This is a genomic window from Pseudomonas viridiflava (assembly GCF_001642795.1).
GTDB lineage: Bacteria > Pseudomonadota > Gammaproteobacteria > Pseudomonadales > Pseudomonadaceae > Aquipseudomonas > Aquipseudomonas viridiflava.
Genome location: NZ_LKEH01000019.1, coordinates 31,152 through 84,058 on the forward strand (window position 1 = coordinate 31,152; position 52,907 = coordinate 84,058).

Below are 52,907 nucleotides of genomic sequence, written 5' to 3' on the forward strand. Positions count from 1 at the left end.
TTCAGTCAGTCACTTTCGNGTTTTGGGCGTCTTGCGGACTTGTGTATAACGATGAGCGCGGAGCGTAAGGAACGATCGGCATGGGTTGATCATGCACTCCGTGATTCAAACCCGCGCCTGCACGTTCACCCAATACCGGGTAAAGCGCTGAATGCGCACGGGCAGGGCGATTTCCAGCATGTCGAGGATGCGTTCGCTGTCAGTCAGCGGGTAGCTGCCGGAGATCAGCAGGTTGGCCACTTTCGCGTCGCAGTTCAGACGGCCGCGGCGGTAACGTCCCAGTTCGCCGAGGAAATCGCTCAGTTTCATGCGCGACGCGACCAGCATGCCGTCGGCCCAGGCGCCGCTGCTCGCATCCACGGGGCGGACGCTGTCCCAGGCGTTGCGGCTGAACGTCACCTGTTGCTGCGCCGGCACGATCAGCCCCGTACCTGCGCGTTCACCGGGAGCCAGTTCGACCACTCCGGCGAACACCGCCAGTTGCGTGCGTCCATTGAGCTGGCGCAGGTTGAAGCGACTGCTGCCGGTCGTGACCTTCACGGAGCCCTCGGCGGTCAGCAGGTTCAGCGGTCGGGTATCGGCCGAGGCGGTTATCAGGATTTCGCCCGACAACAGCCGAATGAGTCGCTGCTGCGCATCGTATTTCACATCCACGGCGCTGGCGGTGTTCAGCTGGATCTGGCTGCCGTCGCTCAAGGCCACCTTGCGCTGCTCGCCCACGCCGCTGTTGTAGTCAGCCAGCAAGGGTTGCAGCGCGATCTGGTCACGCAGGCTCCAGCCCGCGATTGAACCTGCGCCCAGTAACAACAGCAATTTCAGCGCGTGACGTCGGCTGCCGGATTGCGGTGCGCCCAGCGTCGCGTGGGCGAGCGGTGATGACAGGCCGCCCAGGCGTTGATTGACTCGCTGGATATGCGCCCAGGCCCGTTGGTGCTCGGCGTTGCCGTTGAGCCAGAGCTGCCAGGCCTTCTGACGACCGGCAGTCAACGAACCTTCCTGCATTTCCAGCAGCCAACTGACGGCCTGTTGCGCAACCGCAGGCGAGATGTCGGACTTGTTCAGGGATTCGCTGTTCAGGTTCATAGGGCGAAGTAGCAGCGCAGGGCGGCCTTGTTCAGGTGGCGTTTGACCGTTGCGATGGAAATACCCAACGCGCTGGCGATTTCGCCATGGCTCAGGCCATCAACCTGCGACATCAGGAACGCGCTTTTCACCGGGCCTGGAAGGCCATCCAGCAATTGATCCAGTTCCACCAGCGTTTCAAGAATGATTGCCCGTTCTTCTTCGGATGGCGCCACGCTCTCGGGCAGTTCGGACAGCGCCTGATAATAGGCGCGTTCCAGATCCTGACGTCGGTAGTGATTGCACAGCACGCGTCGGGCGATGGTGGTCAGGAACGCGCGCGGCTCGACGATCTGTTGCGTGTCGCGCGCGCCCAGCACCTTGATGAACGTGTCCTGCGCCAGATCCGCCGCACTGTGCGGACAGCCGAGCCTGCGCCGCAACCAGCCCGTCAGCCAGGCGTTATGCGCCCGGAACAGGCCGTCGACGGTGTGGGTGAGAGCAGGGTGGGCGCTGTGCATCACGAAAGCAATCCAGAGGATTCATGGGTGGCGTGGATTCTGTCAGACTCTTTTGCGTATGAGAATATTTATCATTAATATTGCGCTTCATTCGTCGGTTTGAAGGCGAATCAGGATTTGGCTGGAGCCATCACCCGCTTCCCGCTGCTCAATCTCCCGAACGAAGACGCTCCAATGGATGGCTCACCTGCCGCAACCACCCCGGTGGTCAAGAAGCGAATACCCCAAACCCGAGGCGTGACAGTTGCCTATCGACTGGCCGTGGCCTCGCGGGCGCTCGCAGCCATCTTTGCCGGTTACCTGCTGGCTTCGGTTACCAGCATCTGCATCGCGGAATGGTTGCCGCTTCCCCGTGCCGAAGCGGTGGTGACGGCAATGATGCTGTCCTTCCTTGTCTATCTGGTCGCCGTGCTCTGGTGCTTCGCCTGTCGTACGGCGCTGCAGGCCTGGGTCGGCGTGCTGGCGCCGTGCGCTGTGCTCGGCGCTGCGTACGCCTGCGGCAGGTGGTTGTCATGAAAGAGGGCTTCCGTCAGGCGATGGCCTGGCTGCACACCTGGATCGGTCTTCTCTTCGGCTGGTTGCTGTTCGCGATTTTCCTGACCGGGACGCTCTCGTATTTCAAGGACGAGATTACCCAGTGGATGCAGCCGGAGATTGCGGCACGCACCCTCGATGCCAGCGCCAGCGTGCAACTGGCCCAGACCTACCTGCAGACCCATGCTGCCGGTGCGTCGCGCTGGTTCATCAGTCTGCCTGACGAGCGAACGCCGGGGCTGTCGGTGGGTTGGCTGCCGGAAGGCAAGGCAGGCCAGCGCAACAATTTCGTGCGCAAGCTGCTCGACCCGCAGACCGGTGCCGAGGTGCAGGCGCGCGAAACGCGAGGTGGAGATTTCTTCTACCGCTTCCACTATCAGCTACAGATGCCGTACCCGTGGGGTCGCTGGCTGGCAACCATCGCTGCGATGGTGATGTTCGTCGCGCTGGTCACCGGCATCATCATTCACAAGAAAGTCTTCAAGGAGTTCTTCACCTTCCGCCCTCGCAAGGGCCAGCGCTCCTGGCTCGATGGGCATAACGCACTGGGCATACTGGTGCTGCCGTTTCATCTGATGATCACCTACAGCAGTCTGGTGATCTTCATGTCGATGGTCATGCCCGCCAGCATCCTGACCGCCTACGGCAACGTTCAGGCGTTCTATAGCGAAGCGTTTCCGGCTTCTCGTTCCGTCAAAGCCGAAGGCAATCCCGCGCCGTTGATTGCGCTGGCGCCTCTGGTCAGGACGGCGACCGAGCGCTGGGAAACCGGCCATGTCGGGCGGGTGATCGTGAATAACCCTGGCGATGCGGCGGCGTCGGTTCTGCTGACCCGCGATGACAAGGGCAGCATCGTGCTGGAGCGTGGCGGTGCGTTGACCTTCAACGGCGTCAGCGGCGAGTTGCAGGACGAAGTGCCGGAACGGCCAATGGCGTTGCAGGTGTCCGGGGCGATGTACGGCCTGCATGTCGGCCATTTTGCCGAGCCACTGTTGCGCTGGCTGTACTTCATTTTCGGCATCGCAGGCACTGCCATGATTGGCACGGGACTGGTGATGTGGCTGAGCAAGCGTCAACTCAAGCACGCCAAAAGCGGTGTGTTGCCGCTGGAGCTGAGGTTGGTGGAGGTGCTGAACATCGCCAGCATGTCCGGCCTGATGATCGCCGTGGCTGCATTTTTCTGGGCCAACCGCGTGATACCCGCAGGATTGGCCGGGCGTGCGGAGTGGGAAGTCAGCGTGTTTTTCAGCGTCTGGGGTATGTCGGTGTTGCACGCGCTGGTGCGCCGTGGTCGGAGTGCCTGGCGTGAGCAGTTGTGGTCGGGTGCGTTTCTGTTTACCGCATTGCCGCTGCTGGATCTGCTGACCAGCGGGCGCTATCTGATGGATTCGCTCGGCGCAGGCCATTGGGTGCTCGCAGCCTTTGACCTGACGGCCCTTGCGACGGGGCTGTTTCTGGGCTGGACGACGACGAAGTTCACGTCGTCACCTGCCAGCAAGGCACTTCGCCCGGACAGCCTGCCGCTGCAGGCCGGCCCGCAGGAGGCGAACTGATGCTGCTTGCGGCGTTGTTGTGCTATCTGGGTTTTGCGGCGCTGTGCCTTTCCATGCCGCGTCATTACGTTGAGCTGTGCAAGGGACCGCTTACCGAGCGTCGTCGGCTGAACTTCAAAATGATCGGCTGGGGTGCGCTGCTGGTTTCGCCCTGGCCTGCAGTGGACGCCGACGGTTGGGCCATCGGGCTGGTGCAGTGGTGTGCGGTATTGATGGTCAGCGCCGTGGTGCTGGTTTCGCTGATGCCCTTCCGGCCACGCTGGGTGCTGACGCTGGCCGGTTGCGCCGTACTGCTCAGCCCGCTGGCCGCGCTCGATCAGATGTTTTAGAGCGCCGTCAGTGCCATGCGGTACTCACCGGGTGTCGCGCCCATGGCTTGGCGGAACCTGTTGCTGAAATGACTGGCGCTGGCAAACCCACAGGCCAGCGCAATCTCGCCGAGCGGTTTGCCGGTGGTGCGCAGCAACCGACGCGCCTGTTCCAGGCGTCGTGCCAGCAGGTATTGGTGAGGCGGCAGCCCGAAGCTTTCCCGAAACATGCGGGCGAAGTGGTATTCCGACAGGGCGCACAGACCTGCCAGCTGGCCAAGACTCAGCGGATCTGCCAGGTGCGCCTCGATGTACTCCATCAGTTGCCTTCGCAAGTGTGGCGCCAGTCCGCCTTTCAAACGCAGACCTTCGCGCTGCCCGGTCTGGCTCAGCAGTGCATGACCGATCATCTCGTGCGCCAGACTGCTGGTCAGTAAACGCTCACCCGGCTCGGCCCAGTTCAGGCGGATCAACTGCTGGAAACGCTGTGTCTGTGCGGGATCGTCGAGAAAGGTGTTCTCCTGCAGCTGCATCTCGCGCGGCTCGCGATCCAGCAGCGTGACGCAACTGAGTGCGAATTGCTCGGCGCTGAAATACAGGTGCGCCAGACGGATTTCGCCGTTCACGATCCATGCAGACTCATGTCCGGCAGGCAGGATGCAGAGTTTGCCCGGCGAGCCTTTCTGATCGGGCCTGTCACGCCGGAAGGTGCCGGTGCCGTCTTCGATGTAGCAGGAGAGCGTGTGGTGGGTAGGCGCGTGATATTCCTGAGAGTCATGCCGGTTGTTCCACAGCGCTGCCATCAACCCATCGCCCAGCGTCGCGCTCTGTTCGAGACAGGAGTGGGGCGAGCTGTTCAGGGCCTGAAAGACCTGGATGGATTCGATGGATGGCATGGGGATTCCTCTATGACGCTCATCCTACCTGCGACAGGCTCCGCTGCCAGCACCCCGTCGATCAAATGCGCAAGATTGTGCAAGCGCGCATGGCGAGGCGCGCAGCAGACTGATGGCTCATCAAGGAGCCTGCGTCATGAACATTTCGCTTTATCTGCTGACCGTGCTGATCTGGGGCACGACCTGGATTGCGCTCAAGCTCCAGCTCGGCGAGGTCGCCATTCCTGTCTCCATCGTCTATCGCTTCGCGCTGGCCGCGCTGGTGCTGTTCGCGATTCTGCTGATGACCCGACGTTTGCAGCCGGTCAATCGGCGTGGTCAGTTGATCTGTCTGGCGCAGGGTGTCTGTCTGTTCTGCGTCAACTTCATGTGTTTTCTGACCGCGAGTCAGTGGATCCCCAGTGGCCTGATCGCCGTCGTGTTCTCGACCGCAACCTTGTGGAATGCGCTGAATGCGCGGGTGTTTTTCTGCCAGAAGATCGCCAGTAATGTACTGACCGGCGGCGCATTGGGATTGCTGGGATTGGGTTGCCTGTTCTGGCCTGAACTGTCCGGGCACGGTGCCAGCCATCAGACCCTGATCGGGCTGGGCCTGGCTCTTCTCGGCACGCTGTGCTTTTCGGCGGGCAACATGCTGTCGAGCATGCAGCAGAAAGCCGGTCTGCGTCCGCTGACCACCAACGCCTGGGGCATGTTTTATGGCGCAACCATTCTCAGCGTGTACTGCCTGCTCAGCGGCACGCCGTTCACGTTTGAATGGAACACTCGTTACGTGGGATCTCTGTTGTATCTGGTCATTCCGGGTTCGGTGATCGGCTTCACCGCGTACCTGACCCTGGTCGGACGCATGGGTCCGGAGCGTGCGGCGTATTGCACCGTGCTGTTCCCGGTCGTGGCGCTGAACATCTCGGCGTGGGTCGAAGGATATCAGTGGACCTCGGCTGCGCTGGTCGGGCTGGTGCTGGTGATGGCGGGGAATGTGCTGGTGTTCAGGAAGGTAAAGCTGGTGGCGTTGCCGACCTCAGGCATCAGTCAGCCCTCACGCTGACGTTCTCCTGCGCTGACCCAAAGGGACGCTGAGCGTCCCGGGCGGCATGCCGACGCGGAGCATCGGCACGATCAGGCAGCAAACCGTTGTGCAATCAACCCTTCCACACCTGTGGATTGACCAGATCTTGTGGACGTTCACCCAGCAGTGCGTTGCGCAAATTGTGGTAGGCACGGTCGGCCATGGCCTGGCGGGTTTCGGTGGTGGCCGAGCCGATGTGGGGCAGGGTGACGGCGTTCTTGAGCTGGAACAGCGGCGACTCGCTCAGCGGTTCCTTTTCGTACACATCAAGACCCGCGCCGCGGATGGTGCCGTTCTGCAGGGCTTCGATCAGCGCCGGTTCGTCGACGATCGGACCGCGTGCGATGTTGACCAGAATCGCGCTCGGCTTCATCAGGCTCAGCTCGCGGCGCGAGATCAGATGGCGGGTCTTGTCGCTCAACGGCACCACGAGGCACACGAAATCGGATTCGGCCAGCAACTGATCCAGGCTGCGGAATTGAGCGCCCAACTCCTGCTCAAGTTCGGTCTTGCGGCTGTTGCCGCTGTACAGGATCGGCATGTTGAAACCCAGTCGGCCACGGCGCGCAATGGCTGCGCCGATGTTGCCCATGCCCACGATACCCAGCGTCTTGCCATGCACATCGGTGCCGAAATGCGGCGCCTCGATGCTGCGTGTCCACTGGCCCGCCTTGGTCCAGGCGTCCAGCTCGGCCACGCGGCGTGCGCTGCTCATGATCAGCGAAAAACCCAGGTCGGCGGTGCTTTCAGTCAGCACGTCCGGCGTGTTGGTCAGCATGATGCCGCGCTCGCTCAGGTAGCCGACGTCGTAGTTGTCGTAACCCACCGAAATGCTCGATACCACTTCCAGACGGCTGGCGTTCGCCAACTGTTCGCGGCCCAGTTTGCGGCCGGCACCGATCATCCCGTGGGACTCGGGCAGGGCTTCTTCGAACTGGGCATTGAGGTCGCCGCGCTTCGGGTCGGGCACGATCACAGTGAAATCTTGCGACAGGCGCTCGGCCATTTCAGGGGACACACGGCTGAAGGCGAGTACGGTTTTTTTCATTGGGCAGTCACTCTTGAGCGGGTTGAATGAGTAGCACGCTAACATTCCTGCCCGCCTGATTGCAGCCGCTTTTTACAGTTGTACGACGTCAGGACATGTTCTTGAGCGCCTGCACATGCAGATCCGCTTCATCCGCCGCGAGAATCTCCGGCAGCGAGCCGCGCAGGTACTCGACCCAGGTCTTGATCTTGGCATCCAGGTACTGGCGCGAAGGGTAGATGGCGTACAGGTTCAACTCCTGAGAGCGATAGTCGGACATGATCCGCACCAGCGTACCGTTGCGCAGGCCTTCGATGGCCGAATAGATCGGCAGGATACCGACACCCATGCCGCTGGAAATCGCGGTTTTCATGGCATCCGCCGAATTGACCAGCAACGGCGAGGTGGTGATGGTGACCATCTCCTGACCGTCCGGGCCGTCGAACAGCCATTTCTCCAGCGGAAACACCGGGCTTACCAGACGCAGGCAGGCGTGGTTCAACAGGTCCGCAGGCTTGTGCGCAGTGCCGAACGTCTTGATGTACTCCGGCGATGCACAGACGATGCTGTAGGTGATGCCCAGGCGCTGAGACACGAAGCCCGAATCCGGCAGTTCGCTGGCCAGCACGATCGACACGTCGTAACCGTCTTCCAGCAGATCAGGTACACGACTGGTCAGCGTCAGGTCGAACGACACGTCCGGGTGGCTGCGCCGATAACGGGCGATGGCATCGACCACGTAATGCTGACCGACACCCGGCATCGAATGCATCTTGAGCTGCCCGGCCGGACGCGCATGGGCGTCGCTGGCTTCGGCTTCGGCCTCTTCGACAGACATCAGAATCTGCTCGCAGCGCAGCAGATAGCGCTTGCCGGCTTCGGTCAGTGCGATACGGCGCGTGGTGCGATTGAGCAGACGCGTCTGCAAGTGCGCCTCCAGGTTGGAGACGGCACGCGAAACGTTGGCGGTGGTGGTGTCGAGCAACGCCGCTGCGGCGGTAAAGCTGCCCGCTTGCGCCACGCAACTGAAGGCACGCATGTTTTGCAGGGTGTCCATGGTTCTTCTCTGAATGGAACAGCTTCAATAGACGACAAATTGTGACATGAAGTAACAAAAGCATGTCAGCCATACCAATGGATTATCGCCGTTTCGGTAATAAAGAATCACACATCTCCCCGCTTATCGCCATGTCGAGCGCCGCCTAGAATCGCCGCCATTCGAGGCGTTTCATTACCGGTCGGGAATTCGCAGCTGTGCCGCGTCGCATCATCAGAGGGCTCAAGCCCCTCGGTCTCATGGCTTTATCGTTCGTCATCAGCGGCTGCATCGGAACCGGCGGAATCGGACCCAAGGGTGACCTGTTGCCCGCCGACAGTCTGGCCACCGATCAGGCCATTCAGTGCGCCGCGCTCAGCGCACACTGGCCGAACCAGCAGTGGTGGCGCGTCTACAACGACCCGCAACTGAATCGCTGGATCGAGCTCGCGATCCTTGGCAGTCCGAGCCTGGCCATGGCCGCCGCAAGAGTCAGGGACGCCAGAGCCATGGCCGGGGTGGCCGAATCCGCCGAGTCGCTGCAGGTTCAGAGCACCGCCAGTCTGGCGCGTCATGAATGGCCGAGCGATCAGTTTTATGGCCCCGGTGCGCTCGCCGATAGTCACACCTGGGACAATAATGCCTCGCTGGGTCTGAGTTACGCGCTTGACCTGTGGGGACGCGAGCGTAACGCCAGCGAACAGGCGCTTGACCTGGCGCACATGAGTGCCGCCGAACAGCGGCAGGCCCAGCTTGAACTGCAGGAAAACATTGTCCGCGCCTACATCCAATTCTCCCTGAACTTCGCCCGCCTGGAGATCGCCCAGGCGACGCTGGCCCAGCAACAGCAGATGCTGGAGCTGGCGCAACGTCGGCTCAAGGGCGGCCTGGGCACGCACTTCGAAGTCAGTCAGGCTGAGGCGCCGTTGCCGGAGATCCATCGGCAGATCGATGAGCTCGAAGAAGCCATCGCCCTGGGGCGTAATCAACTGGCGGCACTGGCGGGCAAGGGGCCGGGTGACGGAGCGACCTTGCAGCGTCCCGCCCTTGCGCTGAAAACTGAACTGACGCTGCCGTCGGCCTTGCCTGCGCAACTGCTTGGCCAGCGGCCTGATGTGGTTGCCAGTCAGTGGCGTGTCGCCGCGCAGACGCGAGGCCTGGACGTGGCCCATGCCAATTTCTATCCCAACGTCGATCTGGTCGCCAGTCTGGGTTACATGGCGACAGGGGGCGGCATGCTGGAGTTTCTGACCGGCAGCAAGTTCAGCTACAAGGCAGGCCCTGCGCTCACGCTGCCGATCTTCGACGGCGGGCGTCTGCGCGCTGAACTGGGCCACGCGTCGGCCGGGTACGATCTGGCGGTCGCGCATTACAACCAGACGCTGGTCACGGCGCTGCAAAATGTGTCCGACCAGTTGATTCGTCGCGCCTCGCTCGACAAGCAGCAGGTGTACACAGCCGAGTCGGTGGCGTCGGCGCGCAAGACCTACGACATAGCCATGATCGCTTATCAGCGCGGGTTGACCGATTACCTGAATGTGCTCAACGCCCAGACCCTGCTGTTTCGTCAACAACAGGTTCAGCAGCAGGTCGAGGCTGCGCGCCTGAGCGCCTATGCCGGACTGGTGGTGGCGCTGGGTGGCGGGTTGTCGGCGGGAAACGATGTACCTGCGGCTTTTGTTGAAACGGGCAAGAAGGTCGACCACTGATATGACCACGCTTGCTCATCGGATTATCGCGCTGCCCTGGCGTCGTGAGTTCAACGGTTGGGCGCGCAGCGACGGCGTGACCTGGATCTATATCGGCAAGGTATTGATCGCCGCATTCCTGACGTATTGGCTGGCGCTGCGCCTTGAGCTGCCCCAACCTCGGACGGCGATGATCACTGTTTTCATCGTCATGCAGCCGCAAAGCGGGCAGGTGTTCGCCAAGAGTTTTTACCGGCTGCTCGGAACGCTGGCGGGCTCGGCCATGATGGTGCTGCTGATGGCACTGTTCGCACAGAATCCGGTGCCGTTCCTCGGTTGTCTGGCGCTGTGGGTCGGGTTCTGTTCGGCAGGTGCAGCGCGCTATCGCAACTTTCGTGCGTATGGTTTCGTGCTCGCCGGTTACACCGCCGCCATGATCGGCCTGCCTGCGCTGGCGCATCCGGAAGGCGCGTTCATGGCAGCGGTGTGGCGAGTGCTGGAAATCTCGCTGGGCATTCTCTGTGCGACGGTAGTCAGTGCGGTGGTGCTGCCGCAAAGTGCCAGTGCGGCGATGCGCAACGCGCTCTATCAACGGTTTGGTGTCTTCGCCCGCTTCGTGATCGATGGCCTTCGCGGCACTCAGGCGCAAGACGCTTTCGAGACCGGCAACGTGCGATTCGTCGCAGAAGCCATCGGCCTGGAGGGGCTGCGCAGCGTCACGGTGTTCGAAGACCCGCACATGCGCCGACGCAACGGACGGCTCAACCGCCTGAACAGCGAGTTCATGGCCATCACCACGCGTTTCAACGCGCTGCATCAACTGCTTGAGCGGCTACGTGTCGAGCGTTCGAACGCTGTGCTGAGTCACGTCGAGCCGGGACTCGATCAGTTGACCGCGCTGCTTGATGCGTTTGCCGACAAGTCCCTGACCAGTCCCGACGCTGCGCGACTGGTCAGGGACCTGGAAACACTCAAGGCGCAGTGGCCGGATATGGTCAGGCGTCTGCGTGCCGATTTTGAAAAAGCGGTTCCAGACGAGGCCCAATGGCTGGATTTTCATACGGCATTCGAGCTGCTGTATCGCCTTCTGAACGAGCTGCTTGGCTACGCCCAGACCCACGCATCGCTGGCCGATCATCAGCATGTCCGTGAGCAGTGGAACGAGCCCTTCGTGCCACGCACGCACTGGATGACGACAGCGGCTGCGGGCGTTCGCGCGACGTGTGTGGTGGCGCTGTTGAGTACTTACTGGGTGCTGACTGCCTGGCCCAGCGGGGCGGTCATGACGCTGGCTTCGGCCGCTACCGTCGCGCTGTCTTCGACCACTCACAATCCCCGACGCATGTCGTTTCAGATGGCTTGCGGCACGCTCCTCGGCGCGCTGCTCGGGTTTGTCGAAACCTTTTTTCTGTTCCCGCAGATCGATGGCTTTCCTTTGCTGTGCGTTTTGCTTACGCCGGTTTTCGTGCTGGGTGCTTTCCTCGGGTCCCGGCCGCAATGGACCGGGTACGGGCTGGGCTTGCTGATCTTTTTCAGCATCGGCTCGGTGCCGGACAACCTGACGGTCTATGACCCTTACACCTTCATCAACGACTACATCGCCATGGTAATCGGCATGCTGTTCTGTGCCGCTGCGGGCGCAATCATCCTGCCGCCCAACAGCCGCTGGATGTGGCAGCGACTGGAGCAGGCGTTGCGTGATCAGGTGGTGTTCGCGATCAGTGCGCCCTTGCAACGACTGGGTTCGCGTTTCGAGAGCCAGACCCGCGACCTCATGCATCAGGCATATGGCCTGGCCATCGGCAGACCTGAGGTGCAGCGTGAACTGTTGCGCTGGATGTTCGTCGTGCTGGAAGTCGGTCACGCGATCATCGAGTTGCGTCGCGAGCAGGCCGTGCTGCCGGTTCATCCAAGCTATGCCGAGTATCAACCCTGGCGCATTGCGTTGCGGGTAATGGGACGGGCGTTGGTCCGTCTGTTCATCCAGCCTGACGAGAACAACCTGCAGCGGTGTCTGCTGGCAGTCGATCAGGCGCTCAATCGGGTTCAGGAAGCGGACGAGCCGTTTGCCTCGCACTTCGATACTTCGGTGCTGCGCCGGGTGAAAAGCTACCTGCACTTCATTCGCTCTTCGTTGCTGGACCCTCAATCACCCATGGCTGCCTATGGCCGCGTAGCTGGTTTTTCCGGGGTGGCCCATGCCGCGTGAGATCGCCTTTCATGGTTTGTACATGCCGACCGTGAGCTTGATGTTTCTGCTTGCGATGGCCCTGGCCTGGGGGCTGGATCGCCTATTGGCAGGGCTGGATCTGTATCGCCACTTCTGGCACCCGGCGTTGCTGCGCCTGAGCCTGTTCACCTGTCTGTTCGGCGCGCTGGCGCTGCCTCTTTATCGTTGATACCTGGCTCGGAAATCTCTGGATGAAAAAGTTTTTCAGCGTGATTGCCACGTTGCTGTTTCTGGCGCTGGCCCTGTGGATCGGACGCACGTTATGGGTCCAGTATATGGACACGCCCTGGACCCGCGACGGCCGTGTTCGCGCCGACATCATCAATGTGGCGGCGGATGTCTCCGGCACCGTGATCGATGTGCCGGTGCACGACAACCAGCAGGTCAGGCGCGGCGACCTGTTGATGCAGATCGATCCCGAGCACTACCGGATTGCGGTCAGGCAGGCCCAGGCGCTGCTGGCCTCACGCAAGGCCACTTGGGAGATGCGCAAGCTCAACGCCAAACGCCGCGCCGACATGGACGAACTGGTGATCTCGGCGGAAAACCGTGATGACGCGAGCACGGTCGCAACCTCGGCGCTGGCGGACTATCAGTTGGCTCAGGCACAGCTGGAGGCGGCGGAACTGAACCTGTCGCGCACTCGCGTGCTGGCGTCGGTGGATGGCTATGTCACCAACCTGAACGTGCATCGGGGTGACTATGCACGCATTGGCGAGGCGAAGATGGCAGTGGTTGATATGAACTCGTTCTGGGTCTATGGCTTCTTCGAAGAAACCAAACTGCCGCACGTGAAAGTGGGTGATCCAGCGGACATGCAATTGATGAGTGGTGAGGTGATCCAGGGCCACGTCGAAAGCATCGCGCGCGGTATTTATGACCGGGACAATCCGCAAAGCCGCGAGCTGGTCGCCGACGTCAACCCGACGTTCAACTGGGTCCGCCTGGCCCAGCGCGTGCCGGTACGCATTCATCTGGATCGCGTGCCGGACGGTGTGCAGCTGTCAGCGGGAATGACGTGCACGGTGATTGTGACGCCAGGCTGATATTGCCCCGCTGATCATTCCTCACGCGCCGCGTATGATCGTTCCCACTCTGCGCTCACAAATCCGGCTCAACACTGATCGTGCCCATCGCTCTGAAGTGGGCATGCCGCCCGTGACGCTCCGCGTCACAAATGGCACAGATTGCGGATTCGGTGAGCCGAGCGCATGACGTGGATAACGCTGGAGTTTGGGCGCGCATCTGCGCCACGTTCGAGAGCGGACGCGGAGCGTCCTGGGAGGCATTCCCACGCAGAGCGTGGGAACGATNTCATCGTATTCCTACAAGAGGACTTGTGTATAACGATGGGCACGATCAGTGTCGAGGCAGGTTTGTGCATAACGATAAGCGCGGAGCATATGTCCGACCAGGTTACGGCGTATCACAACGAAGCATTCAACCCGAACCGCTTGCGCAGTCCGCTTTCCAGCAATGCCTTGGGCAGTAGCCATGATATCAGCGGCAGCACACGTGAGCCGTTGCCCAGGCGCAGAAGGCGCGGCGGGTTGGCTTGCTGGACGGCCTTGAGCAGGTCGCGGGCGAAGTCGGTGGCGGGTGTGGGGTTGTCCTGCGAGGCCTTGGCGCGGGCACGGATGCCTTCACGGATCGGCCACCAGGGCGACTGCTCGCTGATCAACTGCTCGGCCTCGTGGCTGGCATTCTTTGCAAAACTCGATGCGATGGCGCCCGGCTGAACTTCCATCACATCCACGCCAAACGGTGCCAGCTCCAGACGCAGCGCATCGCTGAGTGCATGCACGGCCGCTTTCGAGGCGCAGTAGGCACCTGCGAATGGCGTCACCAGCACGCCGGAAACACTGCCGATATTGACCACCAGTCCCTTGTTGCGGCGCAGCGCGGGGAACAGCGCTTTCGTGACGCCGATCACCGAAAATACGTTGGTTTCGAACTGCCGTTGCAGTGCCTCGACGCCGCCGTCCAGCAACGGCCCCATCGCGCCGTAACCGGCGTTGTTGATCAGCACATCGAGCCCGCTGTGTTCCAGCCCGGCAGCGAGTTGTTCCAGTGCCATGCTGTCGTTGACATCCAGTTGCACGGCAATGAAACCGGCTGCGCTCAGCGTGGCGACGTCTTCCTGCTTGCGCGCCGTGGCCCACACCTCGTAACCGTTCGCCTTGAAGGCGTCGGCGAGTGCGCGACCTATTCCGCTGGAGCAGCCAGTGATGAGAGCGATGGGCATATCGATGTCCTTAGGGATCAGTCCGAGAAACTGCCTTGCAGATGTTCTGCGCGAAACTCCAGGGTTTGCGGGCGATAGCCATTGCGCAGGGCAGGCACCGGCACACAGTCCTGCCAGTTGCCGTCCGCCTGCAACTCGCCGGGGCCGCGGTAGCGCGCAGAAGTGTAGGTGTTATCCGCCAGATTGACCGTATCGCCGGGCGCATACGCAGCGATCCGCCAACGCAGTTCCAATAGCGACGCCTTGTTGCGGTTGGTGACTGAGACTTGCAACGGACGATCAGCCGGACATTGCTGAGGCGCGTAGGCCAGACGGATATCCAGTTGCTCCAACTGCCGGGTCTCGCGACTGTCCTGCCAGATCACAATGGCGGCCACTATTCCCAGCCCCGCAGCTGCGGCCAGCGATACCGGCAGGGCCTTCGCAGGGTAGCGCAGCAGCAGAATAAGCCAGGTCAGGATTAACAGGATGCCGATCAGCATGCAGCGGGTCTCCAGCGGGGGGCAGTGCTGGACATCCTACAGAAAGGGAAGGGCCGTTGACCAATAAGGTCGGACGAGGCGGGGAAGCGCAGCCGCAGTGATGCGTTACACACCGGGTCCTTTGATCAGGCCCTCTTCAATTCCTGCCCCATCCGTTCGAGTATCAGCGCATCGTCCCGGTGTGCCGCCCCTTTGACCTGAGCCGACCCCGGGGCCGCTGCTTTGTGCCCCGGATCATGAGTAACCCTTACGGGTTTCAGTAAATCGAAAACAGGCGGGTTCAGTTTGATCCCAGCATGCGCCACTTTTTATCTCTTAATATGAACGAGACGACGTCTCCCTTATTAAGGGTGATGGAGGTGGCTGGATTGTCCGACCCCGCAAGCATCAACTCGGTTGAGTAATCCGCAGTGCTCTTTATCTGTAATGGGCAGGTCTCATATCCACCCTCCGGTAGCCGCAGCTTCCTTGTCCAATGGCTATTCCTCACCTGTACGATAAGGTAACGTCCCGTGTAATTGATTTGATATTCTTCAGATTGGGGCACGTCAATCGCTACACCCGACACCATGGACTCTGCCCTGATTCTGTTGGCGTGAATGCAGTTATCAACCAGTCGCTGTCGCAACGACCAGTCGGTATTGATAATGTAAAATTTTTGAATGTAAGACCCTTGATCCTCTGAATAGAACCACTCACGAATTTTATCGGAGAAGTCATCCGGTGTGGCGATGGGGATCTTGTTATACTTGGCACACTGGATGGACCATAGTTCGTCATAAGGTTTGGGATAGGTAGCGATGCCGTCCATGAACTCCTTTAGTTCGTCGGTAGAGGGGAAGTTTTCGCCTATCCATTTCTGTTTGACACCGTCCCAGAATAACGGATCCCGTCGATCGTCTTCGTAGGCAATGACCACGCCATAATCACCGTGATTCCAGATTTGCTCTATCGTTAGCGCATTCATCCAGCGTGGAATTATTGCGGCGCCCAAGCTGTTTTTGATCAGGGCGTGAAGCTCTTTGTGCGCGGCATCAGTGAAGTTCTTGAACTGATGAAAGTCGAGGATGACAATTTCCTTTTTTGGATTTCCGTTAGCTGGTTTATGGTTGCGGAACATCTTGACCCCTTCCAGGATGTCGTAACCAACGGTACGGCCGGAATTGAGGTCATGGTAAATGCTGAAGCGAGAGTGGCTATTGATCGGAGCGTTTTCCTTGAATTCCACTCTGAGGTCCAGCACCCGGATACCGTTCATCAATTGGTGATGCGGCGATATATCCTGGCAGGTTTCATAGCTGTTGGTGTAACTGGCGTCTTTATCCATGCCCGAGTCGTGGGTACCGGGCAGGATGGTGTCCATGATGCGCAGGGTTCGGCCTCCGTGGTAGGTGGTTTGCCACGTACTTCGATCTTCGTTGGTGAAAGGCCTGCACACTCCGCCCGATACACCACCCCCTCCAGGGCAGCCGCTTAGCATTGATCCGCCAGAACGTGAGTATTCCGCTATGTTTTCTTCGACCTGACGCAACGCTTCTTCTGCGCTTGTAATCAGGTGCCTTAAACGGTCTTTGAATTCCGTCGACAAACGCTGGAGTTCCTGCTGTTTCGCAAGTCTTTCAGCGTCTAGTGTGTCCATGCTCTCAGGGTGCGGCGGTGGCTGGTCAGGGCCAGTGTCGATGAGTTTTTCGACAGCGCCTAATTCGTCTTCAATTCTCTTTTTAAGTACGCTTGAATATTCCTTGATCCACGTTGCCAGTCGATGACGCTCTTCATCGCGTGCCGGGGTCGTGGCATCGAGGGCGCTCGGTTCTTCAACGGGTTGCTGTGCTTGCTCAAGGCTGGGCGTTGTCTCGTGCTCCGTTCCTGCAGTTGAAGGCTCGGTGTCTGCTGCCCTGTCAGTCTGCTGAGGCTGTTCACTGTCCACTTTTCTTTCGTCTTCGCCGTTCATGGCCATCTCCTGATGAGTGATTACTACTCAGTCCAAGAAAAGCAAACACAGCGACCTCAGGCTACTGGCACAACTGTTAGGCCTGTCCGGCCCGGCTAATGCGCGAAACTCCAGGGTTTGCGGGCGATAGCCATTGCGCACGGCAGGCACTGGCACTCGCTGGGGACGTGCAGCCTGGATGAGGCATGCTTGCATCATCCGGGTTTTATGATCGGCAGCGCTCAGTCACACGAAGGTATAAATTTTGGACGTCGGCAACTCGGCTTTACTCCCGAGCAGTACGCCTGTGATTTTTGCCTTTGCCCATAGTTGATACTTGCGGACGGTTTGGCTGACTAACCGATAAAGTTATGCAGAGTGAGAACTTCTGGCTACTGACAGAAATAACAGTGGCAGACGATAGGCATTACGCCGGATATGACTTATTTCTCGCTGAGGCCGTCGGCAGCTCCTTGCTGTGTTTGAAGGGGGCCATGAGGGCATTGAGGATCACGATGTCCACTTCTCCATTGCGTGATCGTTTCTTCTTCCTCGCCGGTGTAATCGTCCAGAACACCTAAACTATGAAAAGGTCCTTCAAGGACGACTCGGCCGTGAATACAGCAAACACCTCGTTACATTGCTATACGCCCACCTTGCAGGTGACGGACCCTCGTGGGATGCCTGTCCGTTCGGCTGCATTCTTTCGCCTGAACGCTGCCGATAAGCCGGAGATCCGTGTTGACCGCTCTGCGTTCGATACCGCAGGTCGTCTGGTTGAACGCTGGGACGCTCGCTTGTGGGCTGTTCAGGCCGCGGCCAATGTAATTTCCAGGCATTCGCTGAGCGGTTCTGTTCTGTCGACCGACAGCGTTGATACCGGTTGGCGCGTCGTGTTGCCAGGAGAGAGTGAGCAGCCGATATACGTCTGGGACGGTCGAAAGACGGTACGACGCATGCAGTACGATGCGCTGCTCAGGCCGACGGCTGTGTTTGAAGACCAGCGCTGTGTGGAACGCCTGCTTTATGGCGGACCTGACCTGGCAGCGCGGAACCTGTGTGGTCAGTTGAATCGCCACGATGATCCGGCAGGCACCCGGTTGAACGGCGAGTTCGGTCTGACCGGTACTGTGATAGCGCAAACCAGGCATTTTCTGCGTGACCTCGACAGCCCGGACTGGTCTGAATCAATTCCTGAGCGTAACGCCTTGCTGGAGGTCGACAACGACGCAATCACACATTGGCTTTATAGCCCGTTGGGCGAGGTCATACAGCGGACCGATGCCTTGGGCAGTGTTCACTTCCTGGACCAGACGGTCGCCGGTCAGCTAAAGGCCAGCCGATTGCAGCTTGGGGACGAGTCGGAGAAGACACTGGTCAGCGATATCCGCTACGACGCTCAGAACCGCGTTGTGTCAGAGACAGCAGGCAATGGTGTGGTGAGCACGGCGGTTTATCGCAGCGAAGACGGTCGGCTTCTGCAACTGAAAGCAACAGATGCCCATGGAGCGTTGTTGCAGAATCTGCTGTACGCCTATGATGCGGTTGGCAATGTCCTGCGCATCGAAGACTGCGCTCAGCCGACCAAGTATTACGCCAATCAACGTATCGATCCGGTGTCGACGTATCGGTACGACACCCTATATCAATTGGTCGAGGCAACAGGCCGAGAGGCCGCAACCGTCAAACAAGGACCGACTTTCCCGGTTTTTCAGAGCCCGCCCGATCCTGCGCAACTGGCCAATTACACGCAAACCTATCGTTATGATGCGGGTGGCAATCTGCTGCAGTTCACCCACGTTGGCGCACAGTCCCATTCGCAAACGATGGCTATGGCCAGGCGGAGTAATCGCAGCCTGCCGGTCATCGACAATCTGCCACCCGGTGAAGAGGAAATAGCCCGCGCGTTCGACGCAAATGGCAATCTGTTAGCGCTGCAAGCAGGACAGAACCTGAGCTGGGATCGACGCAACCAGTTGCAGGATGTGCGCCCGGTGATACGTAAAGCCGGTGAAGACGACAGCGAGCATTACCGTTACGACGCCAGCGGCCAGCGTGTACGCAAAGTACGTGTGACTCAGGCAGGGTCCGTGGTCCATCGAGCCGAAGTGCGTTACTTGCCAGGACTGGAAATCCGCACCAACACGGCCACTCGCGAAATGCTGTACGTCATCACAGGTCAGGCCGGACGCAGCGGCGTGCGGGTGTTGCATTGGGAAGCTGGCCAGCCGGACAGCCTCGATAACGATTCGATCCGCTACACGCTGAACGACCATCTGGGCTCCGGCACGCTGGAGCTTGATGAGCAGGCGCACCTGATCAGTCAGGAAAGTTACTACCCGTTCGGTGGCACCTCATGGTGGGCGGCGCGCAGTGCCATTGAAGCGAGTTACAAGACCGTGCGCTACTCCGGCAAGGAGCGGGACGTGACAGGGCTGTATTACTACGGGTTGAGGTATTACGCACCGTGGTTGCAGCGATGGATCACTCCGGATCCGGCGGGGGACGTGGATGGGTTGAATCTGTACCGTATGGTTAAAAATAATCCGATGTGCCACCAGGATAGATGTGGCACTCAGCCAAACGATGTAAATGATCCAGAACTACTTGGGGCTGATCCTCAGCCTTTGCCGACTGTGCCCCTACTGCCAAGCAACGCGCGGGATGCCAGAAACAGCGCATCGGAAGCAACTGGAAGTACTTCAAGATTCGCGCTCAGGCCAGCCGGTTATAAAAAATACGTCACTTTGGATTATCCAGACTTCACGATAAAACAATTTGAGTCACACAGTCCCGTCGCTAAAAAGGATCTTATTATCCACGGGCATGGAAGGCTGCGATCCCCGGTGCACAAGATTTATAACGCACCCATCAAACTTGGTTTTTACGCGCCTCCAGACAATCTGCTGTCCGCATCTCGAAGCGAACTGTACCGATTTCAATCGAGAAAGCTTCAGGTCGCTCCTGTGGAGGTCATTGAGTGCGGTATGGAGTCACGCGATTATGAAATCGCCTACTCATCGGCTTTCGACAGTAAACTTGCTAACGGTCTTTACCACTCACAATTGTTGAATCGCAAGCCTGCGATTTCAACCTCATCGATCCAGCACGTTGAAAATTATCACGATGTGCTGATCGTCAAACCAGGAAAGTCAGTGCCATTGAGCAAGTTATTGAAACAGGTACCTGCCTATGATCAGGTTCATGCCTTGTTTTGCAGATCTCGCGGCCCTTCCGGCCCGGTGCATGAGTTTTCCGCAACGAAGAATCGCAGCAACTAAAAAGCCCCCGCCACTGTCTTGCGGATGGGATATGCAAGACAGTGACGGGGGCCGGTGTTCTACCGCTTTTTCGCTAACCGCTGATCAACGCGCAATCGTCTGCGTTTTCACACCGGCTTCCAGCGCGCCCGAGCGGCCGTAGACGTCTTCGAAACGCTCGATGTCGTCTTCGCCCAGGTAGCTGCCCGATTGGACTTCGATGATTTCCAATGGAATCTTGCCCGGGTTTTTCAGGCGATGGACCGAAGCGATCGGGATGTAGGTGGACTGGTTCTCGGTCAGCAGGAACACGTTCTCGTCACAGGTTACCTGCGCAGTGCCGGATACCACGATCCAGTGCTCGGCGCGGTGGTGGTGCATCTGCAGCGACAGGCACGCGCCCGGCTTGACCGAGATACGCTTGACCTGGAAGCGGCCGCCCATGTCCACGGAGTCATACGAACCCCATGGACGGTACACTTCGAGGTGGTTCTGGGTTTCGGTACGGCCCTGTTCGTTCAGGGTGTTGACCATCTGCTTGACGCCCTGGACCTTGTCCTTGTGGGCAATCATCATGGCGTCCTTGGTTTCGACGACCACGATGTTGTCCAGACCGATCACCGACACCAGTTTGCCATTGCCGTGGATCATGCAGTTGCGGCTGTCCTGGATCACGACGTCGCCCTTGGTGACGTTGCCGTTGGCATCCTTGGCGTTCACTTCCCACAGCGACGACCAGCAGCCGACATCGCTCCAGCCTGCCGACAGCGGCACGACGCAAGCGCGCTGGGTTTTTTCCATCACGGCGTAGTCGATGGAGTTGTCCGGGCAGCAAGCGAAAGTGGAGGCATCGATTTCAACGGCGTCGCCATCGTGAACGCTGCGCTCCAGGGTCAGCAGGCAGGTGTCGTAGATGTCCGGATCGTGCTTTTTCAGCTCTTCCAGGAAGCGGCTGGCACGGAACAGGAACATGCCGCTGTTCCAGTAGTAACCACCGGCTTCGACGAACTCGTTGGCGCGTTTTTCGTCAGGCTTTTCGACGAATTGCGACACGCGGCTCACGCCTTCGGGCAGCAGCGCGTCAGCGGTGGATTTGATGTAGCCGTAACCGGTTTCCGGCTTGTTCGCCGGTACGCCGAACAGCACCATTTCGCCACGCTCGGCGGCCACGGTTGCCAGTGCCAGCGCGCGTTGCAGGGCTTTCTGGTCTTCGATCACGTGGTCGGCCGGCAGCACCAGCATCAGGCCATCGTTACCTTCGTTGACCAGTTTCATGGCGGTCAGGGCCACGGCCGGCGCAGTGTTGCGGCCGAACGGTTCCATGAGAATCGCCTGGGTTTCCAGTTTCAGGGCCGCGAGTTGCTCGCTGACGATGAAACGGTGCTCCTTGTTGCAGACCACGATCGGCTCCTGCATGCCGTCGAACACCAGACGCTGCAGTGTTTGCTGGAACAGGGTCTGGTCGCCGGTCAATGCCAGGAACTGTTTAGGGAATTGCTTGCGCGAAAGCGGCCAGAGTCGTGAACCGCTACCACCTGACAAGATCACTGGAATCATTTTATTTCTCCAATAGCATTCAATATGGGCTGTACGTGCTGTCTGTCGTTTCTGTCTTTTTCTTGTGCCGCACCGGCCGGTTCAGGCCATTGCCATGAACCGGCCAGCTTTGTCCTTTAGCGGGTTGCTACCGGTGGCTTGACCCACACTGGCGAGAGGCTGCTGCCACTGCCGGTGATGTACAGAACAGCGGCTTCGCCACGTTCCAGGGCCACAGGTTTCACATCGGTGACTTTCTTGTCGCCGTCGTACAGCGCCAGACTGACTTTGACCGGATTGATTTCACGCTCGCCGGTGCCCTTGGCTGCCACAGCCTTGACCACATCGGTCTTGCCGTCGGCGGTTTTCAGGGTCAGTGCCTTGTCGCTGAGGTTCTGCACGCGAACCAGGGATTTCTGCTTGTTCTTGAACGGTGGTTCTTCGATCAGTTGCGGTTTGCCGCTGGCGTTGTTGACCAGGGTGTAATAGTGATCGCCTGCCAGTTTCACCGGCACGCTCTGGCTGCCCAGCTTGGCGGTGTAATCGCCCTGTGGCATGAAGCTGAACGCGGTGCTGCCCAGTGGCGCGACTTCGTTCATGTTGGTGTTACCGACGCTGGCGCTGATTTCAGCGTTGCTGGCGTTGTAGACACGCACGAAGGTCGAGCCTTTCGGAGCGGTCGGGCCGTACAGGGCTGAGTCACCTGCGAAGGCTTGCAGGGACATCAGGCCCAGGCCTGCGGCCAGTGCGCAGGTTTTGAAGAAACGGTTCTTGTTCGAACGGTTTGCAGTCGTGTGTTGGGTCATGAGTCAGTCCTCTCAGTTTTGCGCCCGGTTGGGCGACTCGGATGGGTTGGCGTTCAACGCCACGTTATCTTGGGTATTTCGCGATTTTTTCAGCTCGGCGATCCACTGCTGATCGAACTCGCCAAGGTCGTTGTGAGCCGGCAGGTAGCGCTCCGGGAATTCCCAGATGACCACTTGTGGCGGGGTGTTCTTGAAGGCGTCGGTCTGCAGGTACTTGAGCATCGGCAGGATCGGGCCATGGCCGTCTTCGGCGTAGTTGACGACGTCGCTGCGCAGGGCTTCTTTCAACGCCCCGACAAAGTTCCAGTTCGGGTTGGCGCTGTAGCTGGTGCCGACCAGACCGACCGGAATATCGCTGTCTGCGAACAGGGCATCATCGCCAGCGGCTTCGCCCTGGACCGGATCGGTGCTGCGTTGCTGCAGCTCGTCAGGCTTTGGCAGCATGTTGCTGAACAGCGGATCCAGCGGCAGGAACGTGGTCAGGTCACCCTTGTACGACTCGCTGCCCTTGGCCTGAGTGACGAACTGTTCGGGCTCGCCTTCCAGCGGCGTTTTCTGGGCGATGGCGACGCCCAGTTGCTGCGCAGCCACTTCGGCGCCCATCGGCGTCCAGTGCGTATCGGTGCGCAGGAAAACCTGGCCCTTCTGCTTGGCCGCCTGCAAGGGTGCCAGCAGGTCGGGAGCGAAGATCCCGGCCTTGGCGACCTGCGCGTGGAACTGCTGATACAGATCGGCGTGCAGGCTGGCAGGCTTGGTGTCGCCGATGTGTTCCGGGTACAGACGGGTCTTGGCCGGAACGATCGCCAGAACCAGTTTGGTGCCCTGTTTTTCCAGCGCGTCACGTACGCCCTGGATCAACGCCAGGTTGTCCGCTTCGTTCTGCTCACCGTTGGCAACGGCATCGAACTCTTCATCGGTGTACAGCCACTGGTCCTTGCCGAGCACGACGCCGGGACGGCCTTCGTTGAACAGCTTGTAATCCAGCGCCGCCCAGAGGTTGGTGCCCAGGCGCTTGATCGGAAACTCATCGTCGTAATGGGTTTCCGCCGCCTTGGTCCACTTGCCGTTGAGCACGGTGGTCTCGGCCGAAGTCGAGAACGTGCTGAAGCTGCGCAGCGACCAGGCGCCCAGGATCAACAGCAGACCCAGGAAGATGGCGATGTAGAGGATTCGTAATGAACGGGTCATGTCAGGCTCCTCAGAACTGGAAGTAAAGGAACGGCGAGAAGCTCTGCGCCGAAAGTTTGAGAATCGAAGCAACGAACAGCAGCAGGATCAGTGCGCGCATGGCGTAGCGGGGCCAGTCGGCAACCCAGTAGGCCGGTTGCACCTGCGCTTCGCTGCCCACGGTGTAGCCAGGCAGATGCAGGCTGCCGGGCGCGTCGCCAGGAACGGCCTTGATGGTGCCCGGTTGGGCAGTCGCAGGGCCGTCGGCCTTGGCGCTCTTGCCATCGTCGGCCTGACGGTTCTGGTAGAAGTCACGCAGACCGAAGAACGCCAGGGTTGCGTAGGCCAGAACCAGCGTCGCCACTTGCAGGCCAGTGAGGCTTGCACGGTTGAGCTCGGACAGTTGCCATTCGCCGAAGCTGAACATGGCGCCGTACATGCGGCCCGCCACGTGCAGGTTTTCTGCGCGGAAGATCACCCAGCCAATCACCACCAGCAGGAAAGTCAGTGCCCAGCGGATCACGTTGAAGCTGTAAGGCTTGGTGTTGATGCCCAGCGCTTTCTCGATTGCCAGCCACATGCCGTGCCAGGCACCCCAGATGATGTAGGTGACGTTGGCGCCGTGCCAGAGACCGCCCAGCAGCATGGTCAGGAACAGGTTGCGGTAGGTCGCGAACTTGCCGCCACGGTTGCCGCCCAGGGTGATGTACAGGTAGTCACGCAGCCAGGTGGACAGGCTGATGTGCCAGCGACGCCAGAACTCGGTGATCGACTGGCTGATGTAGGGCTGCTTGAAGTTTTCCATGAAGCGGAAACCCATCATCAGACCCAGGCCGATAGCCATGTCGCTGTAACCGGAGAAGTCGAAATACAGCTGTGCGGTGTACGCCAGTGCGCCGAGCCAGGCATCGCCTGTGGTCGGGTTCTGCAGGGCGAAGCAGTGATCCGCCACAACCGCGAGGGTGTCGGCGATGAACACTTTCTTGATGAAGCCCTGCATGAAGCGCGTGGCGCCTTCGGAGAACTTGTCCAGTGTGTGCGTGCGGTTGTTGAACTGGTCGGCCAGGTCACGGAAGCGCAACACGGGACCTGCGATCAGGTGCGGGAAGATCGCCACGAACGCCGCAAAATCGATCAGGTTGCGGGTTGCCGGGGTGTCGCCGCGATACACGTCGATGATGTAGCTGATGGACTCGAACACGTAGAACGAGATACCGATCGGCAACAGCACGTGCGTCAGGATGAACGGTTCCAGACCCATGGAGGTCATGGCCGCGTTGATGCTGTCCACGCCGAAGTTCGCGTACTTGAAGTAGCCCAGAATGCCGAGGTCCACGACCACACCGAGCAGCAGCCAGCGCTGTGCCGGTTTGGTCCGCACGCCTGCTGCGCCCACCTGGAGGCCGATCCAGTAGTTCCAGACCGTCACGCCGATGAACAGCGCCAGGAAGTCCACACGCCACCAGGCGTAGAAGATGTAGCTGGCGATCAGCAGCAGCAGATTGCGATAGCGTTGCCCGCTCAGGTAGTACAAGCCGAGGAAGATCGGCAAGAACAGGAACAGGAACACGTTGGATGAGAAAACCATCCTTATCTCTCCGTTTGTCCAACATTCAAGGGCCCAAAGCCCCCCCAAACCCCCCATCGAAAACAGGGGGGTGAATCACTCTGGGAGCCGATGAATCAGCTCCCGCCACTCAAAGCATTACGTCACCGAATCAGGAACCGTCCTTGTCACCTTTTTCATGGGACGGGTCGTAGACCTTGGTCAGGTCGCCGCCCAGACGGAACGTCTTGAACGGCTGCTTTTCATGTTTCTCTTCAAGCGTTTCGGCGTTGCAGGTGTAGAGCGCGCAGAACGGTTCCAGCCAGGCGAATTTCGGGTCCTTCTTCAGGTCCGTCATGTCCTGTTTTTCGCCGTTGTGCTCGGCAAACATCGAAGGATCTTTCACCCCGGCCAGCACGCGATCGGCCAGTCGCTTCAAGGCGCCGTTGTTTTCCGGACGCAGATCCACACCGTTGGCCTGGGCGAAGCTGGCGATCATGGCCAGTGGCGGCAGGGCATAGTTGTGGTACGAAAGGGCGCGTTGACGGCGCTTCATTTCGTTCGGCAGGAAACCGTCCTTGTCCACCTGATTGGCGGCAACCTTGAATTCCTTCACTGCCCAGTCGAACAGGTCCTGACGATTGGTCGCGACGGCTGTTGCCATCACTGACCAGGCGGCCCAGTACGAGTGGTTGTTGATTTTTTCCAGCGGCAGATTGCTCCAGTCGCTGACGACCTGATCAGCCAGTTTGCTGAACCAGGCTTCGATGATCTGCGCGTCCTGCTGACGGTTGGCCAGCGGTTTGGACTCGGAGAATTTCAGCCGCAGGTACGCCGACGACATGCTGCCCAGCGCCCATTTGCGCATCGACTTGCCGGTGTGGTTGAACTCGCGGGATTCAAGCGCATCGGCCTTGGCCCACGTGGTCATCATGTTCAACGCACAGTCGAGCTGCTCGGGACGACCGTCGCGCATGTACTGCATCACGACTTTGCTGACGCCGCGTTCAAGGGTGGTGATGTCCTTGGTCGCATCGCGAAACGCTTCTTCGGATTTCAGGTTCAGCGTGGCGCGAGCCTTGTCAGAGCCTTCGTACTTGCTGCGAAACACCAGTTTGTCGGTGTACGGCTTGGGAATGGCATCACAGGTAAAGTTGTGATCACCGGTCTTCATTTTTTCGATCGGTGCGTCATAACCCTTGGGTGGGACCAGTGTCGCGGCTGCGGATGCACCCATGGCCCAGGCCATCGATGACAGGATTGCCATCGACAGCAGGGTAGGGCGTATCAGTTTCGGAGTCTGCATAAGTCACCTCATAGTCCGGCTTGAGCGGTGTGTTTCGCAGCGCTCGGGAACACGTTGCGTTTGCATACTTTCGCTTCGACTTTCTGTGGTTCTGCTCCTGCTTCCGGTCCCTGGATTTCGAGGGCCAGCAACTGCTGATCAGCCCAGTCCTCGTCTTCGCGCAATTCAAAGGCGAAACGTCCATCGGTGTCAGAGGTTTCCGGTTTTTCGATTTTCAGGTCTTCGTGGCGACCGTTCATGTACCAGAGCCTGGCCTGAAGGACTTTCACGGAGGTGTCGTCGAAGCGGATATCGATCTGGTTGCTGCCGTTACGAATGTCCTTGATGCCGTTCTTGCCGTTGACCAGCACTTCGTTGTTGCCCGGCTTCAGGGTGGTGCTGGCGCTCATGACCGCCGGCTTGCCTTCGCAACCGTTGTCCAGCAGCGCCATCATCTGGCGATAGATGGTTTCCTGATCGAGGCGATACAGCGGCGAGAATTCCCAGATGAGAATTTTCGGCGGACGCTTCTGGAAGTCTTCGCTGCCCAGGTACTGCAGCATCGAACCTTCCAGACCACCGCCGGGGAACGCCACGTTCAGCACGTCCGCGCTGAGGTATTCCTGCAGGAAGCCGCCGAAGTTGTAGTTCTTGCCACTGTGGCTGGTGCCGACCAGGGTGATTTCCGGGTTGCCGGAATCGCCGAACAGATCGCCGTCACCGGCTTCGCCTTTCGGCTCGGTGCTGAACTGGTCCATGTACTGGATCGCGTAGCTGGTGCCGCACAACTGGCCTGCCATGTTGTGCAGGGTGCCGGTCTTGCCCATGCGTCCGGAAATGTGGCTTTCGAACTCGCGCTTGGGAATGTCCGCGTAGCCCGGGACTTTCTTGACGGTCTCGGCCACGATCTTCGCCGTGCGTTGTGCGCCATAAGGCGTCCAGTGCTGGTCGCCGCGGAAGTAGAAGTCGTGCGCCTGCTGCTCGTTGGTGAGCGGTGACAGGTCAGGTACCCAGTAGCCCATCTTGCTGAAGCGACCGAGCATGGCCTGATAGTTTTTCAGCGCCTTGTCGTAGTCGTACTTGTCGCGTTCGGCCGGGAACAGTTTGTTGCGATCCACCAGGCCGCGCGTCGGCTGATAGACCACCACCAGCTCGACACCCTTGCTCTTGAACGCGTCATGCAGTTCTTTCATGCGACGGTAGCCGGCAGGCGTGGTGTCGAATTCGGTACGCAGGTCTTCCTGAGTACGGAACAGCCAGTCGCCTTCGGCCTGTACCAGCGTGGTGAAGTTCTGCTGATAGCGCGTGGTGTAGTTCTTCGCGTCGTGCGCAGCCGGGCACAGGCTGCAGCAGGGCTCGGCGGTAAAGGTCGGCGCCTGCGAGTCGTCGGCCCGAGCGACACCGGCGGCGGCCATCAGCGCGGCGGTGAGGCTGGACAGGCTCAACAGCTTGATCAAATGTGCGTGCATAACAATACCCTTCCTCATTCCCGCAGCTCGGTCTGGCTTTCGACGGGGTCGATCAATACGGCTTTCTTCTGGCGTACCAGCAGGTCGAGGATCTCGTTCTGGCGCTCGCCCAGGATGCCGTTGAGGCTGATGCCGACTTCCTTGGTCGGGGCCAGCATCGAGACGCGATACAGCTCGACACTCAGGGGCGAGTCGATGGACAGCGGGCCGGAGCCGTTGCTGGCCAGTTCGCCGCCGACCATGATCAGCGACACCTGAGCGTCGAACGGATCGAGCTCGATGTCGCGGTCGGTATCGCTCAGGTCCTTGATGTGGCCGTAGACGCCCATCAGCCCGTTACCGGTGGCGATGTTTTCGTACAGCTTGATGTTCACGCTGTTACGCACGCGGATACCGTGGCGGCGGTTGGCAATCACACGGTTGCCCCACAGCAGGTTGTTGCCGCTTTCGTACAGGGTGATGCCGTCGGTGTGGTTCTGATAGATCTCGTTGTAGGCGACGATGTTGCCGACGCTGTTACGGTCCAGAACCACGCCGGACAACTTGTTGTCATGGCTCTTGTTGCGGAAGATGAAGCTGTTGTCGACTTCCCGGGAAATGATGATCCCGTGCTTCTTCTTGGTCCCGTAAACGTCGTTCTCGGCGATGATCAGGCCGTGGGAACGGTCGTGCGGGTCAATGCCGTAGACGATGTTGTCGCGGTAGGTGTTGCCCTTGACCACGAAATCACGTGTCTCGTAGCAGTAGAAGCCGTACCACATGTCCGAGAATTCCGAATCGATGATCCAGCCGGTCGGTTCGGCACGCTTGAGGATCTTCGCGGTGTTCGGCGTGTACTGGGAAATACTGATGCCGTAGGACTTGCTCTGGTCGTAGCCCATGCTCGCCATTTTGGTGTTGGCGATCCAGGTTTCCGAGCCACCCCAGGTCAGCACGAACGGGCGAAACTCGTCAGGCTTGCGATAGGTCGCCAGGCCGTTGCGGGTCTCACTCCAGGCGTTGACCTGGGTGTGGGTAATCAGCATTTTGCCTTCGCTGACGATGAACGAGCCTTTCTCCTGAGACAGACGCAATTCCCTGGTCTTGCTGTCGATCTCGAAGATGCCGGTTTCCTTGACCAGGATCGGCAGACGCGCCACGTAGACGCCTGGCGACACTTCATTCAGAAACTGCTTGGGCACCTTCTTGACCAGGTCCTGAAGGTTCACGTAGCCGTCGGAAATCATGATCGCTTGCGGGATACCCTTTTGACGGGTCACCCATTCAGCCATCTTGTTGTCGCCGCCAATGAATTCCTTCAGGCCGGTTTCTTCCATCATCCGGGCAACAGTGACCTTGCCCGGCTTGTTGCGCACGATCTTTTTCAACGCCGCCTCGGCGGTGTAGCCGCTGAGGTCGGGCAGCACCGGCTTGGCCATTTCCAGCGGCGCGGTCGGCGGGCTGGTGATGGTGTAGGTCTTGGCCTGTTGCAGCTCCTTGACCACCGCCTTCGGCGCCTCGGGGGTGACAGGCGCGTTGGCCAGTGCGGCACCGCTTGCCATCAGCAGCGCGCTGCTCAGCACGGCGCTTTCCAGCAGGGCGTGTGGCCAGGTGCGGCTACGCCCGTTGCTTGCTTGACTGTTCATCTGTGGCACTCCTTTGGCGGTTCGCATCAGAAGCGCCAGATGACGTCGACAATGGCGCGGTGCATGTATTCATCCACGCCGTTGTGGTACGCGTCGCCGGGCTTGAAGACGCCGGCACGCAAGCGCACCAGAGCCGACGGTTCGTCGAAGGACTGGCTCAACGAGGCTGGCAGCAGGCCCTGTTTGAAGTACTTGGTCACGACCAGGTCCATTTCCTGACCGAGGTCCTTGCGACCGTCTTCCAGCGGCAGCGAACTGAAAGTATTGCTGTCGCCGTTCTCGCGAACAGCGTTGATACCCGAGCCACCGATGCCGGTGTTGCCGTCTACACGGCGGAACTTGTGGTAGATCAGCGAGGCGTCGTATTCCTCGTTCATCTGCCAGGAAGCGAACAGCGAGCCGGTTTCCACGTTGGCCATTTCGCCCTGGAAGGCTTCACCGAAGCGATGAATACGCGAGCGGGTGCCTGTCCAGTTCGAACGGTTGCTTTCCAGGCCGTTCTGAACGTAATCCTTGCTGGCGCGCGAGTAGGCCGCACCGACTTGCCACTGAGGATCCAGACGCAGACGCAGGCCCAGGTCGGTGGCCCAGCCGTTCATGTCGCGGCTGTTCTTCTCACCGGCAAAGTACTGGTCATTCACGCCGTTGACGCGGATCTCGTCACGGTCGCCGTTGAGCCAGGTCAGGCTGCCCCAGTAGTTGAGCTGATTGGTGTTGCGGTAGTTGTAGGCATCGCTGTCAGCCTGGAGACCCAGCCAGGTCAGGTCGCCGTTGGAGGTCTTGTCCAGGTCGTCGAGTTCCTGACCCTGATCCTTGAGCTTGCCGTCGTCGTGGCTGTAGTGCGCACGTACGCCTGCCCAGTGACCCGGAGTCCACTGGTAGCTGGCCGAACCGAACAGGTGCTGGCGATCTTCATCGTCGGGGGCCAGTTCGGTCAGGTCGGTGCGGTATTCGCTGAAACGCTGTGCAGCGCCCACTTCGGCACGCAGCAGCGTGGTGTCGAAGGTCCAGTTGATGGCTTCGATGTTGGTGTCGTGCCACTGACCGTCGTCATTGCGCAGACGCTGACGACCGACTTTCAGGATCTCGCCGGGGTAGGGCGTGAAGCCGCTGTAGCCGATCCAGAATTCGCGCAGTGCCAGGTAGGATTTGTCGACTTCGCGCTCGCTGGCGGTGCCACGGGACACTTGAGTCTGACCGTCGCCTGCGCCGGTGGACTGCTCCAGCGGGTCGGTCTGAATGGTGTCGGTGGCGGTGACCACCTGGCCCATGGCGTAACCGCTCCAGTTGCCGCGCTCGCCGTACACCCATGGACGCAGGTCAAGGCCCAGGCCGCTGACGTCGCCGCCCGAACGGGTGCCCAGATCACGGTCGTCTTCCAGTTGGCCGGTGGCTTTCACTTCCAGGCCGAAATTCTGTTGTTCGGTCAGGGCTGCCAGTGTCGGGCACGCCCACAGCAGGCTGAAGCCAAGGCCCACGCCGGCGGCCATCAGGGGATTCAACTTCATAGTGCTTCCTCACCGTCTTTTTCTTCTTGCAGGGCCTGCATCGCCATCACGCTCTGGTTGGCGGCTGCGCCCCGGACTTTTTGCTCACGTGCCAACAGATCCTTGGCGCCGGCGAGCTTTTCAGGCGGCAGTGTGGTGCTCAGTTGCTGGGCCAGTTCAGTGGCCTGCGGTGTTTCGCTGGTCAGCGCCAGTTGGGCGAATACCCAGGCATTGACCGGGTCAGGCTTGGTGCCTTTGCCTTGGGAGAACAGTTGCGCGAGGGCGAAGTCGGCGCTGTTCTGGCCACCACGAGCGGCGGTCAGCAACTCGTCCACGGCTTTTTGTGGATAAACCTGGCCGAGGTAGCCGCGGCGGTAGATCTGACCCAGGTAGTAATGGGCAGAGATTTCCGTCGCTGCGGCTTTCTTCAAGTGCGCTTCGGCCTTGAAGGCGTCGGGCGTGACCCATTTGCCTTCGTAGTACAGGCGACCCAGCAGCAGCTCGGCGCGCGGCTGGTCGGCTGCGCGGCCGTTTTCCAGGTACTCCATCATCTTGTTGACGTCGCCCAGTTCGGGGAAGTCGTAAAGCAGCTTGGCCAGGGTGACCCACGAAGCGGGATAGCCCGGCGCGATGCCTTCCAGCAATTGCTGGGCAGTCTTTTCGTCTGGCGTGCCGATGGTCGAGTCGCCCAGTACGCGTGCCACGCTGTCCACACGCTGAGCGCTGATGCGGCCAGCGGCGTGTTCGCTTTTCAGGCGTTCGATCAAGGCAGCCTGCGGCTCGGCCTGACCACGCGTCTGGTAGACGGTGGCCAGTTCGACGTAGCAGATGTCAGTGGTGTTCAGCGCCTGCTTGCAGATGCTTTCCACTTCATCCAGATGCTCGGCATAGGTGCCCTGAGTGCGATACAGCAGCACCTGGGCCAGACCTGCTTCCGGATAACCGGCAGCGCGCCACTGGCTGATCTTCTGCTGCGCATTCACGTCCGGGAAGGTGTGCGGGTATTGCAGATAGAGCATGGCTAGCGGGACCAGCGTGCCGGACTCACCATTGGCGAAGGCTTTCTTCAGCAGCGTTTCGGCTTCGTGGCGTTCGGAGTCGGTGGCGTCCGGCTTGGCGGCCAGCAGACGGCCCAGGCGCGATTGCGCCCGTGGCGAAGTCTCGGCGGCCGCACGGTAAGTGGCTTCCGCCTGCTTGAGCAGGGCAGGGTCGCGGGTGTTGACCTGGATATCAGCCAGACCAACCTGTGCATCGCTGTAGCCCAGGTCCGCCAGCTGCCGATAGTTCTGCTCCGCCAATGCAGTGTCGCCGTTTTTCAAGGCTTCATTGGCAAGACGTTGGTCAGGCAGGCCGGCACAGCCGCTCAGGCCGAGCGCGACGGCGAGGCTCAATAGCGTGGGGGTCGACAGGCGTCGTAATGGGCTGCTCATGATTACAGACCCGCGGCCACGGCTTTGTCGATCAGCCAGTTCACGGATGGACCGCGATCACTGACCACTTCAACAGGACGGCCGGCGAGCGAGCTGCTCAGGCTTTCGTCAGGCTTGATCTGCACACGGATGTCGGTGGACAGGTCGGTGTCGCTCAGGTTAGTGCTGCTGACGATCTCGCCAGTGCGCAGTTTGTTTTCGCCTGCAACCTGGAAGCTGACACGGGTGCCCGGCTTGACGTCGTTGAACTGGCGATAGGTGAAGCGTGCTTCAACCGTGGCCGGTGCGTTGCGTGGCACCAGTTGGAAGATCACCTGACCCTTGCTGGCGTACTGACCGTCGGCGACCAGCTGGCGAGCCACGACGCAGTCACATGGGCTGGTCAGGGTGCCGCTCATCTGCTTGCCATACAGCTCTTCGATTTTCGCAGGCTGCAGGTCTTCACCGGTCAGGCTGCCTTTGAGCATTTCCAGCATGCTGGTGTTGAAGCTTGCCAGTGGCGCGCCTTTGGTGGTTTCGCCGTTCGGCTGAACCAGGCTCTGCACGGTGCCTTCGCGCGGCATGGTGATGTCCATGCTCGGGATCGAGACCAGACCGGCCGAGGCGTGGCTGACGAAGTACAGGCCGTAGATGGTTTTGAAGATAAAACCGAACGCTGCCAGACCGACGATGAAGATGCCGAGGCTGAAGGTGACTGCACGCAGGCGACCCATAGCGCTCATGCCGCCGTCGTTGCCCTTGACCTTGCGCGCCTTGGTGAAGTTGTCGCGCTGCAGGGTTGCCAGCACTTCGCCCAGGCTGACGATGTCGCCGGACAGGTGCGAGGTGATCAGGTGGCGCAGTGTGGCGATGTCCTGGGCTTCCAGATTCTGGAACTGGCAACCGACACGGCCGCTGGCGTTGTCGACCGAACGGACCTGCATTTCCACGTCCATGGCCAGACCGAGGTTGTCGATCAAAAACTGCAGGCGGCCCTTGATGACCTCACCTGCGGTGTAGCGCTGACCCTGCGGGGCGATGAAGCTCAGGCCGCCGGCCGACAGGTCTTCGATGCGCACCAGCGGGGCGTTCGGCTGATCGTTCAGCAGGCGCAGCTTGGCAGGGATCTTGACCCGGGCGTGTTGGCGCTGGGCTTCGGATTCATGTACGACGTTCGCATTCACGGCTGTATTCATGGCTAATTTTCCTACTTAAGCGATTAATCCGTTGGCCCGGTCAAACCATCGTCAACAGCACGGCGACGAAGATGGTGCCAGCCGAGAAAGTCATGGTTCGGGACGACCACGTGTTGAACCAACCCTGAAAGCTGGCCATGTCGCGGCTGAGTTTGGTGTCCTGGCGCGTCCAGGACTGGCGGTCCAGGCGGAAGAAGACGTAGATCTTCATCAGGGCGCCGACGATCTGGTTGTAATAGAGAATCAGGGGGTACGCAGGGCCGATCCTGTGTCCCGAGAAGGACAACAGCAGCGTGAGGATCAGGCGGGTCATGCCGATCCACAGCAGGTACATCAGCAGGAAGGCTCCGCCGTACTTGAAGCTGGCGATGATGGCGACCGTCAGACCGAGGATGGAGGTCCACATCGATACACGCTGGTCGAACAGCACCACACTGGTGAACAGGCCAAGGCGACGAACACCCAGGCCCAGCGCACGCGAGTTCTGACGCAGGTTGTTGCCGTACCAGCGGTACATCAGCTTGCGGCTGGCCTTGAGGAAACTCTTCTCGGGCGGGTGCTCGACCGTATTGATCGCGGCATCCGGCACGTAGAAGGTGTCGTATCCAAGGCGCATCAGGCTGAACCAGCTGGATTTGTCGTCGCCGGTCAGGAACCGGAACGTGCCCAGACGCCAGTGGTTGAGCGAGTCGCTTTCCACGTCGGCGATGAACTCGGGGTCGGTGACCACGGTGGCGCGGAAGACCGACATACGACCGGTCATGGTCAGAACGCGCTTGGACAGGGCCATCGAGCACATGTTGATGTGACGCTGAGCGAAACGCAGCTTGTGCCACTCGCTCATGATGTAACCGCCGCGCACTTCACAGAACTCGTTGGTGGTCAGGCCGCCGACGTTGTCGAACAGCTGAAACCACGGCACGGTCTTGGCCACGACGCCTTCGTTCAGAACGGTGTCACCGTCGATTACCGCAACGACCGCACGCTCATCCGGAAGGTGGCGGGAAATGGCACGGAAACCGTAGGCCAGACCGTCACGCTTGCCGGTGCCTGGGATGCGCACGAAGTCCAGCTTCACGCGGTCCGGCGGGTTGAGACGGGCCCACATCGCCTTGACCAGCAGCTCATCGGACATTTCCACCAGCGAGCAGACGATGGTGGTCGGCAGACCGCAATTGATCGCTTCACGAATGACCGAGCTGTACACCTGGGCGGTGGTCAGCGCGTCGATACGAAAGCTGGTGACCATCAGGAACACATGGGACGGATCTGCAGCCTTACCCAACTTTTGAACCTTGCGGCGCAAGTGCGGATAAACGATGTACAGAAAGATCATCCCGCGCACAAAGTGCGTAATACCCATCGAATAACGCCAGATACCCACGGCGCCAATCAGAAAGATAAAGTTCTTCGACTGTGAGTCGAAGATACTGGTGGGCAATGCCGTGGCAATACCCATTAATAAACTGAGATAAAACAGCCAACCGGCGGCCTGTAAAAGGCCGTGTTTTAGCCTCTGCATAATCTGTATCCCTAAGTCAGTTGCAAGCCTCAAGCCCCAGGCCCAAGCAGTGCTTGAACGAGTGGCCTGGAGCTTGGCGCTTGTGGCTTGCGGCTGATTTACCAGCAGATACCTTCGGCACGGCCATCTTCACTGGTGGCCTTGGACATGAAGCCCACCAGGTCGATGACGCGCTTGCCTTCAGGGGTCTTGTCGGCGAGTACGCGGAAGCGCTCGTCGCGGTTGCCCAGGATGATGATGTCAGAGTCGTTTACGACCTGATCGAAGTCGGAATTCAGCAGCGAGGAAACGTGCGGGATTTTCGATTCGATGTAGTCTTTGTTGGCGCCGTGAACACGTGCGTATTCAACGTTGCTGTCGAAGATGCTCAGGTCGAAGCCCTTGCCGATCAGCATTTCAGCCAGCTCTACCAGCGGGCTTTCACGCAGGTCGTCGGTGCCGGCCTTGAAGCTCAGACCCAGCAGTGCAACCTTGCGGCTGTCGTAGCTGGCAACCATGTCGAAAGCGTTCTGCACCTGCGACACGTTGCTACGCATCAGGGAGTTGAGCAGAGGCGCTTCAACGTCCAGCGTGCTGGCGCGGTAGGTCAGGGCGCGCACGTCCTTCGGCAGGCAGGAACCGCCGAATGCGAAGCCTGGGCGCATGTAGTACTGGGACAGGTTCAGTGCCTTGTCCTGGCAGACCACGTCCATCACTTCACGGCCATCGACGCCGACTGCCTTGGCAATGTTGCCGATTTCGTTGGCGAAGGTGACTTTGGTGGCGTGCCATACGTTGCAGGTGTACTTGATCATTTCGGCAACGGCGATGTCCTTGCGGATGATCGGTGCGTCCAGTTCTTCGTACAGCGATTGCAGAACGTCGCCCGAGGCCTTGTCGAACTCGCCGATGACGGTCATCGGAGGCAGGTCGTAGTCCTTGATCGCGGTGCTTTCACGCAGGAACTCAGGGTTTACGGCAACGCCGAAGTCCACGCCAGCTTTCTTGCCGGAGCAGTCTTCCAGAATCGGGATGACGACATTGGCAACGGTGCCCGGCAGTACGGTGCTGCGGACCACGATGGTGTGACGGGAAGTCTTGTCACGCAGCACGTAACCGATTTCGCGGCACACGGATTCGATGAAGTCGAGTTCCAGGTCGCCGTTTTTCTTGCTCGGTGTACCGACGCAGATCATCGACAGATCGGTGGCGCGAATAGCCTCGGAGAAGTCCGTGGTGCCACGCAGTTTGCCCGTACGAATACCTTGCGCCAGCAGGTCTTCAAGACCCGGTTCAACGATGGGCGATTTGCCGTTATTGATCAGGTCGATCTTGGTGCTGGAAATATCCACACCGACAACTTCATGACCCCGTGCAGAAAGGCAACCGGCACAGACTGCACCGACATAACCCAAACCAAAGATGCTGATACGCATCGTACTCTCCTCGATTTTCACGCCATAAGTTGGCTGGATATTAATTTTTGGCCAGCAGATGTCACACGCGAGTCGTGACAGCGTGTAAGGCCATCTAACTAACGCAGGCATATTTAAGAGTGAGTGCCCAAACAAGCGAGGCGAACCCAAATGACACTAAGTACAAGCGGCAGGTGACCTGTCCTTCCGGGCGGGGCCCTGCTCTCTTGGATGCAGTAAACCACTCCATGTATAGCGATCGACGGCGGATCAGGAGCTGAAAGCCTTTGGCCATAGCCTTGGCGGTTCTCGTCGAGTCCTGCGCGCCACACCGGTCCGGTGCTTCGCCTGTCTACCTACTTCAACTAGTGATATGAGTTTTAATTTCGGTACCTGCAGCCTCTTCCCTTGGAAAAGGACTGCCTGCGGGTAACTTCCCTTTGTCCTCGCTTCGCTGTAGGTGATCTCCTACAGGGTGGCCGAGAATTGTTACGGGATGTAGGAGCGTAAGGTTTCCCATTTAGTTCCGGGCCACTCGTCCTGTTTGGGAGATTTTGATGTATCAATCTTGTGACATGGGTAGTTGCATACTGATGGCGCACAAGGGTGAAGTCCCTTATAAACAGGGGTTAGATGTCACCTGATATAAAAGTGCCATTACTGTTTAAGACTAAAGCGCCACCACGTAAAAAAATTGTTTATTTTTTGAGAAAATTTTCTTGTCGGACAAGCGAGACACTAGTTGACGTTTAAGTGGCGTCATAAAGCCGTCGCCTGGCCGGAGAGATAGGCGTATTAAGTTGTACAGCGGCGTAGCGCTGCACAACTTTGACGCCATTAGTCCTCTGGGCTGTCGCGCAGAAAGACCAACTTGGAGGGGGAGGATAGTTCTGCGTTATAACGATATCCCTGAACATCGAACGCTCTAAGCGCTTCGGGGCTGTCGATGCGTTCCTCGATCACAAACCGGCTCATCATCCCTCGCGCCTTCTTGGCATAGAAGCTGATGATCTTGTACTGCCCGTTTTTCAGGTCCTTGAACTCGATGTCGATGATCCGGGCATTGAGCGCCGAACGCTTGACCGCTGAAAAGTACTCGGTCGAGGCCAGATTGAGCAGCAGGTCGTCGCCCTGATCGGCGAGTGCTTCATTCAACCATTCACTGATCCGCGTACCCCAGAAGGCATAAAGATCCTTGCCACGGGCATTGGCCAGCCGCGTGCCCATCTCCAGGCGATAGGGTTGCATCAGGTCCAGGGGGCGTAGCAGGCCGTAAAGGCCGGAGAGCATACGCAGGTGTTTCTGCGCATAGTCGAGCTGATCTTCGCTGAGCGTCTCTGCCTGAAGGCCCGTGTACACGTCGCCCTTGAACGCGAGCAGCGCCTGTTTGGCATTCTCGGGGGTGAACGCTGGCGTCCAGCTTCCAAAGCGCGCGGCATTGAGACCGGCCAGTTTGTCGGACAGGTGCATCAGTTCTGCGATCTGCGCGGGCGCAAGTTCACGAAGCTGGCTGATCAATTCCTGAGAGTGTTCCAGGTACTGCGGCTGGGTAAAACGCTCGGTGGTGGGCGGTGTTTCGAAATCGAGGGTTTTCGCTGGGGAAATCACCATCAGCATGAAGTCGTCTCCTTTGATCGTCCGGGGATTCTAGGGGCTGATGGCGCGCGACTCCAGCTATGGTGGCGATAGAGACAGGTTTGACACTCGTGTGTGGGGCCATTGCGTTTCACGCACCTGCTTTGTATGTGTGCCGACATAAGGGGCGGGCGTATATCAGCTATAGTGGCGCGCTGGTCATGACGCGACAGTCGACAGAGAGGATATTGGGTTTGCGTATCGTTTTAGCAGTTTGCGCGTGTCTGTTATGGGGTCAGGCCCAGGCAGCCGCTCCGGTCATCGCCACCATGGATCGCAGTGTCTGGCCCGAGCGTCTGGAAACGCCGGCGCTGTTCGATGTCGCGTCACGCGCAGAGATCCTTGCGTTCGCCCATCAGCTGTACCTGAGCGAGAAGCTGGACGAGGAGGGGCTCAGGCAGCGCCTTGGTCTGCGTTACGTGAACGTCTCATCGTTGAACGTGGTCCGCCACCGTCTGTGGTCGCGTCTGCTGGAAAACTATCAGGCCGCCCAGAAAAGCTGCGTGGATGATGCCAACTTCTGTGTGCTGGTCGAAGACATGGATCAGTTGCGTCAGCGCGCCGAGGAATATCAGGTCGCCGATGACTCCTTTTATGCTGCCTGGGCGAGACCCAGTGCTGTCTTCCATCAGCGCTACCTCAATGAACTGCTGTTCCTGGCTGCGCTGTTTCCGCAGACCAGCAGCGAGATCGAGCGTTACAACTCCGATGAGATGAGCGGCGACGAGATGCCCGACCGCACGTTCAGACTCGACTTCGACAGTGGGCCGAGCGCCGTCGACGGTGCCACGGACTGGCTGGCCGACTTCATGCGCCAGCAGAAAATGACCGCGACCTTCCATGTATTGGGCAAGAGCCTGCAGGACCGTCTCGACAGCACATCCGCTGCCAGCCTGCAGGCTTTGTACCGCCAGCAGTGCGTGGGGATTCAGGGCTGGGAATACCGCTCGCACAGCCAGTGGCTCGATTGGCAGGATTCGATTCAACGCAGCTCGGCGCTGGTGCAGCAGATCCTGCCGGATAACTTCGTGCCGCTGTTCCGGCCGCCTTATGGCCATCGCCGAGCCGACAGCGGCGACTATTTCCGCTCGCAGCATCTGCGGGTATCGCTGTGGAATATCGACGCTCAGGATGCAACCGGTCGGCTGACTGCCGATCAGGTGGGTGATCGCGTATTGACGCTCATGCTGCTCTGGCGACGGGGCACAGTGGTGTTCCATGACTCGGCCAACCGGGCGCAGTCGGCACTGCCGCTGTTGATGGCCAATACCGCGCAAAGCGAACTGATCTGGGATGACTGCCGGAATCTGTATGAAACGCCCGTGGAACAAGGGCTGGAGGAGGGTGGCGAAGACGCATCTGAAGGGGAATGACGGGCAAATCGACTGTAGCTGACTTCCGACTGTAAACGCGCTGAGAACGTCCGCCAAGCGCTATTCGTCATCCTGTGAAATAAACTTCAAAAAACTGTCAAAGAGCTTTTTTCTGTCATCCCTTTTGCTGTATTACGAATACAGACCGCCGAAACCTGCAACACAGGTGGCGTCTCCCAAGACCCACCTTGAGCAACACTTCTACCCTGCCTGAAGGGAAGAAAACCGGCGGCCTTTTCGTGGCGCAGTGCTGTTGTGGTTCTGCGTCGCCTGGCTACTACAAAGGTGAGCGAGTATGGATGATCACGGACGCACCCCCTCCACTAACCAGCCAATCCTTTACGTGCTCGATACCAATGTATTGATCCATGATCCAAACGCACTGCTGAATTTCGAAGAACACCACGTCGCCATCCCCATGACCGTTCTGGAGGAACTGGACAAACTCAAGGCAGGTAAACACTCGGTAGCCGCCGAATGCCGACAGGCGATCCGCCTGATCGACAAGACGCTGGGCGAAGCGTCACCCGAAGAAGTCGAGAAGGGTGTGCCGATCGACCGTGGCACTGGCGTGTTCAAAGGCTTCCTGTCGATTCTGATGAGCAAGCGCGAGGAACCCAACAGCCTGCTTCCCGAGCATCTGAACGACAACATCATCATCAACCAATTGATCGACCTGCACGCGCGCAACAAGGACTTGAGCGTGGTGCTGGTGACCAAAGACATCAACATGCGCCTCAAGGCCCGCGCGTGCGGTATCGAGGCCGAGGATTACAGTACCGACCAGTTGGTGGACGACGTCTCGCTGTTGTCCCGTGGCTACCATGATATGACCGGTTCGTTCTGGGACAGGGTCAACAAGGTCGATACCCGTCAGGAGCGGGGGCGCACCTGGCACCGTGTGCAATTGAACGAAACGCTGCCTGCGGTCCATATCAATGAGTTCATTGTCGACGAACAGGGCTTCGTCGGCTGGATCAAGGGCGTCAAGAATGACGAGCTGCTGATTCTGGATATGCATCAGGAGCCGCTGATGCATCAGGAGGCCTGGGGCCTCAAGCCGCGGGATATCTATCAGGGGCTGGCGCTGTTTGCCCTGCTGGATCCGGACATCCACCTGGTCAACCTGTCCGGTGCTGCCGGTTCGGGTAAAACCATCCTGGCCCTGGCCGCTGCCATCGAGCAAACCATGGTCACCAAGCGCTATCGCCGCATCATCGCGACCCGCAGCGTGCAGGGTCTTGATCAGGAAATCGGCTTCCTGCCGGGTACCGAAGCGGAAAAAATGGAGCCGTGGCTCGGCGCGATCACCGACAACCTCGAAGCCTTGCACATGGATGACGAAAGCACCCATGGCAGCGTCGACTACATCCTTAGCAAGGTGCCGTTGCAGTTCAAATCCCTCAACTACATCCGAGGCCGCAGCTTTCAACAGAGTCTGATCCTGATCGATGAGTGCCAGAACCTGACGCCGCACCAGATGAAAACCATCATCACCCGTGCCGGTGCCGGTTCCAAAGTGGTCTGCCTGGGCAACCTGGCGCAGATCGACACCCCTTATCTGTCAGCCACCAGCTCCGGGCTGACCTACCTGACAGAACGCTTCAAGGACTTCCCCAACGGCGTGCACATCACCTTGCAGGGTGTGCCTCGCTCGATCCTGGCCGAGTACGCAGAGAGTCATCTGTAACGGTGTTGGTCGTGCCCACGCGCAGGCGTGGGCACGATCAGTGTGCTGGAGATCAATGATCGTTCCCACGCTCCAGCGTGGTAACGCCTCCCAGGACGCTCCGCGTCCGCTCTTGAATGTGGCGCAGATGTGTGCCCAAGCTCCAGCCCGATCCCACACATTTAGGTTTACAATCCCCGCTCCTGTTCAGGAGTAGAACTGTGCTGACTCATCTCGATTCCCAAGGCCGTGCCAACATGGTCGATGTCACCGATAAAGCGGTCACGTCCCGTGAAGCCGTGGCCTGTGCGCGTGTGCGCATGTTGCCGACCACTCTGCAAATGATTGTCAGCGGCGGTCACCCCAAGGGTGATGTCTTCGCTGTGGCCCGTATCGCGGGTATTCAGGCGGCGAAGAAGACCAGCGATCTGATCCCGCTCTGCCATCCACTGATGCTGACCAGCGTCAAGGTCGAACTCTCTGCCGAGGGCGACGACTCGGTACTGATCATGGCGCGCTGCAAGCTGGCAGGGCAGACCGGTGTGGAAATGGAAGCGCTGACTGCCGCCAGTGTCGCGGCGCTGACGATCTATGACATGTGCAAGGCGGTGGACCGCGGCATGGTCATCGAGTCGGTACGCCTGCTGGAGAAGATTGGCGGCAAAAGCGGTCACTTCGTCGCCGACGATGTGGAGGCGGGGAAATGAAGCTGCAGGTTCAGTATTTCGCCCGCTATCGCGAAGCGCTGGGTCTGGACAGCGAGCGAGTCGAAGGTGATTTCGCAACCCTGGATGCACTGCGTCAGCATCTGCTCCAGCGCGGCGAAGCCTGGCAGGTGCTGGGTGAGCAGAACGTGATGTGCGCCCGCAATCAGGAACTGTGCCCGCTGGACGAGCCGTTGCAGGATGGCGATGAAGTGGCGTTCTTTCCTACCGTGACCGGAGGCTGATCATGGCGGTTCGCGTGCAATCTGCTGCGTTCGATCCGGGCACAGAAGTCAACGCGCTGCATGCGGCCAATGTCGGCATCGGAGCGGTGGTGAGTTTTGTCGGTTATGTGCGGGACTTCAACGACGGTCGCGAAGTGTCGGGCATGTTTCTGGAACACTATCCGGGCATGACCGAAAAGGCGTTGGCGAAGATCATTGTCGAAGCCGAGCAGCGCTGGCCGTTATTGCGGCTGGACGTGCTGCATCGTGTCGGCGCGCTTGAGCCGGGCGAGCCCATCGTGTTCGTTGGCGTCGCCAGTGCCCATCGTCAGGCAGCTTTCGAAGCCTGTGACTTCGTCATGGATTACCTGAAAACCCGCGCGCCGTTCTGGAAACGTGAGAACACCCCTGAGGGTGAGCGTTGGGTAGAAGGGCGTGACAGTGATCATGCAGCGGCTGATCGCTGGAAGTGAGATGACTTGTCCCTGATCGTTCCTCACGCTCTGCGTGGGAATGCCTCTCAGCACGCTCCGCGTCCCGGGCAGCGTGCCAATGCGGGACATTGGCACGATCATCTTTTAGGCGGGAAAACGCTCAAGTCGTGCGACGCACCACTGCACGCAGCAGTTCGGTCGGCGGTGTTTCGCAGCTGATTTTGCGGCCCAGCTTCTCTTCGATGGCTGGCAACTGATACGAGTCATCCTCACCTGCGAAGCTGATCGACACGCCGTCGGCGCCGGCACGCCCAGTGCGGCCGATGCGGTGCACGTAATCATCCGGCACTTCCGGCAGGGTGAAGTTGATCACATGGCTGATGCCGTCGATATGAATGCCGCGACCGGCCACGTCAGTGGCGACCAGTACACGAATCTTGCCTTCGCGGAAGCCTTCCAGTGTCTTGATCCGCTTGTGCTGAGGCACGTCGCCCGACAGTTGCGCCGCGTTGACGCCATCGCGCACCAGGCGTTCTTCGATGCGACGTACTTCGTCCTTGCGGTTGGCAAAGACCATCACGCGTTCCCAGCCGTTGTCGTTGACCAGGTTGTACAGCAGCTTGTATTTGTCGGCACCGGCCACGGCATAGATATGTTGCTCGACGTTGTCACTGGCAACGTTGAGCGACTCGATCTCGACGATGGACGGATCCGTGGTCCATTGCTTGGCCAGGTTCATGACGTCTTCAGTGAAGGTGGCCGAGAACAGCAGGGTCTGGCGCTCACCCTTGTGCGGCGTTTGACGAATGATCTGACGCACCTGCGGAATGAAACCCATGTCCAGCATGCGGTCGGCTTCGTCCAGCACCATGACTTCGACCATGTCCAGATGCACCTCACCGCGCTGGTTGAAGTCCAGCAGGCGGCCCGGCGTGGCAACCAGAATGTCGCAGTGACGGGCTTCGAGTTGCTTGAGCTGCTTGTCGAAGTCCATGCCACCGACGAACGTCATGACGTTCAGGTTGGTGTACTTGGTCAGGTCGGCGGCGTCCTTGGCGATCTGCACCACCAGTTCCCGGGTCGGCGCGATGATCAGGGCACGTGGCTCGCCCATGTAGCGCTCGGCAGGTGGCGGAGTCTGGGTCAGTTGCTCGATGATCGAGATCAGGAAGGCTGCGGTTTTGCCGGTGCCGGTCTGCGCACGACCAATCGCGTCCTTGCCCTTTAGGGTGTAACCCAGAACGCCTGCCTGGATCGGCGTGCAGTAAGGGAAGCCCAGGTCCTGGATGGCGTGCATCAGCTCGGGCGCAAGGTTGAAATCGTGAAAGCGGGTCTTGCCTTCCTGCGGCTCAACGACGAAATCTTCGAGTTTCCAGGCTGGCGCAGGGGGCTTTTCCACGCGTTCGCGGCGTGGGCGCTCGGCCCTTGGCTTGTCGGAACGCGGTGCTCTGGCTTTGGCAGGCTCGACAGCCGTGTCGGCCACCTGAGCGGGGCGGTCATGATTCTGGCCCTTAATCTGCTCTTGAACGGGCATGACAGGGGCGGAGGCAGGTGCTGCCGGAGCAGGCGCGAGCTGTTCGGCCTCGCTTTTACCGAACATCTTTTTGAGTGCTTTGAGCACGGTCATCTCGTCAATTGGTTAAGGAATGTACGCCGAGCAGTGTAAAGCAAGAACCGTGCTCGGCGTAGTGTCATCCGTGTTGCGCTACAGAACCGCTCGGTCCAGAGCGCTGCAAAGCGGATTTCAGCGCAGCCTTTCAGCCAGCCATACGCCAATGTCCTGAATTTCCTGCGGTAACACTTGATGCCCCATTGGGTACTCCTGCCATTGAGCGGTGACACCTTGCGCCTTCAAATGTTCATAGGCGGTCCGACCCATGACGTTGTGCACCACTTCGTCATGTTGACCGTGCAGGCAGAGGGCAGGGATGCGCTGTTGGCTGGCGGACAGCGTCATCTGATTGTTGAATGTCGGTGCATAAGTGGATAACGCCAACACGCCACCCAGCGGGCCTTGCCAACGCAGATATCCGGCGTGCAACACCACTGCGCCGCCCTGGGAAAAGCCTGCCAGGAAGATACGCGCAGGGTCGATGCCGCTGTCGCGTTGTTGCTCGATGAGGTTCAACACCTGCTGCGCCGAGGCCTCCATCTCCTCATGATCGATGGCGCGGGCCTCGCTGCTCATGGCTTTGATGTCATACCAGCTCGGCATTTGATAGCCGCCGTTGACAGTGACGGCGCGGGTCGGAGCCTGCGGAAGCACGAAGCGAGTGGTCAGCAGTGACTCCTGCAGGGCTTCGGCCACTGGTAGAAAGTCGTAGCGGTCGGCACCCAGGCCGTGCAACCAGATGACGCACGCATCAGGGGCACCGGACGGTTCAATGATCAGGGGTTCGCTCATGACTGCTCCATTTTTGTGCGCAGGCGCTTTTTGGGCGCATTAATAAAGTGCGCAGCTTGTTTGAATATGAAAGAAGATGTCGCAACGGTACAAGTTTTTGTCTTGACCTGTCACTAATTCAACATCGCCAGCATGCTGGTACGGGCTTTGCTACAAGACGTCTGGAGACTGAGTGCTCACATCGATCGGTAACACTATAAAGCTATTACTGGTAACGGTCGAAAAGCAGCACCGGACTCCATGCGTCAGGATTCGCGGCACGTTTCAACCTGTACCGTTCGGGTTCGGGAAAACACGGGGCAACAGTCCAAGGGATCGATTCGAATGATGATGAGGCCTGACGAGATGATCTTGCAGGCGCTTCATGATTCAGGTCCGGCCACGCATGACCCAAAAAAAAGCCAGCACGGGTCATTAATGCCTCACAAGGGTGCGATGCCACTGAAACTCCCACACAACAAAGAGCAAACTGGAGATTTTGAATGAAGATGTTGAAATCCACCCTGGCGGTAGTCACAGCTGTAGCAGCACTTGGCGTGGCGGGGGCTGCTAACGCAGGTGCCACACTCGATGCTATTCAGAAGAAAGGGTTTGTTCAGTGCGGCGTCAGCGATGGCCTGCCAGGTTTTTCCGTTCCGGATGCTACCGGCAAGATCACCGGTATCGACGCTGACGTGTGCCGCGCCGTTGCCGCAGCCGTGTTTGGCGACGCGACCAAGGTCAAGTTCAGCCAGTTGAACGCCAAAGAGCGTTTCACTGCACTGCAATCGGGCGAAATCGACATCCTGTCGCGTAACACCACCTGGACCAGCTCGCGCGATTCGGGCATGGGCCTGGTTTTCGCCGGCGTGACCTACTACGACGGCATCGGCTTCCTGGTGAACAAGAAGCTGGGCGTCAACAGCGCCAAGGAACTGGACGGCGCGACCGTTTGTATCCAGGCAGGCACCACCACCGAGCTGAACGTCTCTGACTACTTCCGCTCCAACGGCCTGAAATACACCCCGATCACCTTCGACACCTCCGATGAAAGCGCCAAGTCGCTGGAAGGCGGCCGTTGCGACGTGCTGACCTCCGACCAGTCGCAGCTGTACGCACAGCGCAGCAAGCTGGCCAAGCCGGACGACTACGTCGTTCTGCCGGAAGTGATCTCCAAGGAGCCGCTGGGCCCTGTCGTACGTAAAGGCGACGAAGAGTGGTTCTCCATCGTCAAGTGGACACTGTTTGCCATGCTGAACGCTGAAGAGGCCAAAGTGACCTCCAAGAACGTTGAAGCAGAAGCCAAGTCGACCAAGAACCCTGATGTTGCCCGTATGCTCGGCGCTGACGGTGCCTACGGTGCCGACCTGAAGCTGCCGAAGGACTGGGTCGTACAGATCGTCAAGCAGGTAGGTAACTACGGCGAGATGTTCGAACGCAACCTGGGCGAGTCCACCCCGCTGAAAATCAAGCGTGGCCAGAATGCCCTGTGGAACGCTGGTGGCATCCAGTACGCTCCACCTATTCGCTGATTGACCCGGCGCCCGACAGGCTTCCCAGTCTGTCGGGCGTTGTTCTGTTGGATTTTTCCTGGGGCATTTCATGGAAAAGCAAATCGTCGCACCCAAGCAAAAGCTCACCCTGAGCGATCCGAAAGTGCGCGCGTGGTTGTTTCAGATCATCACTGTCATTGCGGTGGTCTCGTTGGGCTGGTTCATGTTCGACAACACCCAGACCAACCTCCAGCACCGGGGTATCACGTCCGGTTTTGGCTTTCTTGAGCGCAGTGCCGGCTTCGGCATTGCTCAGCATCTGATCGATTACAGCGAAGCGGACAGCTATGCCCGCGTGTTTGTCATCGGCCTGCTCAACACCCTGCTGGTCTCGGTCATCGGTATCATCCTGGCGACTCTGCTGGGCTTCATCATCGGCGTTGCCCGTCTGTCTCCGAACTGGATGATCAGCAAACTGGCCACGGTGTATGTGGAAGTCTTCCGCAACATCCCGCCACTGCTGCAGATCCTGTTCTGGTACACCGCGGTCTTCCTGACGCTGCCCGGACCACGTCAGGCCCATGGCTATTTCGACATGTTCTTCGTCAGCAGCCGTGGCCTGAACATGCCCCGAGCGATGCCGGCCGAAGGCATGACAGCGTTTCTGGTCAGCGTGCTGATCGCCATCGTTGCCATCGTGATGATGGTGCGTTGGGCCAACAAGCGTTTCGAAGCCACCGGTCAGCCGTTCCACAAGTTCTGGGTAGGCCTGGCATTGCTGCTGGTCATTCCCGGCCTGAGCATGCTGGTGTTCGGCAGCCCTGTGCACTGGGAACTGCCACAACTCAAGGGCTTCAACTTCACCGGTGGCTGGGTGCTGATCCCCGAGCTGATCTCGCTGACACTGGCGCTGACCATCTACACCGCGGCGTTCATCGCCGAGATCGTGCGTTCGGGCATCAAGTCGGTCAGCCATGGCCAGACCGAAGCCGCTCGCTCGCTGGGGCTGCGTCCGGGTCCTACGCTGCGCAAGGTCATCATTCCGCAGGCACTGCGAGTGATCATCCCGCCGTTGACCAGCCAGTTCCTGAACCTGGCGAAGAACTCTTCGCTGGCGGCAGCCATCGGTTATCCGGAAATGGTTTCCCTGTTTGCCGGTACGGTGCTCAACCAGACCGGACAGGCCATTGAAGTCATTGCCATCACCATGAGCGTGTACCTGGCGATCAGTATCAGCATTTCCCTGCTGATGAACTGGTACAACAAGCGCATTGCGCTGATCGAGCGGTGAGGAAACGCGCATGACAACCCATACTTTCAAACCTGATATGCCACCGCCGGGCAAAGTGTTCGGACCGATGGCGTGGATGCGGCAGAACCTGTTCTCCAGCTGGATCAACACGATCCTCACGCTGCTGTCGCTGTACCTGATCTACCTGATCGTCCCGCCGATGATCAGTTGGGCACTGCTGGATGCGAACTGGATCGGCACCACCAAGGAAGATTGCACCAAGGCTGGCGCCTGCTGGGTATTCATTCAGCAGCGTTTCGGCCAGTTCATGTATGGATACTTCCCCACCGAATTGCGCTGGAGGGTCGATCTGACCGCCATCCTCGCCATCGTGGGCGCTGCACCGCTGTTCATTTCGAAATTCCCGCGCAAGGCCCTCTACGGTATCGCTTACCTGGTGATCTACCCGGTCGTTGCGTTCTACCTGCTGCACGGTGGCGCATTCGGTCTGAGCAACGTGCCGACCAGCCAGTGGGGCGGCCTGATGCTGACGCTGGTCATCGCTACGGTCGGTATCGCCGGTGCGCTGCCGCTGGGCATTCTGCTGGCACTGGGGCGTCGCTCCAACATGCCGGCGGTGCGCGTGGTGTGCGTGACCTTCATCGAGTTCTGGCGCGGCGTGCCCTTGATCACGGTGCTGTTCATGTCCTCGGTCATGCTGCCGCTGTTCATGCCTGAAGGGATGAACTTCGACAAGCTGCTGCGGGCGCTGATCGGCGTCATCCTGTTCCAGTCGGCCTACGTCGCCGAAGTGGTGCGCGGTGGCATGCAGGCGATTCCAAAGGGTCAGTACGAAGCGGCCGCTGCCATGGGCCTGGGTTACTGGCGCAGCATGGGTCTGGTGATCCTGCCGCAGGCGTTGAAGATGGTTATTCCCGGCATCGTGAATACCTTCATCGCGCTGTTCAAGGACACCAGCCTTGTGATCATCATCGGTCTGTTCGACCTGCTCAACAGCGTCAAGCAAGCCACCGCCGACCCGTCATGGCTGGGTATGGCCACCGAAGGCTATGTCTTCGCGGCCCTGGTGTTCTGGATCTTCTGTTTCGGTATGTCCCGCTATTCCATGCACTTGGAACGTAAGCTGGACACAGGCCACAAGCGTTAGGAGTTTTGACATGAGTGAAGTTATCACCAAGCCTCTGGGCGCTGAAGGCATGATCCGCATGGAGGGCGTCCATAAATGGTACGGCCAGTTCCATGTGCTCAAGGACATCAACCTGAACGTGCGTCAGGGCGAGCGTATCGTATTGTGCGGCCCGTCGGGCTCGGGCAAGTCGACCACCATTCGCTGCCTGAACCGTCTGGAAGAGCACCAGCAGGGCAGGATCATTGTTGACGGAACCGAGCTGACCTCGGACCTGAAGCAGATCGAAACCATCCGCCGTGAAGTCGGCATGGTGTTTCAGCATTTCAACCTGTTCCCGCACCTGACCATCCTGCAGAACTGCACGCTGGCGCCGATGTGGGTTCGCAAGATGCCGAAGAAGAAAGCCGAAGAAATCGCCATGCATTACCTGGAGCGTGTACGCATTCCAGAGCAGGCGCACAAATTCCCGGGCCAGCTCTCCGGCGGTCAGCAGCAGCGTGTGGCGATTGCCCGTGCGCTGTGCATGAAGCCCAAGATCATGCTGTTCGACGAGCCGACCTCGGCACTCGACCCGGAAATGGTCAAGGAAGTACTCGACACCATGGTCGGCCTGGCTGAAGAGGGCATGACCATGCTGTGCGTGACCCACGAGATGGGCTTTGCCCGCACCGTGGCCAACCGGGTGATCTTCATGGACAAGGGTGAAATTGTCGAGCAGGCTGCGCCGAACGACTTCTTCGACAACCCGCAAAGCGACCGTACCAAACTGTTCCTCAGCCAGATCATTCACTGAGTCACAGCTGCGACACAGAAAACCGGGCCTCGCGCCCGGTTTTTTCATTTCTGGTGTCAGGCCTGGTTTGTATGCAATCTCGCCTGAACCTTGTATTCCACATCGTTCTCCAACAGGATACTTGCCCCCTGAAACGGGTCGACATACCTGATTGCCGAGAAATAGATGACTGCCAAGGCTCAACCCAGCCCCGACTCTGCCACTGCCCCGATTCCTCCGATCCTCAAGCGCCCCTGGCTGTTGCTGCTGGGTCTGGTGCTGGTGGCTCTTAACCTGCGCCCCGCGTTGTCCAGCATCGCGCCCTTGCTCAATAACGTGTCCGACAGCCTGGGTATGTCGGCTGCCGAAGCGGGCCTGCTGACCACCTTGCCGGTGCTGTGCCTGGGCCTGTTCGCACCGCTGGCACCGATTCTGGCACGCCGCTTTGGCAGTGAGCGGGTCGTTCTGGTGATTCTGCTGCTGCTCGCGTCGGGTCTGGCAGTGCGCAGTCTGTTCGGTGAATTCGGCCTGTTCACGGGGAGCCTGATGGCGGGCGCGAGCATCGGCATCATCGGCGTGCTGCTGCCGGGCATCGTCAAGCGCGACTTTCCGAAGCAGGCAGGCGCAATGACCGGTGTCTACACCATGGCGCTGTGTCTGGGTGCGGCCATCGCAGCGGGCTCCACCGTGCCGCTGAGTCATTACTTCGATGACAGCTGGCAGATCGGTCTGGGGTTCTGGCTGATTCCGGCACTGATCGCTGCGTTGCTCTGGCTGCCGCAAGCCCTTGAAATACACGGCACGCACCGTGATGTTTACCGGGTCAAAGGCCTGCTGCGTGATCGGCTGGCCTGGCAGGTGACGCTGTACATGGGGCTGCAGTCTTCGCTGTCCTACATCGTGTTTGGCTGGCTTCCGTCGATTCTGATCGGCCGCGGCATGACCCCGACCCAGGCAGGTCTGCTCCTGTCTGGATCGATCATCGTGCAGGTCATCAGCGCCCTGAGCGCCCCCTGGCTGGCGACGCGTGGCAAGGACCAGCGTCTGGCAATCATGCTGGTGATGTCGCTGACCCTCACCGGATTGTTCGGCTGCCTTTATGCGCCGCTGGAAGGTCTGTGGGGTTGGGCGATTCTGCTGGGCCTGGGGCAGGGCGGTACGTTCAGTCTTGCGCTGGCGTTGATCGTGTTGCGTTCAAGGGATTCGCATGTGGCGTCCAATCTGTCGAGCATGGCGCAAGGTTTCGGCTACACCATCGCCTCGATGGGGCCGTTTGCGGTCGGTGTCGTGCACGACGTGACCGGCAACTGGAATGCGATTGGCTGGATCTTCGCCGTATTGGGTCTTGGCGCGATGATCGCGGGCATGGGGGCGGGTCGATCGTTGTACGTGCAGGTGAGCAGTGAGAAGGTCCAATAACCTTATTTGTTTGCTAAATGTTGGTAGCTCCCAACGCGTTTGCCGCTTATCGTGCACGCATCTTTTGCCAAGGGAACTGCACGCATGAGTTACGAAGAAGACAGTCAGGCCAACAGCGCTCTCATCACCCGCTTTTATGAAGCGTTCGCTCAGCTGGACGCCGAGGCAATGAGCGCCTGTTACACCGACGATGTGCTGTTCAGCGATCCGGTGTTCGGCGAGTTGCGTGGCCGTCAGGCAGGTGACATGTGGCGCATGCTCACGTCGCGTGCCAAGGACTTCTCGGTGGTGTTCGATCAGGTGCGTGCAGACGACCGTTCCGGGAGCGCCCACTGGGTGGCGACCTACCTGTTCAGCCAGACCGGGCGCACAGTGGTCAACGACATTCAGGCGCGCTTCGTGTTTCGCGACGGCCTGATCTGCGAGCATCATGACCATTTCGACCTGTGGCGCTGGTCGCGTCAGGCCCTGGGTGCAAAAGGCCTGCTGCTGGGCTGGACGCCGATGGTGCAAAACGCGATTCGCGGCCAGGCGCAGAAAGGTCTGAAAACCTTTACCGAGAGCCGCCGTGCCTGAGCCATGTGCAGTCGCTGCCGGGTCGATCAACAAGCCTCTGGTCTGCAAGCCCTGGTTCGTTTATCTCGTGCGCGCTGCCAATGGTTCGTTGTACTGCGGCATTAGCGATGATCCTGTCCGACGCTTTGCCGCTCACCAGAGCGGCAAGGGTGCACGCTTTTTCTGTTCAAGCCCGGCCGTGGCGCTGGTGTACGTCGAACAGCACGTCAGCAAGGGCGAAGCCCTGCGTCATGAGCGGTTGATCAAGAAGCTGCGCAAGACGGCCAAGGAGGTGCTGGCTGCCAGCTACAAAGGTGTGCCGGTTCAGGTATCGATCAATGAGCGTGATGTCATGCCATCCAGCTGAGGCGGTAGGCTGTCAGGGAGGTGCGGGGTAAGCTGTCTGCTTTCCACGCGCCCTGAGGCTGAACATGTCCGAGTTGATTCTTCACCATTACCCCACCTCGTTGTTTGCCGAAAAAGCCCGTCTGATGCTGGGTTTCAAGGGCCTTTCCTGGCGCTCTGTGACCATTCCATCGATCATGCCCAAACCTGACCTGACGGCGCTGACCGGCGGTTATCGTCGGACGCCGGTGTTGCAGGTCGGTGCGGATATCTATTGCGATACAGCCCTGATGGCGCGCCGTCTGGAACATGAAAAGGCTTCCCCGACGTTCTACCCGGAAGATCAGGAATTTACCGTCGCCAGCCTGGCCGCCTGGGGCGATTCGGTACTGTTCATGCACGCGGTGAGTCTGGTATTCCAGCCGGAATCGTTGGCCGTGCGCTTTGCCAAGGTCCCGCCCGAGGCCGCCAAGGCATTCGTTGCAGATCGTTCATCGCTGTTCACCGGCGGCAGCGCAACGCGCCTGAGTGCCGAGCAGGCCAAACACCAGTGGCCGACGTTCATGGCACGTCTGGAGTTGCAGTTGTCACGCAATGGCGACTTCCTGTTCGGTGAGCCTTCGATTGCCGATTTCAGCGTGGCGCACACCCTGTGGTTCCTCAAACAGACGCCTGTGACGGCGCCGTTTGTGGATAACTACCCTGGGGTCAGTGCATGGCTTGGCCGCGTGCTGGGCTTCGGCCACGGCGCGCACAGCGACCTGACTTCGGCCGAGGCCATCGAGATCGCCCGCAATGCCACGCCAGCGGCGCTACCTGAAGAGGCATTCGTAGACCCCAATGGCTTCAAGGCAGGCGATCAGGTGGCGATCTCGGCGACTGACTACGGAGTTGATAGCGTAGAAGGCGAGCTGGTATTTGCGGGGACTGAGGAGCTGATCCTGCGCCGCGAGGATGATCGAGCGGGTGTGGTGCATGTGCACTTCCCGAGACTCGGGTTCAAGATCGAGAAACGGTAAAGCGGCAACTGATCGTTCCGCGTCACTTCAAGAGCGGACGCGGAACGTCTTGGGGAGCATTCCCACGCAGAGCGCTCATCGTTATACAGAAGTCCGCAAGACGCGCAAAACGGGGCCCAAAACGAAAGTGACTGACTGAATGTATAACCCGTGGGAGGCGGCTTGCCGGCGATGGCGTCAGTTCAGTCACTGACAGGTCGCTTCAGAAAAAGCATCGC

The 52,907-nt window shown here is 59.5% G+C and carries 45 protein-coding genes; 22 read left to right on the top strand and 23 right to left on the bottom strand.

The features are described from left to right. Positions 1-105 precede the first annotated feature (105 nt). Both AO065_RS06455 and AO065_RS06460 read right to left on the bottom strand, forming a co-directional pair. Positions 106-1,083 (bottom strand): FecR domain-containing protein, encoded by a 978-nt coding sequence (locus AO065_RS06455; protein WP_004886302.1) that lies wholly within the window; start codon positions 1,081-1,083, stop codon positions 106-108. Next, entirely contained in the window at positions 1,080-1,583 is a 504-nt protein-coding gene (locus tag AO065_RS06460) for a sigma-70 family RNA polymerase sigma factor (RefSeq protein WP_004886301.1), read from the bottom strand. Before AO065_RS06460 ends, AO065_RS06455 begins: the two co-directional genes overlap by 4 nt. Before the next feature lie 174 nt (positions 1,584-1,757). On the opposite strand from AO065_RS06460, the gene AO065_RS06465 reads away from it, so the two are divergent. From AO065_RS06465 to AO065_RS06475, 3 genes are read left to right on the top strand one after another with little or no spacing between them, the layout of a single operon-like run. Continuing rightward, complete coding sequence (locus tag AO065_RS06465) at positions 1,758-2,099, top strand: DUF3649 domain-containing protein (RefSeq protein ID WP_004886300.1); 342 nt, start codon at positions 1,758-1,760, stop codon at positions 2,097-2,099. 20 nt (positions 2,100-2,119) lie between these two features. Continuing rightward, positions 2,120-3,670 carry a PepSY-associated TM helix domain-containing protein gene (locus AO065_RS06470; RefSeq protein WP_032652078.1) on the top strand — a complete coding sequence of 517 codons (1,551 nt, stop codon included), beginning with the start codon at positions 2,120-2,122 and terminating at the stop codon, positions 3,668-3,670. After that, on the top strand, positions 3,670-3,999 hold the full coding sequence (locus AO065_RS06475) for a DUF3325 domain-containing protein (RefSeq protein ID WP_004886295.1): 330 nt from the start codon (positions 3,670-3,672) through the stop codon (positions 3,997-3,999). The genes AO065_RS06470 and AO065_RS06475 overlap by 1 nt, the downstream gene beginning before the upstream one ends. Here the strand turns inward: AO065_RS06475 and AO065_RS06480 are convergent. Next, positions 3,996-4,874, bottom strand: coding sequence for an AraC family transcriptional regulator (locus tag AO065_RS06480; RefSeq protein WP_004886293.1), 879 nt, complete (start codon positions 4,872-4,874; stop codon positions 3,996-3,998). The genes AO065_RS06475 and AO065_RS06480 overlap by 4 nt on opposite strands. A 136-nt stretch (positions 4,875-5,010) precedes the next feature. Between AO065_RS06480 and AO065_RS06485 the strand changes: the two genes are divergently transcribed. Then, positions 5,011-5,922 carry a DMT family transporter gene (locus tag AO065_RS06485; protein WP_004886291.1) on the top strand — a complete coding sequence of 304 codons (912 nt, stop codon included), beginning with the start codon at positions 5,011-5,013 and terminating at the stop codon, positions 5,920-5,922. A gap of 94 nt (positions 5,923-6,016) precedes the next feature. Here the strand turns inward: AO065_RS06485 and AO065_RS06490 are convergent, their stop codons facing one another. Then, positions 6,017-6,991 carry a 2-hydroxyacid dehydrogenase gene (locus AO065_RS06490; protein ID WP_004886290.1) on the bottom strand — a complete coding sequence of 325 codons (975 nt, stop codon included), beginning with the start codon at positions 6,989-6,991 and terminating at the stop codon, positions 6,017-6,019. Between the two features lie 88 nt (positions 6,992-7,079). Continuing rightward, complete coding sequence (locus AO065_RS06495) at positions 7,080-8,027, bottom strand: LysR family transcriptional regulator (protein WP_004886288.1); 948 nt, start codon at positions 8,025-8,027, stop codon at positions 7,080-7,082. A gap of 197 nt (positions 8,028-8,224) precedes the next feature. Here AO065_RS06495 and AO065_RS06500 point away from each other — a divergent pair, with 197 nt between their 5' ends. Genes AO065_RS06500 through AO065_RS06515 form a run of 4 tightly spaced genes read left to right on the top strand, consistent with a single transcriptional unit; the run spans position 8,225 to position 12,970 of the window. Beyond that, positions 8,225-9,715, top strand: a complete 1,491-nt coding sequence (locus AO065_RS06500) for an efflux transporter outer membrane subunit (RefSeq protein ID WP_004886286.1) — start codon at positions 8,225-8,227, stop codon at positions 9,713-9,715. A 1-nt stretch (position 9,716) separates the two neighbouring features. Then, positions 9,717-11,903: an FUSC family protein gene (locus AO065_RS06505; protein WP_004886283.1), complete on the top strand. Its 2,187-nt coding sequence runs from the start codon at positions 9,717-9,719 to the stop codon at positions 11,901-11,903. Further along, on the top strand, positions 11,893-12,093 hold the full coding sequence (locus AO065_RS06510; protein ID WP_004886281.1) for a DUF1656 domain-containing protein: 201 nt from the start codon (positions 11,893-11,895) through the stop codon (positions 12,091-12,093). Before AO065_RS06505 ends, AO065_RS06510 begins: the two co-directional genes overlap by 11 nt. Before the next feature lie 22 nt (positions 12,094-12,115). Further along, positions 12,116-12,970, top strand: a complete 855-nt coding sequence (locus AO065_RS06515; protein WP_004886280.1) for an efflux RND transporter periplasmic adaptor subunit — start codon at positions 12,116-12,118, stop codon at positions 12,968-12,970. 380 nt (positions 12,971-13,350) lie between these two features. Here the strand turns inward: AO065_RS06515 and AO065_RS06520 are convergent, their stop codons facing one another. The 3 genes from AO065_RS06520 to AO065_RS27255 all read right to left on the bottom strand — a co-directional run bounded on the left by AO065_RS06520 (position 13,351) and on the right by AO065_RS27255 (position 16,602). Further along, a complete protein-coding gene (locus tag AO065_RS06520) occupies positions 13,351-14,169 on the bottom strand; it encodes an SDR family oxidoreductase (protein ID WP_004886273.1) in 819 nt (272 codons plus the stop codon). A gap of 17 nt (positions 14,170-14,186) precedes the next feature. Next, complete coding sequence (locus tag AO065_RS06525) at positions 14,187-14,651, bottom strand: hypothetical protein (RefSeq protein ID WP_004886270.1); 465 nt, start codon at positions 14,649-14,651, stop codon at positions 14,187-14,189. Positions 14,652-14,931: 280 nt separating this feature from the next. Continuing rightward, positions 14,932-16,602: a PI-PLC domain-containing protein gene (locus tag AO065_RS27255; protein WP_004886268.1), complete on the bottom strand. Its 1,671-nt coding sequence runs from the start codon at positions 16,600-16,602 to the stop codon at positions 14,932-14,934. Positions 16,603-17,195: 593 nt separating this feature from the next. On the opposite strand from AO065_RS27255, the gene AO065_RS06540 reads away from it, so the two are divergent. Continuing rightward, complete coding sequence (locus AO065_RS06540; RefSeq protein ID WP_100225939.1) at positions 17,196-19,862, top strand: RHS repeat domain-containing protein; 2,667 nt, start codon at positions 17,196-17,198, stop codon at positions 19,860-19,862. Between the two features lie 84 nt (positions 19,863-19,946). Here AO065_RS06540 and AO065_RS06545 read toward each other — a convergent pair whose 3' ends face one another. The 13 genes from AO065_RS06545 to yaaA form a co-directional block, all read right to left on the bottom strand. Beyond that, on the bottom strand, positions 19,947-21,398 hold the full coding sequence (locus AO065_RS06545) for a mannose-1-phosphate guanylyltransferase/mannose-6-phosphate isomerase (protein WP_004886262.1): 1,452 nt from the start codon (positions 21,396-21,398) through the stop codon (positions 19,947-19,949). 116 nt (positions 21,399-21,514) lie between these two features. Beyond that, positions 21,515-22,183, bottom strand: a complete 669-nt coding sequence (locus AO065_RS06550; RefSeq protein WP_004886260.1) for an alginate O-acetyltransferase AlgF — start codon at positions 22,181-22,183, stop codon at positions 21,515-21,517. A gap of 12 nt (positions 22,184-22,195) precedes the next feature. Next, positions 22,196-23,371 carry an alginate O-acetyltransferase gene (locus tag AO065_RS06555; RefSeq protein WP_004886258.1) on the bottom strand — a complete coding sequence of 392 codons (1,176 nt, stop codon included), beginning with the start codon at positions 23,369-23,371 and terminating at the stop codon, positions 22,196-22,198. Between the two features lie 10 nt (positions 23,372-23,381). Further along, the gene (locus AO065_RS06560) at positions 23,382-24,938 is read right to left on the bottom strand and encodes an MBOAT family O-acyltransferase (protein WP_004886255.1); all 1,557 of its coding nucleotides are present in this window, start codon (positions 24,936-24,938) and stop codon (positions 23,382-23,384) included. A gap of 130 nt (positions 24,939-25,068) precedes the next feature. Continuing rightward, positions 25,069-26,202: a mannuronate-specific alginate lyase gene (locus AO065_RS06565; protein ID WP_004886251.1), complete on the bottom strand. Its 1,134-nt coding sequence runs from the start codon at positions 26,200-26,202 to the stop codon at positions 25,069-25,071. A gap of 8 nt (positions 26,203-26,210) precedes the next feature. Beyond that, entirely contained in the window at positions 26,211-27,650 is a 1,440-nt protein-coding gene (locus AO065_RS06570) for an alginate O-acetyltransferase AlgX-related protein (protein ID WP_004886247.1), read from the bottom strand. A gap of 14 nt (positions 27,651-27,664) precedes the next feature. Further along, complete coding sequence (algG, locus tag AO065_RS06575; protein WP_004886245.1) at positions 27,665-29,275, bottom strand: mannuronan 5-epimerase AlgG; 1,611 nt, start codon at positions 29,273-29,275, stop codon at positions 27,665-27,667. Positions 29,276-29,301: 26 nt separating this feature from the next. After that, positions 29,302-30,783 carry an alginate export family protein gene (locus AO065_RS06580; RefSeq protein WP_004886241.1) on the bottom strand — a complete coding sequence of 494 codons (1,482 nt, stop codon included), beginning with the start codon at positions 30,781-30,783 and terminating at the stop codon, positions 29,302-29,304. Next, positions 30,780-32,192 carry an alginate biosynthesis TPR repeat lipoprotein AlgK gene (gene algK / locus AO065_RS06585; protein WP_032652059.1) on the bottom strand — a complete coding sequence of 471 codons (1,413 nt, stop codon included), beginning with the start codon at positions 32,190-32,192 and terminating at the stop codon, positions 30,780-30,782. The genes AO065_RS06580 and algK overlap by 4 nt, the downstream gene beginning before the upstream one ends. 2 nt (positions 32,193-32,194) lie before the next feature. Further along, on the bottom strand, positions 32,195-33,367 hold the full coding sequence (locus AO065_RS06590) for an alginate biosynthesis protein Alg44 (RefSeq protein ID WP_004886234.1): 1,173 nt from the start codon (positions 33,365-33,367) through the stop codon (positions 32,195-32,197). 40 nt (positions 33,368-33,407) lie between these two features. Beyond that, on the bottom strand, positions 33,408-34,889 hold the full coding sequence (alg8, locus tag AO065_RS06595) for a mannuronan synthase (protein ID WP_025994639.1): 1,482 nt from the start codon (positions 34,887-34,889) through the stop codon (positions 33,408-33,410). Positions 34,890-34,987: 98 nt separating this feature from the next. Beyond that, positions 34,988-36,304, bottom strand: coding sequence for a nucleotide sugar dehydrogenase (locus AO065_RS06600; protein WP_004886229.1), 1,317 nt, complete (start codon positions 36,302-36,304; stop codon positions 34,988-34,990). An 816-nt stretch (positions 36,305-37,120) separates the two neighbouring features. Continuing rightward, positions 37,121-37,900 (bottom strand): peroxide stress protein YaaA, encoded by a 780-nt coding sequence (gene yaaA, locus AO065_RS06605; protein WP_004886226.1) that lies wholly within the window; start codon positions 37,898-37,900, stop codon positions 37,121-37,123. Positions 37,901-38,112: 212 nt separating this feature from the next. Here yaaA and AO065_RS06610 point away from each other — a divergent pair, with 212 nt between their 5' ends. From AO065_RS06610 to moaE, 5 genes are all read left to right on the top strand, one after another. Then, entirely contained in the window at positions 38,113-39,291 is a 1,179-nt protein-coding gene (locus AO065_RS06610; protein ID WP_032652056.1) for a polysaccharide deacetylase family protein, read from the top strand. 295 nt (positions 39,292-39,586) lie between these two features. Next, positions 39,587-40,981: a PhoH family protein gene (locus AO065_RS06615; RefSeq protein ID WP_004886223.1), complete on the top strand. Its 1,395-nt coding sequence runs from the start codon at positions 39,587-39,589 to the stop codon at positions 40,979-40,981. 200 nt (positions 40,982-41,181) lie between these two features. After that, positions 41,182-41,667, top strand: a complete 486-nt coding sequence (moaC, locus tag AO065_RS06620) for a cyclic pyranopterin monophosphate synthase MoaC (protein WP_004886220.1) — start codon at positions 41,182-41,184, stop codon at positions 41,665-41,667. After that, the gene (locus AO065_RS06625; protein WP_004886217.1) at positions 41,664-41,909 is read left to right on the top strand and encodes a MoaD/ThiS family protein; all 246 of its coding nucleotides are present in this window, start codon (positions 41,664-41,666) and stop codon (positions 41,907-41,909) included. Before moaC ends, AO065_RS06625 begins: the two co-directional genes overlap by 4 nt. Before the next feature lie 2 nt (positions 41,910-41,911). Continuing rightward, positions 41,912-42,361 (top strand): molybdopterin synthase catalytic subunit MoaE, encoded by a 450-nt coding sequence (moaE, locus tag AO065_RS06630; RefSeq protein WP_004886213.1) that lies wholly within the window; start codon positions 41,912-41,914, stop codon positions 42,359-42,361. A gap of 121 nt (positions 42,362-42,482) precedes the next feature. Here the strand turns inward: moaE and rhlB are convergent, their stop codons facing one another. Further along, positions 42,483-43,949, bottom strand: coding sequence for an ATP-dependent RNA helicase RhlB (gene rhlB, locus AO065_RS06635; RefSeq protein WP_032652053.1), 1,467 nt, complete (start codon positions 43,947-43,949; stop codon positions 42,483-42,485). Between the two features lie 117 nt (positions 43,950-44,066). Then, positions 44,067-44,726, bottom strand: a complete 660-nt coding sequence (locus AO065_RS06640) for an alpha/beta hydrolase (RefSeq protein WP_004886208.1) — start codon at positions 44,724-44,726, stop codon at positions 44,067-44,069. A 482-nt stretch (positions 44,727-45,208) separates the two neighbouring features. On the opposite strand from AO065_RS06640, the gene AO065_RS06645 reads away from it, so the two are divergent. The 8 genes from AO065_RS06645 (at position 45,209) to AO065_RS06680 (ending at position 52,689) form a co-directional block, all read left to right on the top strand. Next, positions 45,209-46,237, top strand: coding sequence for an amino acid ABC transporter substrate-binding protein (locus AO065_RS06645; protein ID WP_004886204.1), 1,029 nt, complete (start codon positions 45,209-45,211; stop codon positions 46,235-46,237). A 70-nt stretch (positions 46,238-46,307) separates the two neighbouring features. Then, complete coding sequence (locus AO065_RS06650) at positions 46,308-47,489, top strand: amino acid ABC transporter permease (RefSeq protein ID WP_004886201.1); 1,182 nt, start codon at positions 46,308-46,310, stop codon at positions 47,487-47,489. A 10-nt stretch (positions 47,490-47,499) separates the two neighbouring features. Continuing rightward, on the top strand, positions 47,500-48,597 hold the full coding sequence (locus tag AO065_RS06655) for an amino acid ABC transporter permease (protein ID WP_004886199.1): 1,098 nt from the start codon (positions 47,500-47,502) through the stop codon (positions 48,595-48,597). Positions 48,598-48,607: 10 nt separating this feature from the next. Beyond that, positions 48,608-49,372: an amino acid ABC transporter ATP-binding protein gene (locus AO065_RS06660; RefSeq protein ID WP_004886196.1), complete on the top strand. Its 765-nt coding sequence runs from the start codon at positions 48,608-48,610 to the stop codon at positions 49,370-49,372. Positions 49,373-49,537: 165 nt separating this feature from the next. Then, entirely contained in the window at positions 49,538-50,770 is a 1,233-nt protein-coding gene (locus AO065_RS06665; protein ID WP_004886195.1) for an MFS transporter, read from the top strand. 84 nt (positions 50,771-50,854) lie between these two features. Beyond that, positions 50,855-51,346, top strand: coding sequence for a nuclear transport factor 2 family protein (locus AO065_RS06670; RefSeq protein WP_004886192.1), 492 nt, complete (start codon positions 50,855-50,857; stop codon positions 51,344-51,346). Continuing rightward, on the top strand, positions 51,339-51,692 hold the full coding sequence (locus AO065_RS06675; protein WP_004886188.1) for a GIY-YIG nuclease family protein: 354 nt from the start codon (positions 51,339-51,341) through the stop codon (positions 51,690-51,692). Before AO065_RS06670 ends, AO065_RS06675 begins: the two co-directional genes overlap by 8 nt. A 64-nt stretch (positions 51,693-51,756) precedes the next feature. Next, complete coding sequence (locus AO065_RS06680) at positions 51,757-52,689, top strand: glutathione S-transferase family protein (protein WP_004886185.1); 933 nt, start codon at positions 51,757-51,759, stop codon at positions 52,687-52,689. Positions 52,690-52,907: the final 218 nt, after the last annotated feature.

Coding starts and splice junctions, on each gene's coding strand:
- AO065_RS06455 (WP_004886302.1), bottom strand. CDS start 1,083: ATGAACCTGAACAGCGAATCCCTGAACAAGTCCGACATCTCGCCTGCG.
- AO065_RS06460 (WP_004886301.1), bottom strand. CDS start 1,583: ATGCACAGCGCCCACCCTGCTCTCACCCACACCGTCGACGGCCTGTTC.
- AO065_RS06465 (WP_004886300.1), top strand. CDS start 1,758: ATGGATGGCTCACCTGCCGCAACCACCCCGGTGGTCAAGAAGCGAATA.
- AO065_RS06470 (WP_032652078.1), top strand. CDS start 2,120: ATGGCCTGGCTGCACACCTGGATCGGTCTTCTCTTCGGCTGGTTGCTG.
- AO065_RS06475 (WP_004886295.1), top strand. CDS start 3,670: ATGCTGCTTGCGGCGTTGTTGTGCTATCTGGGTTTTGCGGCGCTGTGC.
- AO065_RS06480 (WP_004886293.1), bottom strand. CDS start 4,874: ATGCCATCCATCGAATCCATCCAGGTCTTTCAGGCCCTGAACAGCTCG.
- AO065_RS06485 (WP_004886291.1), top strand. CDS start 5,011: ATGAACATTTCGCTTTATCTGCTGACCGTGCTGATCTGGGGCACGACC.
- AO065_RS06490 (WP_004886290.1), bottom strand. CDS start 6,991: ATGAAAAAAACCGTACTCGCCTTCAGCCGTGTGTCCCCTGAAATGGCC.
- AO065_RS06495 (WP_004886288.1), bottom strand. CDS start 8,027: ATGGACACCCTGCAAAACATGCGTGCCTTCAGTTGCGTGGCGCAAGCG.
- AO065_RS06505 (WP_004886283.1), top strand. CDS start 9,717: ATGACCACGCTTGCTCATCGGATTATCGCGCTGCCCTGGCGTCGTGAG.
- AO065_RS06510 (WP_004886281.1), top strand. CDS start 11,893: ATGCCGCGTGAGATCGCCTTTCATGGTTTGTACATGCCGACCGTGAGC.
- AO065_RS06515 (WP_004886280.1), top strand. CDS start 12,116: ATGAAAAAGTTTTTCAGCGTGATTGCCACGTTGCTGTTTCTGGCGCTG.
- AO065_RS06520 (WP_004886273.1), bottom strand. CDS start 14,169: ATGCCCATCGCTCTCATCACTGGCTGCTCCAGCGGAATAGGTCGCGCA.
- AO065_RS06525 (WP_004886270.1), bottom strand. CDS start 14,651: ATGCTGATCGGCATCCTGTTAATCCTGACCTGGCTTATTCTGCTGCTG.
- AO065_RS27255 (WP_004886268.1), bottom strand. CDS start 16,602: ATGAACGGCGAAGACGAAAGAAAAGTGGACAGTGAACAGCCTCAGCAG.
- AO065_RS06545 (WP_004886262.1), bottom strand. CDS start 21,398: ATGATTCCAGTGATCTTGTCAGGTGGTAGCGGTTCACGACTCTGGCCG.
- AO065_RS06550 (WP_004886260.1), bottom strand. CDS start 22,183: ATGACCCAACACACGACTGCAAACCGTTCGAACAAGAACCGTTTCTTC.
- AO065_RS06555 (WP_004886258.1), bottom strand. CDS start 23,371: ATGACCCGTTCATTACGAATCCTCTACATCGCCATCTTCCTGGGTCTG.
- AO065_RS06560 (WP_004886255.1), bottom strand. CDS start 24,938: ATGGTTTTCTCATCCAACGTGTTCCTGTTCCTGTTCTTGCCGATCTTC.
- AO065_RS06565 (WP_004886251.1), bottom strand. CDS start 26,202: ATGCAGACTCCGAAACTGATACGCCCTACCCTGCTGTCGATGGCAATC.
- AO065_RS06570 (WP_004886247.1), bottom strand. CDS start 27,650: ATGCACGCACATTTGATCAAGCTGTTGAGCCTGTCCAGCCTCACCGCC.
- algG (WP_004886245.1), bottom strand. CDS start 29,275: ATGAACAGTCAAGCAAGCAACGGGCGTAGCCGCACCTGGCCACACGCC.
- AO065_RS06580 (WP_004886241.1), bottom strand. CDS start 30,783: ATGAAGTTGAATCCCCTGATGGCCGCCGGCGTGGGCCTTGGCTTCAGC.
- algK (WP_032652059.1), bottom strand. CDS start 32,192: ATGAGCAGCCCATTACGACGCCTGTCGACCCCCACGCTATTGAGCCTC.
- AO065_RS06590 (WP_004886234.1), bottom strand. CDS start 33,367: ATGAATACAGCCGTGAATGCGAACGTCGTACATGAATCCGAAGCCCAG.
- alg8 (WP_025994639.1), bottom strand. CDS start 34,889: ATGCAGAGGCTAAAACACGGCCTTTTACAGGCCGCCGGTTGGCTGTTT.
- AO065_RS06600 (WP_004886229.1), bottom strand. CDS start 36,304: ATGCGTATCAGCATCTTTGGTTTGGGTTATGTCGGTGCAGTCTGTGCC.
- yaaA (WP_004886226.1), bottom strand. CDS start 37,900: ATGCTGATGGTGATTTCCCCAGCGAAAACCCTCGATTTCGAAACACCG.
- AO065_RS06615 (WP_004886223.1), top strand. CDS start 39,587: ATGGATGATCACGGACGCACCCCCTCCACTAACCAGCCAATCCTTTAC.
- AO065_RS06625 (WP_004886217.1), top strand. CDS start 41,664: ATGAAGCTGCAGGTTCAGTATTTCGCCCGCTATCGCGAAGCGCTGGGT.
- moaE (WP_004886213.1), top strand. CDS start 41,912: ATGGCGGTTCGCGTGCAATCTGCTGCGTTCGATCCGGGCACAGAAGTC.
- rhlB (WP_032652053.1), bottom strand. CDS start 43,949: ATGACCGTGCTCAAAGCACTCAAAAAGATGTTCGGTAAAAGCGAGGCC.
- AO065_RS06640 (WP_004886208.1), bottom strand. CDS start 44,726: ATGAGCGAACCCCTGATCATTGAACCGTCCGGTGCCCCTGATGCGTGC.
- AO065_RS06645 (WP_004886204.1), top strand. CDS start 45,209: ATGAAGATGTTGAAATCCACCCTGGCGGTAGTCACAGCTGTAGCAGCA.
- AO065_RS06650 (WP_004886201.1), top strand. CDS start 46,308: ATGGAAAAGCAAATCGTCGCACCCAAGCAAAAGCTCACCCTGAGCGAT.
- AO065_RS06655 (WP_004886199.1), top strand. CDS start 47,500: ATGACAACCCATACTTTCAAACCTGATATGCCACCGCCGGGCAAAGTG.
- AO065_RS06660 (WP_004886196.1), top strand. CDS start 48,608: ATGAGTGAAGTTATCACCAAGCCTCTGGGCGCTGAAGGCATGATCCGC.
- AO065_RS06665 (WP_004886195.1), top strand. CDS start 49,538: ATGACTGCCAAGGCTCAACCCAGCCCCGACTCTGCCACTGCCCCGATT.
- AO065_RS06670 (WP_004886192.1), top strand. CDS start 50,855: ATGAGTTACGAAGAAGACAGTCAGGCCAACAGCGCTCTCATCACCCGC.
- AO065_RS06680 (WP_004886185.1), top strand. CDS start 51,757: ATGTCCGAGTTGATTCTTCACCATTACCCCACCTCGTTGTTTGCCGAA.